Below are 57,671 nucleotides of genomic sequence, written 5' to 3' on the forward strand. Positions count from 1 at the left end.
GGCCGCGGCGACCGCCCCGCTGGGCGGCCTGGGCGCAGCGGCCGGCCGGGTCGAGGCCGGCCTGGGTAGCGCGGGCCTGGTCGGGCCGCTGTCGGTGCCGCCGAGCTGGACCGGGGCGGCGCCCGGCGCGCTGTCCCCGGCGCTGGGGGCCACCCCGATGGTGGCCCCGCCACCGGCCATGGCGGCCGGCATGCCCGGTGTGCCGCTGGCCGGCATGACCGGCCAGGGCTTCGGCCGCAACGTACCCCAATACGGCTTCAAGCCGACCTTCGTCGCGCGCCCGCCCGCGGCCGGATAGCCCGCGGGAAATACGCACTTCGAGCGCCCGGGCCGGTGGGGCCATCGGGGCCGCCGAGCTGACCAAGGGGAGGAGGCTGACGATGACGGCATCACCCGACTTCGCCATGCTTCCGCCCGAGATCAACTCGGCCCGAATGTATTCCGGGCCCGGCCCGGGCCCGCTGCTGGCCGCGGCGTCGGCCTGGTACGGACTGGCGGCGGAGTTGCGGGCCACGGCGCTCGGCTACGGCTCGGTGCTCTCGGAGCTGACCGGCCAGGCGTGGTATGGCCCGGCGTCGGCCTCGATGGCGGCCGCGGCCGCGCCGTACGTGGCATGGATGAGCACCACCGCGGCGCAGGCGGAGGAGACCGGCTCACAGGCCGAAGCCGCCGTGGCGGCCTACGAGGCCGCGTTCGCGGCCACGGTGCCTCCGCCGGTGATCGCGGAAAACCGGGCCCGGCTGATGATCCTGATCGCCACCAACTTCTTCGGGCAGAACACCCCCGCGATCGCGGCCACCGAGGCCGAGTACGCCGAAATGTGGGCCCAGGACGCCTCGGCCATGTACGGCTACGCCGGCGCCTCCGCCCTGGCCAGCCAGCTGACCCCGTTCGACCCCCCACAGCAGACCGCCAACGCCGCCGGGCTGCCGGCGCAGTCCGCCGCGGTGGGCCAGGCCGCGGCCACGTCGGCCGGCAGCGGGCAAAGCACTGTCGCACAACTGATGTCGGCCGTGCCGGGGACCCTGCAGACCCTGGCCTCGCCGTCGCCGCTGGCGGGCGCCGGGTCGCTGGCGGGGGACGCGTCGTCGTCGTGGCTGTGGGACAACTTTGGCCTCAACGCCAATATCTGGAACACCATCTTTGCCTCCGGCTTTTATATGCCGGCGAGGTTCCTGGGCACCGCGGCCAACTTCATGAGCCTGAGTCAACAAGCCGCTGGAGGCGCGCCGGGCGCGGCCGAGGGCGCGGCCGGGGCAGCGGCGGGCGCGGCGGAGGGTGTGGCGCCCGGCGCGCTGGGCAACGTTGGGGCACTGGGCAATTCGGTGGTGGCAACGATGGGCAGGGGTGGCCTGGTCGGTCCGCTGTCGGTGCCGCAAGGTTGGACCGCCGCCACGCCGTCGCAGAGCCCGCTGGCTTCGGCCATGGGGGGCGCGCCGCTCGAGGAACCCGCGCCGGCCACCGCCAGCACGCCTCCGGTGCCGCTGGCGGGGTACATGGGCGGGCAGGGCGAGGGCCGCGCGGTCCCCCAATACGGCTTCCGCCCGAGCTTCGTGGCGCGGCCACCGGCCGCGGGATAGTAGTCCCGCGACCGCGATCTCACAACAAGCGCATCGGCCGCGTGAGCATTCTGCAACCATGTAGCACTGCCATGTGGGGAGCGCAGCGTGCCGAATTGCCAGCTGTACCAGGGCAAATGACGGAATTAGATCTCACAGCCAACCGCCAGCAGCTAACCAGCGCCGCGGCAGCTATGCGGGCTTACCCTAGGTGAAATCCAAGGGAGCGTGGGTATGACGAATGGTTATCGAGCCGAGCGACGACGGGATCCGTCGCCGATCCGGAATTCATCGCCCAATCGGGTAGGCCGATGCTAACGGCAACGCTGCCGATGTAGCTGGGCCTAACGCTCCGTCGATAATGACGGTTGTTATTTCGGGGAACATATATGCGACATATGCGGTATATGCGCGGCGAAAGACAATGCGCTCCCGCGTTCTTTTATGCAATCGGAGGTCGTAAAAGCAGCGGGCTACCCACCATTTAATATGGTCTAACCACAGTTAATAGATCGCCGACGGCGCCGATCTGCAATTCAGCGATTCCGGATTACCGACGTGCCGCGGGGGGATTCGGCTTGCCCTTTAACGGCGGATATACCCGCCCGAGCTGGTGCTTTTACTCGCTCCGCGTCGGCCGTGAAACAAAGTCCTCACACACACGATTGGGAAATGTGACAGCGATCTTTTACATTCCGATTACTCGCCGGGAACGCATCGTGCATATGTTTCGATCACGATGACCGCTATATCAATGGGGCGCGGCAGCGCGGCTGGACGCCATCCGGACAAATCTTCAGACAGGGGAGGTTGGGGACTTGTTGTCTCCAAGGAATGCAAATCGAACTCATGCGGTCCGCGGTGAATCGATGGATTTCATTAGAGCCGGCGTGCGTTTGCGGGCAGGGCGCGTAATCGCGCCTACCATCGCGGCCGAATAGGGGAGGCATAGGTTGTTGGATTTCGGGGCGCTGCCACCGGAGATCAACTCGGGCCGGATGTATGTCGGCGCCGGGGCGGGGCCGTTGCTGGCCGCCGCCGCGGCCTGGGATGAGCTCGCCGCCGAGCTGCAGACCACCGCCGCGTCGTACGGCTCGACCATCGACGGCCTGACCGCCACGCCGTGGACGGGTCCGTCGTCGCTGGCGATGGCGGCCGCCGCGGCGCGGTATGTCGCGTGGATGAGCGCCACCGGCGCTCAGGCCGAGCAGGCGGCCGCACAGGCCAAGCTCGCCGCGGGCGCCTACGAGACCGCCTTTGCGGCCACGGTGCCGCCGCCGGTGATCGCGGCCAACCGCAGCCTGCTCGCGACGCTGATCGCGACCAACTTCTTGGGCCAGAACACCCCGGCGATCGCCGCGACCGAGGCCCAGTACATGGAGATGTGGGCGCAGGACGCCGCCGCGATGTATGCCTATGCCGGCGCGTCGGCGACGGCATCCCAGCTGAGTCCGTTCACCGAGCCGCCGCGGACCACCAATGAATCGGGTGGGGCAACGCAATCGGCCGCGGTTGCTCAGTCCAGCACCGTGTCCGGCTCGAATACGGCGGCGCAGCTGTCCCAGCTGGTCACCTCTACGCCGAGTGCGCTGCAGAGCCTGGCGACGGGTACGACGACGACCAACGCCGCGGGCAACGCGGCGTCGACGGCGGTTGGCCTCCCGCCGGTTCCAGCGGCCCTGACTCAATGGAACACCATTTGGTCGACCCTCACCGGGCCGTACTCCCTTCCGGGCTGGAGCTCCATCCCCGGTGGTCCTTTCCTGTCGTTTGGCCAGGTGTATGCGTGGGGTCAGAACGGGCAGGGTGCGGCGGCTTATCTGGCAGGACCGAAGGCCATCACTGGGGCGTTAGCCCCGCTGACCGGTGGCGGCCAGGTGGCCGCCGGTTTGCGCTCCGCGGTCGGTGCGGCCCAGGTGTCGGGGTCCATGGGCAAGTCGGCCCTGGTCGGAAGCATGTCGGTGCCGCGGGGCTGGACCGAAGCCGCCCCGGCGATCCGGACGCTCGCCTCGGTGATGCCGGCCAACCTGGCGGCCGCGCCAGAGGCCGCATTGGCCGGAGAGGGTGGCGCCTTCAGCCAGATGGCCCTGTCGAGCCTGGCGGGACGTGCGATGGCAGCCAGCGCGACGTACTCCGGCAGCGGGGCAGCGGCCAAGGCGCTGGGCGGCGCCGTCGCCGCTGCCGACCCCGCCGCGGCCACCATCATCGTGATCCCGGCAGTCGAGGACTGATCGCGGTGACGACCAAAAGCAGCCCAGCACGTACCACCCGGATGCGCGCCAGCAGAAGAGGGGTTTAGCCATGTTTTACGGAGCGTTTCCGCCGGAGTTCAACTCGGGCCGGATGTATGCCGGCCCGGGAGCTGAGTCGCTGCTGGCTGCCGCGGTGGCCTGGGACGAGCTGGCCACCGAACTGCAGTCGGCCGCGTCCTCCTACTCGTCGGTGGTTTCGAGTTTGACCGGAGGGCCGTGGATAGGTCCGTCGTCGCTTTCCATGGCGGCCGCGGTGACGCCGTATATCGCTTGGATGCAGGGCACCGCCGCTCAGGCCCATGAGGCCGCGATGCAGGCCACCGCGGCGGCAGCCGCCTATGAGGCGGCGTTCGCCGCACACGTGCCGCCGCCGGTGATCGCCGAAAACCGTATCCTGCTGGCCCAGCTGGTGGCGACCAACGTATTCGGGCAGAACACCGCGGCGATCGCGGCGAACGAGGCCCAATACAGCGAGTTTTGGGCTCAGGACGGCGCGGCCATGGACACCTACTTCGCGTCGTCTGCTACCGCTTCGAACAACTTGACGCCGTTCACCGAGCCACCACAAACCACCAACACCGCGGGCACGCCGATGCAAGCGGCCGCGGTGGCCGCGGCGGCTGCGACCCCAGCTGGTAATGCGGCATCGACGGCGAGCACGGCAGCCAGCACCGCCGGCGCATCGGGCGGGATTCTGGGCGGGCTTGCCGGGCTGGCCACCGGATACAACACCTTCTGGAGCAATCTGCTGAACACCGTCCCCAACGGGAATTCCTGGTTCACCAGCCTGTATAACGCCGTGAAAGTTCCGATTAGCCTTACCGGGCAGTTCAACGACATCGGGCTGCTGATCAACTTCCCCCTGTCGCAGTGGCTCAAGTTCGCCCCGCCCGTGGCGTATGGCGCGCTCCCGAAGGACGCGCTGGGCGCCGGGCTCGGAGCGTTGGGCTTCGGCCGGGGCACGCTGTACGGCGCGGTCTCGGCGGGCATGGGAAACGCCGGCACGTTGGTCGGAAAGCTGTCGGTTCCGCCGAGCTGGGCCACCGCCACCCCGGCGATCCGGTCGGTCGCCGCCGCCCTATCGGCCGCCGGGCCCGACGCCGTGCCCGCGGCCGCGCTGGGCGAGGGCCTGCTCAGCTCGATGTCGGTGGCGGGAATGCTCGGCAGCGCCCTGGGCGCCGGGGGCCCCACCGTGGTCCGCGCTGGCGTCCGCGGCCGTCTCACCCCGATCAAGGACCTCAAAGACAAACACTCGCCGGAGCAACTCAAGCGCCTGGTCGCACAGATATCGGAGAAACCCGAAAGCGTGCAGCACCACACCGTCGGTCAAGAAGGCCTTGACGCCCTGCTCGAGCAACTTTCGAAGAAGCCCGGCATCCACGCGGTGCACCTATCCAAAGGCGACAAGCCCAAAGTTGTTCCCTCCGAAGCGCAATTGGGTTAGCGCACAACTTGATTGGAAGTTGGTGAATCATGAGAACACTGCTGGCGTTACTCGGGGTTTCCGCGATGATCGGCCTCGCCGCCCCGGCCTATGCCGGTCCTCCTCCAGTTCCGGACGGCGACGACGCGGGCTTCCTCGCCGCGCTGCACCAGGCCGGCTTCAGTTTTTCCAACCCGGATGCGGCCGTGGGCGCCGGCCGGGCGGTGTGCTCGTGCCTGAACAACGGCGAAAACGGCTTGGAGTTGGTCCACGACGTGAAGGTGCGTAACCCGGGAATGGACATGGAGATGGCATCCAATTTCGCCATGATCTCGGCGAAGTACTACTGCCCCCAGCAACTGTCCAAGGCCTGACCCTCGAACCCGGACCGGCCAGGCACGTCCGGGCCGGTTTGACCCGGGTCCACCCGCCGTTCACCTGGATGTGCCTGGATGTGGCTAGATGTGGTTGGCGGCCGCCGACCGGCGCCCGCCAACCGATCCGCCGTTGAAGGGGGCGCGGTGTCATGCAGACGTTGAGCGTCGCCGATTTCGCGCTCCGGCTGGGGATCGGGGTCGGGTGCGGCGCGCTCATCGGCCTGGAGCGGCAATGGCGGGCGCGCCTGGCCGGCCTGCGCACCAACGCGCTGGTCGCCGGCGGCGCGACGCTGTTCGTGCTCTACTCGGTCGCCACCGAGGACAGCAGCCCCACCAGGGTCGCGTCGTATGTGGTGTCGGGCATCGGGTTTCTCGGCGGCGGGGTGATCCTGCGCGAGGGATTCAACGTCCGCGGCCTCAACACCGCGGCGACGCTGTGGTGCTCCGCGGCGGTGGGCGTCCTGGCCGCCTCCGGGCATCTGGCCTTCACGCTGATCGGCACCGGCACCGTCGTCGCCATCCATCTGTTCGGGCGCCCACTCGGCCGGCTCATCGACCACGACAACGCCGTCGAGGAGGACGAAAGCCTGCAGCCCTATCTGGTGCAGGTGGTCTGCCGGCGCAAGTCCGAGAAGTACGCGCGCGCCCAGATCGTGCAACACACCAGCAGCAACGACATCACGCTGCGGGGCATCCACACCGGGCACGCCACCGACGATGAGATCACCCTGAGCGCGCACCTGCTCATGGACGGCCACACGCCGGCCAGGCTCGAGCGGCTGGTGGCCGAGCTGTCCCTGCAACCCGGGGTGCGCGCGGTGCAGTGGTACGCCGGCGACGCGGCCCAGCAATCGGCGGAGTAGTTACGGGCGGTCCTGCAGTTGCGGTGCGGCCGCGGCCAGCAGGTCGGCGCGGTTGCGGGTCAGCGGCGGGTAGATCCGCCGGGTGTTGATGGTCCGCTTGGTGGCCTTGGCTCGCGCGCCATCGGAGACCACCACCCGATCCCACCCCTCGGTGTAGACCGCGCCGGCCGGTCCGAGGTCGAGAACCGTTACGTACCAAGGAATCCGAAGGGCCAGCATCGGCGCGCCCAACAGGTCGCCGATCACGTTGTAGCCGGCATAGCGTCCCATCGGCCGGCCGTGCTGACACGACATCACGGATGTGTGCTCGTCGTCCATCCGGGCCGCCGCCACATCACCCGCGGCGAACACCGACGGCACCCCGATCACCCGCAGAAAGTCGTCGACGGGCACCCGGCCCAGCCGGTCCCGCGCCACCGGCAGCTGCTCGGTCAGCGGGCTGGCGCGCATGCCGGCGCACCACACCACCGTGGCCGCCGCGAGCCGCTCACCCGTCGACAGCGACACGCCATCCCCGTCGACGGCGGTGACCCGCACCCCGGTTCGGGTCTCGATGCCGTTGTCCGACAGGGCCCGTTCGATCACCGGCAGCGCCGAGGGGCCCATGTCGGAGCCGACCGCGTGGTGGTCGACGAGGATCACCCGGGGCGCGACCGAACCCCCGGGAAACAGCGCGCGCAGCCGCGTCGGCAGCTCGGAGGCCGTCTCGATCCCGGTCAGCCCGGCGCCCACCACGACGACGGTGGCCGCCTCCGCGGTCGGTGCGCGGGCGAGGCCGCGCAGGTGCTGCTGCAGGGCGAGGGCGCCGTCGTGGGTGTCGACGTCGAAGCCGAACTCGCGCAGGCCCGGTACGGCGGGCTTGACCACCTGACTGCCCGACGCCAACACCAGGCGGTCGTAGCCGTACGTCACGCCGCCGGACGTGGCGACGGTGCGGGCGGCGGCGTCGATCGCGGTCACCTCGGTCGCGATGTGCGCGACCCCGGCCGGGTCGAGCAGGCCGGCGAGCGGGATCCGGCAGGCGCTCAGATCGGCCTCGTAATTGCGGACCCGGATGTCGTGAAATGGCTTGGCGCTCAACACGGTGATGTCGACGGTGCCGGCGGGTACGGCGAGCTCGTCGAGTCGCCGGGCCGCGCCGAGCGCCGCCCACAGCCCGGCGAACCCGGAGCCTATGACGACGACGGCGGTCAAGCGCTCCACCACCTCGTCAATCCCGGCCGGCCGGCGTGCACGGATCGGCCGATGGACATCGCGCCGATGGACGTAATCTATCCGTGTGCATGCCGTGACCGGGTTCTGGCTCGCGCTGCCCTCGCAGCTGCGGGATCCGGTGCTGTTCGCGATCCCGTTCTTTCTGCTGCTGCTGACCCTGGAGTGGACGGCGGCCCGCAAGCTGGAGCGCATCGAGGCCGCCGGCGCCGAGCAGCAGCGTCCGGCGTCGGGCGCCTACCTCACCCGCGACTCGATGGCGAGCATCTCGATGGGGCTGGTGTCGATAGCCACCAGCGCCGCCTGGAAGGCGCTGGCGCTGCTCGGCTACGCGGCGCTCTATGCCTATGTCGCGCCCTGGCATCTTTCGCCGGGCAAGTGGTACACGTGGGTCATCGCGATGGTGGGCGTGGACCTGCTCTACTATGCCTATCACCGGATGGCGCACCGGGTCCGGCTGATCTGGGCCACCCATCAAGCCCACCACTCGAGTCAATACTTCAACTTCGCCACCGCGCTGCGCCAGAAGTGGAACAACAGCGGCGAGATCTTGATGTGGATTCCCTTGCCGCTGTTGGGACTTCCACCCTGGATGGTGTTCTTCAGCTGGTCGCTGAACCTGATCTACCAGTTCTGGGTGCACACCGAGCGGATCGGCAAACTGCCGCGGCCGTTCGAGTTCGTCTTCAACACCCCCTCGCACCACCGGGTGCACCACGGCATGGACCAGATCTATCTGGACAAGAACTACGGCGGCATCTTCATCGTCTGGGACCGGCTGTTCGGCAGCTTCCAGCCCGAGGTGTTCCGCCCGCATTACGGCCTGACCAAGCAGGTGGACACGTTCAACATCTGGAACCTGCAGGTCCGCGAATACGTCGCGATCGCCCGCGACTGGCGCTCGGCGAGCCGGCTGCGCGATCGCCTGGGCTACGTCTTCGGGCCGCCGGGCTGGGAACCGGCCGCGGCCGGCCAAACCGGCGGCGCGGTGCCGCTGGCCACGTCACGGTAACGTCACGGCCAGGTCGCGCGAAAGACTCAACGTCGGCGAGATTGACGTCGTAATCTCAAGCTCTGGCCGGTGCGTCTACCGGCCTCGACGGAACGGAGTCCATGGTGCACCGCCTGGCACTGCGCGCGTTTGCCGCGTCCGTTACGGTCGCGGCGCTGGTACCCGGGTTGCCGGGTGCGACGGCCGGGGCCGACCCGGTTGTGGTCTTCCCCGGCATGGAGATCCACCAGGATTCCCACCTGTGCACGCTGGGCTACGTCGACCCGGCCACGAAGATCGCGTTCACCGCGGGGCATTGCCGGGGCGGGGGCGTCGTCACCGACAAGGACCGCCACGTCATCGGGCACCTGGCCACCTTCCGCGACAACACGCCCAGCGGCGCGACGGTGGCCACCGACCAGGTGGTCAACGACTACGAGGCGATCGTGCTGGACAACGTCCCGGCGAACGACATCCTGCCGGGCGGGCGTCCGCTGGTTTCGACCCCCGGTCTGACCGTGCAGCCGGGGCAGGCGGTCTGCCATTTCGGCGTCGCGACCGGCGAGACCTGCGGGACGGTGGAGAGCGTCAACAACGGCTGGTTCACCATGTCCCACGGCGTCCAGAGCCACCCGGGTGATTCGGGCGGTCCCGTATACCTGGCCCCGGACGGGGGACCCGGGCAGATCGTCGGGATCTTCAACAGCGTCTGGGGCGATCTGCCGGCGGCGGTGTCGTGGCGGTCCACCGCCGATCAGGTCCGCCAGGACCTCGGGATGGGCACCAGCCTCAGTTAGGGCGCGTCATTCCGATGCCGCGGCGAGCGCGAACACCGGGATGGACCCGACGCCGGCCCGCAGCTGCTCGTCGCTGGACTCCGGTGTCAGCCCGGCGACGTACCCCTTGACCTGCCAGTACCACCTGGCCAGGTAGCGCCGCAGCACCTCGGGCTTGGCCGCGTCGTCCAGCTCGCTGGCCCGCAGCCGTTGCCTGCGCCAGCGCGGTCCCATCTCGACGACACCCGCGGCGCGGACGTTGCGCGCCCACTGGGTGTTGCCGCGCGGTGAGACGAGGTAGTCGACGCCGTCGACGGTCAGCAGGTTGACCACCACCGCGCGCGGTTTGCCGCTCTTGCGGCCGCGCACGCGCAGCGCCCGGGTCCCGGCGATGCTGATGCCCAGCTCCGCGAGCCAACGGATCGCCGCGTTCGCCGCCCGCGCGGCCCGGTTTGGTTGTTCGTATCGCGTGGCCATAGTGGGTCCTCTCGAGGGGTGTTTCGGGTTGCGCGTTGTGAGAGCGGTGCTCTCGGTGCTAGCCACGCTCCCACATCGCCCGCCGAAAAGCAAGAGCGGTGATCTCGTTTGTGTCACACTGGTCGCGTGGGCAAACGCCAGGAGTCGCGGGAGCAGATCGAGGCGCGGATCGTCGAGCTGGGCCGGCGCCACCTGGTGGACCGCGGCGCGGCCGGGTTGTCGCTGCGCGCGATCGCCCGCGACCTGGGCATGGTGTCCTCGGCCGTGTACCGCTACGTGTCCAGCCGCGACGAGCTGCTGACACTGCTGCTCGTCGACGCCTATTCCGATTTGGCCGACGCGGTGGACCGGGCCCGCGACAGCGCCGACGAGCTGTGGAGCCACGACGTCATGGCGATCGCGCGGGCGGCCCGGCGCTGGGCCGTGGCGCATCCCGCCCAGTGGGCTCTGCTCTACGGCAGCCCGGTGCCCGGATATCACGCGCCCCCGGAGCGGACCGTCGGGGTGGGCACCCGCGTGGTGGGGGCCATCTTCGACGCCATCGCCGCGGGCATCGCCACCGGAGACATCAGGTTGACCGATACCGTTGCGCCGCAACCGATGTCGTCGGACTTCGAACGGATTCGCCACGAATTCGGCTTTCCCGGCGACGATTCCGTCATCGCCAAGTGCTTCTTGTTCTGGGCGGCGGTGCTGGGCGCGATCAGCCTCGAGGTGTTCGGCCAGTACGGCGCCGACACCCTGACCGATCCCGAGGCCATCTTCGACACCCAGCTTCGGCTGCTGGTGGACCTGCTCGGCCAGCACTGACGCGTTGACGCCCGCGAATTAGAACGTGTTCATCCGAGTTTTTCCGGCGCCGAGCGCGTGCTCGCGGCAAAGTGGGCTATCCTGCCAGTCGATGACCCTTCCCGTTCACGAGCCGACGCAGATCGCATGGGTTACCCCGGATCTGGACGCCACCGAAACGGCCCTCACCGGCCTTTTAGGCGTCCGCAAATGGGTGCGGATACCCGACGTGCACTTTGCCCCGGACGCCTGCAGCTACCGTGGCGAGCCCGCCGATTTCGTCGCCGGCATCTCGCTGAGCTACCTCGGTGACATGCAGTTGGAGCTGATCGCGCCGGTGCGCGGGCGGAATATCTATAGTGACTTTCTGCGCGACTCGGGACCGGGCCTGCACCACATCTGCATCGAGGCCGACAGCCCCGAGCGATTCGACGCGGCCCTGACCGAGGCCGCCGGCCACGGCGCCGCGGTGGTGCAGCAGGGCGTGATGCCGGGCGGCATCCAGTTCGCCTACGTGTCGGCCCCGCAGGCGGGCGTCCCGTTCCTGGAGATCGCGTACATCTCGCCCGAGATGCGGGCGTTTACGACTACATCAAACAGGAGCAGCGGTGAGCACCCAGATACCGGCGACCGTGAACGCGAACACCGTCACGTCCTGGTCGGACGACGTCGACGTGGTGGTGATCGGTTTCGGCATCGGCGGCGGCTGCGCCGCGGTGAGCGCGGCGGCCGCGGGGGCACGGGTGCTGGTGCTCGAACGGGCCGCCGTGGCGGGCGGCACGACTTCGCTTGCGGGAGGCCACTTTTACCTCGGCGGGGGCACCGCCGTCCAGCAGGCGACCGGCCATCCCGACTCGCCGGAAGAGATGTACAAATATCTGGTCGCGGTGTCGCGAGAGCCGGACCACGAAAAGATCCGCGCGTATTGCGACGGCAGCGTCGAGCACTTCAACTGGCTGGAGGACTTGGGATTTCAGTTCGAGCGCAGCTACTTCCCGGGCAAGGCGGTGATCCAGCCCAACACCGAGGGGCTGATGTTCACCGGCAACGAGAAGGTGTGGCCGTTTCTCGAGCAGGCGGTGCCGGCGCCCCGCGGCCACAAGGTGCCCGTGCCCGGCGACACCGGCGGCGCCGCCATGGTGATCGACCTGCTCCTCAAGCGGGCCGCGAGACTGGGCGTGCGGGTCCGGTACGAGACCGGCGCCACGGAGCTCATCGTCGAGGGTTCGGGCGCCGACACCCGCGTGACCGGCGTGATGTGGAAGCGGTTCTCCGAAACCGGTGCGATCAGGGCGAAGTCTGTCATCATCGCCGCCGGCGGATTCGTGATGAACCCGGACATGGTGGCCGAGTACACGCCGAAGCTGGCCGAGAAGCCGTTCGTGCTCGGCAACACCTACGACGACGGCCTGGGCATCCGATTGGGCGTGTCGGCCGGCGGCGCGACCCAGCACATGGATCAGATCTTCATCACGGCGCCGCCGTACCCGCCGTCGATCCTGCTGACCGGGATCATCGTGAACAAGCTGGGGCAGCGGTTCGTCGCCGAGGACTCCTACCATTCGCGGACTTCGGGTTTCATCATGGACCAGCCCGACAGCGCGGCGTTCCTGATCGTCGACGAGGCGCATCTGGAGCACCCCAAGATGCCGCTGGTCCCGCTGATCGACGGCTGGGAGACCGTCCCCGAAATGGAAGCCGCGCTGGGGATCCCGGAGGGCAACCTGGTCGCCACGCTGGACCGCTACAACACCTATGCCGCGCGCGGCGAGGACCCCGACTTCCACAAGCAGCCGGAATTCCTTGCGCCGCAAGACAAAGGACCCTGGGGCGCGTTCGACATGTCGCTGGGCAAGGCCATGTACGCCGGGTTCACGGTCGGCGGGCTGGCCGTGTCGGTGGACGGGCAGGTGCTGCGCGAGGACGGCACGGTGGTGCCGGGCTTGTACGCGGTCGGGGCGTGCGCGTCCAACATCGCCCAGGACGGCAAGGGCTACGCGAGCGGCACGCAGCTGGGTGAGGGCTCGTTCTTCGGTCGCCGCGCCGGGGCGCACGCGGCGCAAAACGGCTGAACACCGTCAGACCCGGGCGGGCTCCTTTTCCACCGGCTCCAGCCGCCACTGGCCGTCGCCGAGCAGCTGCAGCTCCTGTTCGTGGTGCTGCTCCACGGTGCGCCGATGGCTGACGCTGACCACGACGCAATCGGGCAGCTCGCTTCGCAGCAACTGGTAGAGCGCGAACTCCAGCCCCTCGTCGAGCGCGGAGGTGGCCTCGTCCAGGAACACCGCCTTCGGCCTGGTGAGCAGGATGCGCGCGAAGGCGACGCGCTGCTGCTCGCCGGGGGAGAGCACCTTGGCCCAGTCCTGCTCCTCGTCGAGCCGGGCATAGAAGGGGGCCAGCGCAACCTTGGTCAGCACGTCGCGCAGTTGCTCGTCGGAGACGTCGTCCGGCTCGTTCGGGTAGCACACCACCGTGCGCAACGTGCCCAGCGGCACATACGGCAACTGCGACAGGAACATCGTCGCGTTCTCGCCCTCCGGACGGCACAGCGTCCCGGATGCGTACGGCCACAGCTCGGCCAGGCTGCGCAGCAGCGTCGTCTTGCCGGCGCCGGAACGCCCGGTGATCACCAGCGCGTCACCGCTGTCCAGTTGCACGTCGAGGGAATCGATCAATTGGTCACCGGCCGGTGTCCGCACCTCGATGCCGGCGAGTTCGACGGCCGTCTCTCGACTCGGCTTGACCAGCACCGTCGGCAGCGCCCGGCCCTGCGCGTTGGCGTCGACCAGACCGTGCAACCGGATGATCGCGGCCCGGAACGCCGCGAACGCGTCGTAGTTGTTGCGGAAGAACGACAGCGAGTCGTGAATTTCGCCGAACGCGGTCGCCGTCTGGCCGACGTCGCCGAAGGCGATCTGGCCCGCGAACAGTCGCGGCGCCTGAATCACCCACGGCAACGGGACAATTGCCTGTGACATCGACCAGTTCCAGCCGTTGAAGATGATGGTCCGCCGGACGAACCTGCGGTAGTTGGCGATGATCGGCATGAAGCGCCGCCACAGCTGCCCACGCTCCACCCGCTCGCCGCGATAGAAGCCCACCGCCTCGGCGGCGTCGCGCAGCCGCACCAGCGCGTAACGGAACGCGGCGTTGAGCTTCTCGTTGTTGAAGCTGAGCCAAATCAGCGGGCGCCCCAGCCAGAAGGCGACCACAGTCGCGATCGACACGTAGACCACGACGACCCAGAACATCGCCCGCGGCAGCGAAAAGCCCAAGATGTTCAGGTCGCCGGAGAGGTTCCACAGGATCGCCGCGAACGAAATCACCGACGCCACCGCGCGGACGGCCCCGAACAGCAAGGTGTTCTGCGTCTCGTTGGACGGGATGTTGGGGGTCGGACCGACCCCGGCGGTGAAGATGTCGACGTCCTGCTGAATACGCTGGTCCGGGTTGTCGATGGTGTCGTCGATGAACAGGTCCCGGTAGTAGGCCCTGCCATCGAGCCAGTCGTCGGTGAGGTTCCGGGTCAGCCAGACACGCCAGGCGATGATGAACCGCTGCGTCAGGTAGATGTCGATCAAGATACGGGCGATGAATATGGTTGCCAGGATGCTGAAATGCAGCAGCGACATCCAAAAGCCGTGAATGCCAGAGTTTTTCGCCTTGTCGTCGCCCGCCGCAATGCCCTCGAAGGCCGTCTGCAGCGATGAGTACAGGTCGTTGCTCTGGTAGCTCAACAGGACGGACAGGCGCACGGTGAGAAGTACCAACAGCAGCAGCACGCCCAGCAGCAGCCAGACCCGGACCGCGTGCGGACCGACGAAGTAGCCGCGGGTGATCCGCCAATACTGGCGGCCCCAGACCGTGAGATAGCGGATCAGGACCAGCACGACGAGCAGGCACACGGCACTGATCGCCCAGGCTTCGCCCAGCCATCGCAAGGAGTCAGGGAGCGCGGCGGACCAATTGATGGATTCCTTGAACGGCTTGGGGCCCAACTTCGACGCCTCCTTCTAGGCGGACACTTCCCCGCGAAATTACCCGAGACAGTATGGATAGGCTGCCTGGATGAGCATCGAGGCTCCGTCCAGCCAGACCGTGCACGCCGGCCGTCTCATCGCGCGCCGGCTCAAGGCCAGCGGAATCGACACCGTCTTCACGCTGTCCGGCGGCCACCTGTTCTCCATCTACGACGGCTGCCGCGACGAGGGCATCCGGCTGATCGACACCCGCCACGAGCAGACGGCCACCTTCGCCGCCGAGGGCTGGTCGAAGGTGACCAGGGTGCCGGGCGTGGCCGCGCTCACCGCCGGGCCCGGCGTCACCAACGGAATGAGCGCGATGGCGGCCGCGCAGCAGAACCAGTCGCCGCTGGTGGTGCTCGGCGGCCGGGCGCCCGCGCAACGCTGGGGCATGGGCTCGCTGCAGGAGATCGACCACGTGCCGTTCGTCGCGCCGCTGGCCCGCTTCGCGGCCACCGCCCAGTCGGCCGAGGACGCCGGCCGGCTCGTCGACGACGCCCTGCGCGCGGCGGTGCGCGCCCCGTCCGGCGTGGGATTCGTCGACTTCCCAATGGACCACGTGTTTTCCGTGTCCGAGGACCCGGGCCGCCCCGGCGCGCTCGGCGACGTCCCGCCGGGCGGCGCACCCGACGGCACGGCCCTGGACCGCGCGGCGGGCCTGCTCGCCGGGGCGCAGCGGCCGGTGATCATGGCGGGCACCAACGTCTGGTGGGGACACGCCGAGGCGGCGCTGCTGCGCCTTGCCGAGGAGCGGCAGATCCCGGTGCTGATGAACGGCATGGCCCGCGGCGCGGTGCCCGCCGACCACCCGCTGGCGTTCTCGCGGGTGCGCGCGAAGGCGCTGGGCGAGGCCGATGTGGCGCTGGTGGTCGGGGTGCCGATGGACTTCCGGCTGGGGTTCGGCAAGGTCTTCGGGCCGCAGACCCAGCTGGTCGTCGCCGATCGGGTGGAGCCGGCCCGCGAACACCCGCGCCCCGTCGCGGCCGGGCTCTACGGCGACCTGACGTCGATCCTGTCAGCGCTGGCCGGGCCGGGGGAGCATCGCGGTTGGATCGGCGAGCTGCGAGCGGCCGAGACCGCCACCCGCGGCTCCGAGGCCGCCGAGCTCGGCGACGAGCGGGTCCCGCTGCACCCGATGCGGGTCTACGCCGAGCTGGCGCCGCTGCTGGACCGCGATGCCATCGTGGTGATCGACGCCGGCGACTTCGGGTCGTATGCCGGCCGCGTCATCGACAGCTATCTGCCGGGCTGCTGGCTGGACAGCGGCCCCTTCGGCTGCCTGGGCTCCGGCCCCGGCTACGCGCTGGCCGCCAAGCTGGCCCACCCGGGCCGACAGGTCGTGCTGCTGCAGGGCGACGGCGCGTTCGGCTTCAGCGGCATGGAGTGGGACACGCTGGTCCGGCACAACGTGCCGGTGGTGTCGGTGATCGGCAACAACGGGATCTGGGCGCTCGAAAAGCACCCGATGGAGGCGATTTACGGCTACTCGGTGGTCGCGGAGTTGCGTCCGGGCACACGCTACGACGAGGTGGTGCGCGCCCTGGGTGGCCACGGCGAGCTGGTGTCCGCGCCCACCGAGCTGCGGCCCGCGCTGGAGCGCGCCTTCGCCAGCGGCCTGCCCGCCGCCGTCAACGTGCTCACCGACCCGAGCATCGCCTACCCACGCCGTTCCAACCTCGCCTAGGACACCCGCCCTTTGCCGTGAGCGTGCGCAGTTGTACGCCGCCACGCGGCTTGTCGTGTGCAAACGCGCACGCTCGCCGTGGTGGGAAGGTCGCGTACCGTTGACCTGTGCCAAAGACCACCCGCGCCGAACCCGGGCGCCTGAGCAGCCGATTCTGGCGACTGCTGGGCGCCAGCACCGAAAAGAACCGCAACCGTTCGCTCACCCAGGTGGGCGCCTCGTCGGACTACGACGAGGAAGCCGCCGGCCTCACCGACGAGCAACTGCGCAAGGCGGCGGGGCTGCTCAACCTCGACGATCTCGCCGAGTCCGACGACATCGCACAGTTCCTGGCGATCGCCCGGGAGGCCGCCGAACGGTCAACGGGGTTGCGGCCCTTTGATGTTCAGCTGCTGGGCGCGCTGCGCATGCTCGACGGCGACGTGATCGAGATGGCCACCGGCGAGGGAAAGACGCTGGCCGGCGCGATCGCGGCCGCGGGCTACGCGCTGGCGGGCCGGCACGTGCACGTGGTCACCATCAACGACTACCTGGCCCGCCGCGACGCCGAGTGGATGGGCCCGCTGCTTCAGGCCATGGGCCTGACGGTCGGCTGGATCACCGCGGAGTCGACGAGCGAGGAGCGCAGGGCGGCCTACGGCTGCGATGTCACCTACGCGTCGGTCAACGAGATCGGCTTCGACGTGCTGCGCGACCAGCTGGTGACCGACGTCGCCGACCTGGTGTCGCCCAATCCCGATGTGGCCCTTATCGACGAGGCCGACTCCGTGCTGGTCGACGAGGCGCTGGTGCCGCTGGTGCTGGCCGGCACCACGCACCGCGAGACGCCGCGGCTGGAGATCATCAAGCTGGTCGGCGAGCTGCAAGCCGGCACCGACTACGACACCGACGCCGACAGCCGCAACGTGCACCTGACCGACGTCGGCGCGCGCAAGGTGGAAAAGGCGCTCGGCGGCATCGACCTGTACTCCGAGGAACACGTCGGGACCACGCTGACCGAGGTCAACGTGGCGCTGCACGCCCACGTGCTGCTGCACCGCGACGTGCACTACATCGTCCGGGACGACGCCGTGCACCTGATCAACGCCTCGCGCGGCCGCATCGCGCAGCTGCAGCGCTGGCCCGACGGCCTGCAGGCCGCCGTCGAGGCCAAGGAGGGCATCGAGACCACCGAGACGGGCGAGGTGCTCGACACCATCACGGTGCAGGCGCTGATCAACCGCTACGCCACCGTGTGCGGCATGACCGGCACCGCGCTGGCCGCCGGGGAGCAGCTGCGCCAGTTCTACAAGCTCGGCGTCTCCCCGATTCCGCCGAACACCCCCAACATTCGCGAGGACGAGCCCGACCGGGTCTACATCACCGCCGCGGCCAAGAACGACGCGATCGTCGAGCACATCGCCGAGGTGCACGAGACCGGGCAGCCGATGCTCGTCGGCACCCGCGACGTCGCCGAATCCGAGGAGCTGCACGAGCGGCTGCTGCGCCGCGGCGTGCCCGCGGTGGTGCTCAACGCGAAGAACGACGCCGAGGAGGCGCAGGTGATCGCCGAGGCCGGCAAGTTCGGGTCCGTCACGGTGTCCACGCAGATGGCCGGCCGCGGCACCGACATCCGGCTCGGCGGATCCGACGAGGCCGACCACGACAGGGTCGCCGAACTGGGCGGGCTGCACGTGGTCGGCACCGGCCGGCATCACACCGAGCGGCTGGACAACCAGCTGCGCGGCCGGGCCGGACGCCAGGGCGACCCCGGGTCGTCGGTGTTCTTCTCCAGCTGGGAGGACGACGTCGTCGTCGCCAACCTCGAGCGCAACAAGTTGCCGATGCAGACCGACCCGGAAAAGGGGGACGGCCGCATCGTCAGCCCCAAGGCGGCGGGCCTGCTCGACCACGCCCAGCGCGTCGCCGAGGGCCGGATGCTCGACGTGCACGCGAACACCTGGCGCTACAACCAGCTGATCGCCCAGCAGCGCGCCATCATCGTCGACCGGCGAAACACGTTGCTGCGCACCGCAACCGCGCGCGAGGAACTCGCCGAGCTGGCACCGAAACGGTACAAGGAGCTGGCCGAGCACGTCTCGGAGGAACGGCTCGAGACGATCTGCCGGCTGATCATGCTCTATCACCTCGACCGCGGCTGGGCCGACCATCTGGCCTACCTCGCCGACATCCGGGAGAGCATCCACCTGCGCGCGCTGGGCCGGCAAAACCCGCTGGACGAGTTCCACCGGTTGGCCGTCGACGCGTTCGCCTCGCTGGCCGCCGACGCGATCGAGGCGGCGCAGCAGACGTTCGAGACCGCGAACGTGCTCGAGGAGGAGCCGGGGCTGGATCTGTCCAAGCTGGCGCGGCCGACGTCGACGTGGACCTACATGGTCAACGACAACCCGCTGTCGGACGACACGCTGTCCACGCTGAGCCTGCCCGGGGTGTTCCGCTAGCGGCGATCGCAAGCGCGGCGCCGCCGGTCCGCGCTGCGGGCCGCCCGGCACCCGCGTTAAGGTCACGGCTCATGGAGCAGGTGCCTCCACCCAACCGGGTGCTGACCGTGCCCAACGCGCTGAGCGCCATCCGCCTGGCGCTGATCCCGGTGTTCGTCTACGCCCTGATGTTCGCGCACGCCAACGGCTGGGCCGTGGCGATCCTGATGTTCAGCGGCGCCTCCGACTGGGCCGACGGCAAGATCGCCCGGATGCTGAACCAGTCGTCGCGGCTGGGCGTCCTGCTGGACCCGGCGGTCGATCGCCTCTACATGATCACCGTGCCCGTCGTCATGGCGTTGGACACGGTGCTGCCGTGGTGGTTCGTCGTCACGCTGCTGGTGCGCGACGGGCTGTTGGCCGCGACGCTGCCCCTGCTGCGCAGCCGCGGGCTGTCGGCGCTGCCGGTGACATACGTCGGCAAGGCGGCCACCTTCGCGCTGATGGCCGGCTTCCCGCTGGTCCTGCTCGGCACCTGGGATGCGTTGTGGAGCAGGGTGATCGGCGCCTGCGGCTGGGGATTTTTGATCTGGGGCCTCTACGCCTACCTGTGGGCGTTCGTGCTGTACGCGGTGCAGATGGTGCTGGTCGTTCGCCGGATGCCCAGGCTCGGGCAACGCCGCCGCCAGCCCGTGGCCCGCAAGGCGGGCGAGCATGGCTGAACCCGACCGCCTGCTCGGCGGCTACGACCCCAACGCCGGGCGCAGCGCGCACGCGACGCGGCCGACGCTGATCCCGGTGCCGTCGCTGCTGCGCGCCCTGCTGTCCGAACACCTGGACCCCGGTTACGCCGCGGCGGCCGAAAAACGCCGCGGCGCCGAATCGCCCAGAACCGCGCGGGCGCGCACCGCCGGCTGGCTGTGGCAGGCCCTGGCGGCGCTGCTGGTCGCCACGGTGTTCGCCGCCGCGGTCGCCCAGGCCCGCTCGGTGGAGCCCGGCGTGCGCTCGGCCCAGCAACTGCTGGTGCGAAGCGTCCGGTCGACCGAGGACACCGACGCCAGGTTGGCCCAGCGGCGCGGCGCGCTGTCGGCCCGGGTCGACGACGTGCAGCGGCACGCGCTGGCGGACAACGCGGAGGGGCGACGGTTGCTGGGCCGGCTCGACGCGCTCGGCCTGGCCGCGGCCAGCACGCCGGTCATCGGCCCGGGCCTGACCGTGACGGTGACCGAGCCGGGCGCCGGCCCGAACCTTTCCGACGTGTCCAAGCAGCGGGTGAATGGCAGCAGGCAGATCATCCTGGACCGGGACCTGCAGCTCGTCGTCAACTCGTTGTGGGCCAGCGGGGCCGAAGCGATTTCGGTGGGCGGCGTGCGGATCGGGCCGAACGTGACGATCCGGCAGGCTGGGGGAGCGATCCTGATCGACAACAACCCCACCGGCAGCCCGTACACGATCCTCGCGATAGGGCCGCCGCACTCGATGCGGGACGTCTTCGATGCCAGTCCGGGGCTGCAGCGCCTTAGGCTGCTGGAGGTCTCCTACGGCGTCGGCGTCACCGTCAACGTCTCCGACGGTCTTTCGCTGCCGGCCGGATCGGTCCGGGAAGTCAAGTTCGCCAAACAGATTGGGCCCTAGTGAGAAAAGTTCGGTTACGACAGGTCGCGCTGGGACGGGCGCGGACGGGAACCCGCGCATGATCGGCATCGCGGCGCTGGCGGTCGGCATCGTGCTCGGGCTGGTTTTCCATCCCGCCGTGCCCGAGGTCGTCCAGCCGTATCTGCCCATCGCGGTGGTCGCCGCGCTCGACGCGGTGTTCGGCGGGCTGCGCGCCTACCTCGAGCGGATCTTCGATCCGAAGGTGTTCGTGGTTTCGTTCGTGTTCAACGTCTTCGTGGCCGCCCTGATCGTCTACGTCGGCGATCAGCTGGGCGTCGGCACGCAGTTGTCCACCGCGATCATCGTCGTGCTGGGCATCCGCATCTTCGGCAACGCGGCCGCGCTGCGGCGACGGCTGTTCGGGGCATGACCCGGGGATGAGGTCAGCGTGAGCCAGGATCCGACAGACCGGGACCCGACGAAAGACGGCCCGCGGGGCCGCCACGAATTGCCGGCCGACCGTCCCCGCCCCGGGAACGGGCCGCTGCGGGGCGGTCGCTCCCGGCTGCTGTTCGGGGCGCTGGCCGTCGTGCTGTGCCTGGTGCTGGGGCTCGCCATCGTCACCCAGGTCCGCCAGACCAAGTCGGGTGACTCGCTGGACACGGCCCGCCCCGCGGACCTGCTGGTGCTGCTGGACTCGTTGCGGCAGCGCGAGGCCACGCTCAACACCGAGGTCAACGACCTGCAGAACACGCTCAACCAGCTGCAGGCGTCCGGCAACACCGACCAGGCCGCCATCCAGAGCGCCCAGGCCCGGCTGGCCGCGCTGTCCATCCTGGTCGGCGCCGTCGGCGCGACCGGGCCCGGCGTCACCGTCACGATCGACGACCCCGGCCCCGGAGTGTCACCCGAGGTGATGCTCGACGTGATCAACGAGCTGCGCGCCGCCGGCGCCGAGGCGATCGAGACCAACGACACCCGCCAGTCGGTGCGGGTCGGCGGCGACACCTGGGTCGTGGGCACCCCCGGCTCGCTGACCGTCGACAACAAGACGCTGTCGCCGCCGTATTCGATTCTGGCGATTGGCGATCCGCCCACCCTGGCCGCCGCGATGAACATCCCGGGCGGCGCGCAGGACAGCATCAAGCGGGTGGGTGCGCGGATGTCGGTGCAGCAGGCCGACCGGGTGGACGTGACCACCTTGCGACAACCAAAACCGCACCAATACGCTCAGCCCGTCAAGTGAACTTGCCTTGCTAGAGCCGAGCAGAACAGGAACATCGTGAGCGACATCCCGCCCGACCTGCACTACACCGCCGAGCACGAGTGGGTTCGCCGCAGCGGGGAGGACACCGCGCGGATCGGGATCACCGACTTCGCGCAGTCGGCGCTCGGCGATGTCGTCTTCGTTCAGCTTCCCGACGTGGGCACCGAGCTGACCGCGGGCGAATCGTTCGGCGAGGTGGAATCGACGAAGTCGGTGTCGGACCTGTACGCGCCGGTGTCGGGCACGGTGTCCGCCGTCAACGGCGATCTGGACGGCAGTCCGCAACTGGTCAACTCCGACCCGTACGGCGCCGGCTGGCTGGTGGACGTCCGGGTTTCGGATGCCGCCGGGCTGGATTCGGCCATCGCGGAGCTGCTTGACGCCGAGGCCTACCGCGGCACACTGACCGAATGACGATTGCTAATGTCCCTGCAGCCTGTCGATCCGCGCAGTGGTGGGGACATCGCCGACCGGTGCGCGGTACGGTCAACAGATCAGAATGTGAAGGCAGAGCACCCAGTGGGAAGCGGGCCGAGCGGCCCGGTCAGACAACGCCACAGCGGCCAGTGAGGAGCAGCGCGTGACGGACAAGGACTCAGGAAAACAGGACGACCAGAACGCTGACGAAGTCACGGTGGAGACGACCTCTGTCTTCCGGGCCGACTTCCTCAACGAGCTGGACGCTCCGGCGCAGGCGGGAGCCGAGAGCGCGGTATCCGGGGTCGAAGGGCTGCCCGCGGGCTCGGCCCTACTGGTCGTCAAACGGGGGCCGAACGCCGGCTCACGCTTCCTGCTCGACCAGGCCATCACGTCCGCCGGCCGGCACCCGGACAGCGACATCTTCCTCGACGACGTCACCGTGAGCCGTCGCCACGCCGAATTCCGGTTGGAAGGCAACGACTTCCACGTCGTCGATGTTGGTAGCCTCAACGGCACCTACGTCAACCGGGAGCCGGTGGACTCGGCGGTGCTGGCGAACGGCGACGAGGTGCAGATCGGCAAGTTCCGCCTGGTGTTCTTGACCGGGCCGAAGCAGGGTGACGACGAGGGAGGATCTTCAGGCTAGTGAGCGCGCCCGATAGCCCGGCGCTGGCCGGGATGTCGATCGGGGCGGTCCTCGAACTGCTGAGGCCGGATTTCCCCGATGTCACGATCTCCAAGATTCGTTTCCTGGAGGCCGAGGGACTGGTGACGCCGCAGCGCGCTGCCTCGGGCTACCGCAGGTTCACCGCATACGACTGCGCCCGGCTGCGCTTCATCCTCACCGCGCAGCGCGACCACTACCTGCCGCTGAAGGTGATCCGGGCGCAGCTGGACGCCCAGCCGGACGGCGAACTGCCGCCGGTCGGATCGCCTTACGGCGTACCGCGATTGGTGTCCGTCGCGGGTGGCGATCGCGCCGCCGTCGGGCCCGGATCCGATCCGGCCGCGGTGGCGCCCACCCGGGTTCGGTTGAGTCGCGAGGATCTCCTGGAACGCTCCGGCGTGGACGACGACCTGCTCACCGCGCTGCTCAAGGCGGGGGTCATCACCACCGGTCCCGGCGGGCTGTTCGACGAACACGCGGTGGTGATCCTGCAGTGCGCGCGGGCCCTGGCCGACTACGGCGTCGAGCCGCGACACCTGCGCGCCTTCCGCTCGGCGGCCGACCGGCAGTCGGACCTGATCGCCCAAATTGCCGGGCCGGTAGTCAAAGCCGGCAAGGCCGGGGCGCTGGATCGCGCCGACGACCTGGCGCGTGAGGTCGCGGCACTGGCCATCACTTTGCATACCTCGTTGATCAAGTCTGCCGTTCGCGACGTTCTGCATCGCTGAGGACTAGACTTTCGTTCGTTAGATTGGTGTTCGGCGGCATGGTGTTGCACCGCGTCGTCACGCCGAGTGTGAGTCGCGGCATGTGCGGAGGGCAGACACAGATGGGTGAAGTTCGTGTTGTCGGCATTCGCGTGGAGCAGCCGCAGAACCAGCCGGTGCTGTTACTGCGCGAGGCCGACGGTGACCGCTACTTGCCGATCTGGATCGGCCAGTCCGAGGCCGCCGCGATCGCGCTCGAGCAACAGGGCGTCGAGCCGCCGCGGCCGTTGACGCACGACCTGATCAGGGATCTCATTGCCGCGCTTGGGCATTCGCTGAAGGAGGTGCGGATCGTCGACCTGCAGGAGGGCACTTTCTACGCTGACCTGGTCTTCGACCGCAACATCACGGTGTCGGCGCGTCCGTCGGACTCGGTGGCGATCGCCCTGCGGGTCGGCGTCCCGATCTACGTCGAGGAGGCCGTCCTCGCCCAGGCCGGCCTGCTGATCCCCGACGAGAGCGACGAGGAATCCAACACCGCCGTCCGGGAGGACGAGGTGGAGAAATTCAAAGAATTTCTCGACAGCGTGTCCCCCGACGATTTCAAGGCCACCTGACCCGGGCAAGCTGGGAATTCGCAGGCCGGCGGGCCGGCCGCGGCGTGGTGTGCACGACGACCAGGGTGGACACCGACATCACGGATGCGTCTCATCTGGGCCCGCGATCTCGACACGCCTGGCGGATAGTCCCCCGACTTACCCCCGCGGCGGCCATACTTTGAGGACGACTAAGGCGCGGCAGCTATCGAAAAGCGTAAGCTCTCTAGCACTCGGGCCTGAGCAAACATGGCTGCGGACGCAGTCGATGCCGCAGCTACAACGAGAGCGCGATCGGCGAGAGGAACCCACCGTGAGCGAGCAGCCACGTCAAGAGCAGCTGGACCTAGCTGACCACGCGGACGCCACGACCGACCCCGGCGTCTCCGCGCCGAGCGCGCCCGTGCAGCCCGGGCTGTTCCCCGACGACTCCGTGCCCGACGAGCTGGTCGGCTACCGCGGGCCGAGCGCGTGCCAGATCGCCGGGATCACCTACCGCCAGCTGGACTACTGGGCGCGCACGTCGCTGGTGGTTCCGTCGATTCGCAGCGCGGCGGGCTCGGGCAGCCAGCGGCTCTACTCGTTCAAGGACATCCTGGTCCTCAAGATCGTCAAGCGCCTGCTCGACACCGGGATCTCGCTGCACAACATTCGCGTCGCCGTGGACCATCTGCGCCAGCGCGGCGTGCAGGACCTGGCGAACATCACCCTGTTCTCCGACGGCACCACGGTTTACGAGTGCACGTCGGCCGAAGAGGTCGTCGACCTGCTGCAGGGTGGCCAGGGCGTGTTCGGCATCGCGGTGTCCGGCGCGATGCGCGAGCTGACCGGAGTGATCGCCGATTTCCCCGGCGAGCGGGCCGACGGCGGCGAGTCGATCGACGCCCCGGAGGACGAGCTGGCGTCCCGGCGCAAGCATCGCGACCGCAAAATCGGCTAGCACCCGCGGCCCTCTTCGGCCCCTCTCGTCCGCGCGAGGGCGCTCATTTGTACACGATTTACGGCGTGTCGCAGTACATATGCGGACGCTCGCGGGCCATTTGGGGCGCCGGGTAAACTGGTCGCCGCATCGCCCTCGTGCGGGAGAGTTCCGTGATCGCCAGTCACGGACGCCGAAGGAGCAATACCTCTCCGTCAACCTCTCAGGCACCCGGACCGCGCAAGACAACGATGCCTCTGGAAAGTGGTGCGACCGCCAGCGGGCGCACCCGCCGATGGGGAAAGGCGCCGCCGAAAGGACCGGCGCCGAATCTCTCAGGCACCCGGCGACTGGGTGAAGACAGAGGGAGAGGGCCACCCGTCCCTCTGGCCCCATCAGGAGTTCGCCAGTGTTCGACCAGTCATTTGCAGCCCGGCACATCGGCCCGGACGGCCCGGCCGTCGCGGCCATGCTCGCCGTCATCGGTGTCGACTCGCTCGAAGAGCTGGCGGCCAAGGCGGTCCCGTCCGGCATCCTCGACAAGCGGCCCGACGGCGCCGCCGCGCCGGGCCTGGACGTGTTGCCGCCGGCCGCCAGCGAGGTCGAGGCGCTGACCGAGCTGCGCGCCCTGGCCGACGCCAACACCGTGGCCGTGTCGATGATCGGGCAGGGCTACTACGACACGCTCACCCCGCCGGTGCTGGTACGCAACATCCTGGAGAACCCGGCCTGGTACACCGCCTACACGCCGTATCAGCCCGAGATCAGCCAGGGCCGGCTTGAGGCGCTGCTGAACTTCCAGACCATGGTGGCCGACCTCACCGGCCTCGAGGTCGCCAACGCGTCGCTGCTCGACGAGGGCACCGCGGCCGCCGAGGCCATGACGCTGATGCACCGGGCGTCGCGCGGCTCCGCCAACCGGCTGGCGGTGGACACCGACGTGTTCGCCCAGACCGCCGCGGTGCTGGCCACCCGCGCCGAGCCGCTCGGCATCGAGATCGTGACCGCCGACCTGCGTGACGGCCTGCCCGACGGCGAGTTCTTCGGTGTCGTCGCCCAGCTGCCCGGCGCCAGCGGCCGGATCACGGACTGGTCGGCCCTGGTGTCCCAGGCCCATGACCGGGGCGCGCTGGTCGCCGTCGGCGCCGACCTGTTGGCCCTGACACTGATCACGCCACCCGGCGAGATCGGTGCCGACGTCGCGTTCGGCACCACCCAAAGGTTCGGTGTGCCAATGGGATTCGGCGGTCCGCACGCCGGGTACCTGGCGGTGCACGCCAACCATGCACGCCAGCTGCCGGGCCGGCTGGTCGGGGTGTCGGTGGATGCCGACGGATCGCCGGCCTACCGGCTGGCTCTGCAAACCCGCGAGCAGCACATCCGCCGCGACAAGGCGACCAGCAACATCTGCACCGCGCAGGTGCTGCTGGCCGTGATGGCGGCCATGTACGCCAGCTACCACGGCGCCGACGGCCTGACCGCGATCGCCCGCCGGGTGCACGCCCACGCCGAGGCGATCGCCGCGGCGTTGGGCTCGGCGGCCGACACAGCGGTGGTGCACGACAAGCTGTTCGACACCGTGCTGGCGAGGGTTCCGGGCCGTGCGGCGCAGATCCAGGCCGCCGCCAAGGAGCGCGGTATCAACGTGTGGCGGGTCGACGACGACCACGTCTCGGTGTCCTGTGACGAGGCCACCACCGACGAACATGTGGCGGCGGTGCTCGACGCGTTCGGAGTTTCAGCGGCCGCCGAGCCGGCGTGCGCCGGCATCGTGAGCCGCACGTCGGAGTTTCTGACACATCCCGCGTTCACGCAGTACCGCACCGAGACGGCGATGATGCGCTACCTGCGGACGCTAGCGGACAAGGATATCGCCTTGGACCGCAGCATGATTCCGCTCGGATCCTGCACGATGAAACTCAACGCCGCCGCCGAGATGGAGCCGATCACCTGGCCCGGGTTCGCGCGCCTGCACCCGTTCGCCCCCGCCTCCGACAGCGCCGGGCTGCGCCGCCTGATCGCCGCCCTGGAGGGCTGGCTGGTGGCCATCACCGGCTACGACGCGGTCTCGCTGCAGCCCAACGCCGGCTCGCAGGGCGAGTACGCCGGCCTGTTGGCGATCCACGACTACCACGCCGGCCGCGGCGAACCGCACCGCGACGTCTGCCTGATCCCGGCCAGCGCGCACGGCACCAACGCGGCGTCGGCCGCGCTGGCCGGGCTGCGGGTGGCGGTCGTGGCCTGCCGGGACAACGGCGACGTCGACCTCGACGACCTGCGCGCCAAGGTGGCCGAGCACTCCGACCGGCTGGCGGCGCTGATGATCACCTACCCGTCGACGCACGGCGTGTACGAACACGACATCGCCGAGATCTGCGCGGCCACCCACGACGCCGGCGGCCAGGTCTACATCGACGGCGCCAACCTCAACGCGCTCGTCGGGCTGGCCCGGCCCGGGAAGTTCGGCGGCGACGTCAGCCACCTGAACCTGCACAAGACGTTCTGCATACCGCACGGCGGGGGCGGGCCCGGCGTCGGTCCCGTCGCGGCGCGCGCGCACCTGGCCCCGTACCTCCCGGGTCACCCGTACGCCCCGGAGCTGCCCAACGGCCGGCCGGTGTCGTCGGCGCCCTACGGGTCCGCCTCGATCCTGCCGATCACCTGGGCCTACATCCGGATGATGGGCGCCGACGGGTTGCGGGCGGCGTCGCTGACCGCGATCGCGTCGGCCAACTACATCGCCCGCCGCCTCGACGAGTACTTCCCGGTGCTCTACACCGGCGAGAACGGCATGGTCGCCCACGAGTGCATCCTGGACCTGCGCGGTATCACCAAGTCGACCGGGGTGACCGTCGACGACGTCGCAAAACGGTTGGCGGACTACGGTTTTCACGCGCCCACCATGAGCTTCCCGGTTGCCGGCACGCTGATGGTCGAGCCCACCGAGAGCGAGAGCCTGACCGAGGTCGACGCCTTCTGCGAGGCGATGATCGCCATCCGCGGCGAGATCGACCGGGTCGGCGCGGGGGAGTGGCCTGTTGATGACAACCCGCTGCGGGGGGCACCGCACACCGCCGAGTGCCTGGCGGTCTCCGACTGGGATCACCCGTACACCCGCGAACAGGCGGCCTACCCGCTGGGCAAGGCGTTCCGGCCCAAGGTGTGGCCGCCGGTGCGCCGCATCGACAGCGCCTACGGCGACCGCAACCTGGTCTGCTCCTGCCCGCCGGTGGAGGCCTTCGCCTAGGGCGCTACCGGCACGTCAGCCGAAGCGCTCGACGATCGCCGCGGCGATCTCGTCGGGAGCGTCCTCCTGGATGAAGTGCTTGGCGTCGGGCAGCTGCACCAGGACGTGGTCGGGGAAGGTGGCCCGCATCCGCGGGATCGTCGGCCCGGGCCGAAAGGCGGCGTCCTTCATCCCCCACACCAGCAGCGCCGGCTTGGCGCCGAGCCTGGCCGGCACCTCCGCGGCGAGCCGTTCCAGCAGCGGATGGGCGGCCAGGATCTGCTTGGGCATCTCGGCCACGCCCTTGCGCGTCTCGGCGCTGGGCTGCACGCCGCGGTAGTGCGCCATCACCGCGGCGCCGGGCCGGCGCGCCGTTCCCGCCGGGATGAGCCGTTCGACGAAGAAGTTGCGCCGCAGGATCGCGTACTGCATCGGCGGGCTGGACATCACCCGGCTGAAGGCCTTCGTCGCGAAGGTGTCCGCCGGCCAGAACCAGGTGTTGCCCAGCACCACGCCGCGCACCCGGTCGGCGCGTTCGACGCCGACGGCCATGCTGATCGGCCCGCCCCAGTCCTGGCCCATGCTCAGGTAGCCGTCCAGGCCGAGGTGGTCGACGAACTCGCCGACCACCGTCGCGTGCTCGTCGATCTTGTAGCCGAACCCCGCCGGGCGCTCGGAGAGCCCGAAACCGAGGTAATCCGGTGCGACGCAACGGAATCGGTCGCGCAGCGCGACGATGATGTCGCGGTACAGGAAGCTCCAGGTCGGGTTGCCGTGACAGAACAGGATGGGTGGCCCGCTTCCCTCGTCGACGTAGTGGACGCGGCCACGCGAGCTGTCGAACCAGCGCGACTCGAACGGGTACAGCCGCGGGTCCGGGGTGAAGTCGATGCGCATTACCCCAGTCTGTCAGGCGGCCGTCAACCCAGGTACTGACCGATCGCCGTGGCGAGTGCGGGGGACGCCGAGGTCGGCAGGTTCTGATAGCTGCCGCCGCTGAGCTGGGCGACGGCCTCCCACGTCGGCCGGTCGGGGTCGGCCCCGAAGTCGATGACGTTGACGGCGATCGGCTTGGCCGGGTCGGCGCCGGTGCGGATGAAATTCTGCAGCCCGGGGCCGTCCAGGGTCTGGTCCGTGTGTGGTCCCGCCGTGATCACCAATATCGAATTGGGCTGTCCCGCAGCGTATTTTGCCTGCATCTCCTGGTAGAGCATGCGCAGCGTGGTGAACGACACCGCGCCGCCGGCCGACGAGTACTGCTTGTCCAGCGCCGCGGTCAGCGCCTCCGAGCGGGGCTTGCCGTTGACGGGGTCGGACAGCGGCCCGGCGGTGACCTCCGATCGGCCCTCGTGGCCGTCGAAGGTCCACAGCCCCACGACCGAGGTGGGCGGCAGCGCCTTGATCCGGTCGCCCAGCGCCGCGACCACGTTGGCCAGCCGGGACTTTCCGCCTTCGTCGCCGGGCATCGACTGGTCGAGCATGATCGTCGCCGCCCCGCCGCCCGACGGCGCGGCCATGGCGTCGGCCAGCGTGGCCCGCATCCCGTCGTCACCCACCGACAGGGTGGAGGGCAGCGCCGGGAAGCTGGTCACCGCGCTGCTGGGCGGTTTGACGCCCTCGGCCCGGAAACCGGCCTTGGCCAGCTTCGCCAGTTGCTCGGGCCGGCGCATGAAGTGGGCGAAGCCGCTGGCCGCCGAGGTCTGCTCGCGCGAGAGCCACGAGCCGTTGAGCAACACCGTGGGGTAGTCGGCGACGGCCGCCGGGCCGGGGGGCAGCCACGAGGCCAGCATGCTCTTGGCGTCCGGCAGCGACTGGCCGCGCGCGAACAGCTGCTGCTCGGTGGTGACCACCGCGTGCACCGGCGCGGTCGCCGCGTCGCCGGGCTTGAGCAGCGTGTTCATCGCCTCGGTCAGCGAATTGTCCGCCAGCTTCGGTTGTGCGCCCGTCAGCGTGCGCACCGCGGCGACGCCCTGGGTGGGCGGCGCGCCGACGGGCGCCGTCGCCGCCGCCACCGCCTCGCCGGCCAGGTAGGCGGCGTCGCCGTTGCCGTTCGTCGGCAGCGCCAGCCGCAGCGATCCCCACGCCGGCAGGTTCAAGCCGGCCAGCGCGTTCGGGTTGGTCTGCAGGCCGGGCAGCGTCGCCCAGCTCTGGTTGGCAAGGGCCTGCTGGAGCTCGGGCCGCACCGCGAGCACCACCGGCGAGGTCACCAGCGGACGGCTGTCGCTGATCGTTTTCTGGCCCGCCGCCGCGGACAACCGCGCGGCGGACACCGAGCTGGCGGGGATCCACAGTGCCGGCCGGTCGCCCAGTTCGGCCGGCCACTTGCCGATGAAGCCGGCTACAACGGCGTCGGAGCCGGCCGGTTTGACGTTGACCTGCATGCAGTGGTCGCCGACCGGGCCCGCCGACGCGTTGAAGCTCTCCGCGAACTGCTGCACCTGGTCGGCCAGCGACGGGTCGACGACGACGGCGACCGCCTCCTTGCCGCCCACGCAGCGCGCGGCGGCCGTGTGCGAGCGGTTGGACAACACGTCGCCGAAGAAACTCCACAGGATCACCGTGCCCACCACCACGACGACGGCGACGAGGGCGACGATCACCCCGATGCTGACGCCGCGCCGGCCGCCGTCGCTGCGGTGACCGCCCCGCCAGTCGCCGAGCCCGCGGTGCCCGCCGGGTGGGGTCGGCGGCCCCGAGCCCGCCGCGGCGGCGGGCCGGGACGGGAATTCCGGGTATTCGTCGCCGGCCTCGCCGGCATAATCCTCGTCGGCACCGGCGTCGTCGTAGTCGGCGTCGTCGTAGTCCTCGTCGGCATAGCCCTCGTCCGCGTAATGACCGGCGTCCGCATAGCGGCGGTAGTCGGAATGCGGAACGTCCGCGGGGGATTCGTCAGCCGGCTCGTCGACGGTGTCTTCGTCTTCGGGGTCGGGCCTGCTGTGCCTACCCATGCCGCTGCGCGCCGCCTTTCAGTCGACTCGTCGTCATGTCTGTGCGTTATGAGGCACCGGCGCGGGCCTTGAACTCACGTCGCCGCCGATGCAGGATCGGCTCGGTGTACCCGTTGGGCTGCTGGGTTCCGGACAGGATCAGCTCCTGCGCGGCCTGGAAGGCGATGCTGTCGTCGAAGTTCGGCGCCATCGGGCGATAGGCCGCGTCCCCGGCGTTCTGCTGATCCACCATCGGGGCCATGCGCTCGAGGCCGGCCCGCACGTCCTCCTCGGTGATCACGCCGTGGCGCAGCCAGTTGGCCAGCAGCTGGCTGGAGATGCGCAGCGTGGCGCGGTCCTCCATGAGCGCCACGTTGTGGATGTCGGGAACCTTCGACGAACCCACGCCCTGGTCGATCCAGCGCACCACGTAGCCGAGGATGGACTGGCAGTTGTTGTCGACCTCCTCGCGGATCTCCTCGGGCGCCCAGGCCAGCTCCTTGGCCAGCGGGATGGTGAGCAGCTGTTCGATCGGCACCCGCTTTCGGCCGGTCAGCTCCTTCTGCACCGCGATGACGTCGACCTTGTGGTAGTGCAGCGCGTGCAGGGTGGCCGCGGTGGGCGACGGCACCCACGCCGTGCTGGCGCCCTGCTTCGGCTGCCCGATCTTCTGCTCCACCATGTCGGCCATCAGCTCGGTCATGGTCCACATGCCCTTGCCGATCTGGGCGTGGCCGGCGAAGCCGGCGGCCAGGCCGACGTCGACGTTGTTGTCCTCGTAGCCCAGGATCCACGGCTGGCTCTTCATGGTGCCCTTGCGCACCATCGGGCCGGCCTCCATCGAGGTGTGGATCTCGTCGCCGGTGCGGTCCAGGAAGCCCGTGTTGATAAAAACGATCCGGTCGGTGACGGCCTTGATGCACGCCTTCAGGTTCAGCGTGGTGCGCCGCTCCTCGTCCATGACGCCGACCTTCAGGGTGGTCTGCGGCAACCCGAGCACGTCCTCGACGCGGCTGAACAGCTCGGCGGTGAACGCGACCTCGTCGGGACCGTGCATCTTCGGCTTGACGATGTAGATCGACCCGGTGCGGCTGTTGGTCAGCGGCCCGTTGGCGTCGCCGGCCCTGAGGCCGTGAATCGCGGTCAGGCCGGTGAACAGCGCGTCCATGATGCCCTCGAAGACCTCGTCGCCGTCGGCCCCGTCGTTGTCGAAGACGATCGCGTCGTTGGTCATCAGGTGACCGACGTTGCGGACGAACAGCAGCGCGCGCCCGGGCAGCACCAGCTCGCCGCCGTCGGGGGTGGTGTAGTGGCGGTCCTGGTTCAGCACCCGGGTGAACGTCTTGCCGTCCTTGTCGACCGGCGCGGACAGGTCGCCCTTGTTCAGGCCCAGCCAGTTGCGGTAGGCGCGGACCTTGTCGTCGGCGTCGACGGCGGCGACGGCGTCCTCGAAGTCGATGATGGTGGTCACGGCCGACTCCAGGACCACGTCCTTGATGCCGGCCGCGTCGGTCCTGCCGATCGGCGACTCGCGGTCGATCTGGATCTCGATGTGCAGCCCGTGGTTGACCAGCAGCACCGACCAGCTGGGGGAGCCCAGCTCGCCGCTGTATCCGACGAATTGCTCCGGGTCGGCCAGCCCGGTGGAATCCGGGCCGCTGGCGATCTGCAGCCGGCCGTCCACGATGCTCACGCCCGTGGCTCCCGCCCACGAGCCGGACGCCAGCGGCACCGCCTCGTCGAGGAACCGGCGCGCGTAGGCGATCACCTTGTCGCCGCGCACCTTGTTGTAGCTGGTGCCCTGCTCGGCGCCGTCGGTTTCGGGGATGACGTCGGTGCCGTAGAGGGCGTCGTAGAGGGAGCCCCAGCGGGCGTTGGCCGCGTTGAGGGCGAACCGCGCGTTGGTCACCGGCACGACCAGCTGCGGGCCGGCGGTCGTGGTGATCTCGGCGTCGACGCCCGCGGTGGTGATGGTGAAGTCGGGGGGCTCGGGCTGCAGGTATCCGATTTCGGTGAGGAATTCGCGGTAGGCCTTGACGTCGATCGGTTCGATGACGCGGTGGCGGTGCCACTTGTCGATCTGGGCCTGCAGCTCGTCGCGGCGCCGCAGCAACTCCTGGTTCTGCGGGGTGAGGTCGGTGACGACCTTGTCCACGCCGGCCCAGAAGCTCTCGGGGTCTATGTCGGTGCCAGGCAGGGCTTCGTTGTTCACGAAGTCGTAGAGCACTCGGGCGACGCGCAAGTTCCCCACCGACACGCGATCAGTCATGTTTCTCCTCCGTAATGGCCTCTTTGGTGCCAGTGGCTACTTCGTCAGCCTACCGGCCGGCAGCCCGAAAGAGCGTATCCGCCAAACCTGCAATCGCAGGTCAGGCGTGCGCACAGCTCCACCCATGGTGCCGGGGCGGACGGTGAGTACCGCTGTGTGGCAACGCATGACTGCCGGCCAAGACTTTGAGCCGTCCAGCACATTCCTGCATTGGCCTGTACCGGCGGCCGTTCAATCATAAGGGCCCCGGGCCGCGCTCCTCGCCGGGCGGGCCGGGCGAGGTGGTTTCACGACGCGTCGCGCATGCTGCCGACCAGGTCCTCGACCAGATCCTCCATCGTCACCATCGCGACCACGCCGCCGTCGGCGCCGTCGGTCACCAGTGCCAGGTGGCTGTTGCTGCGGCGCATCCGCGACAGCGCGTCGGCCAGCGGCAGCGACGCGCGCACCCGCGGCAGCGGGCGCACCAGCGCCAGGTCGATCACCGACTCGGGGTCGTCGCTGCGCGTCAGCACGTCCTTGATGTGCAGGTAGCCCACGAAGTTCCCGTCGGGGGCCGTGACCGGAAAGCGGGAGTAGCCGGTCTGCGCCAGGGCGCGCTCGACGTCGCCGACCCGCGGCCCCGAGCCCGCCGCGGCCATCGGCACCGCCCGCACCTCGGCGAGCGGCACCGCCACATCCCCGACGACCCGGCTGCCGATCTGCAGCGCGCGGGTCAGCCTGGTGTGCTCCTCGGGGTCCAGCAGGCCCTCGGACACCGATTCGGCGATCAGCTGGCTCAGCTGCACGGGGGAGACCGCGATGTCCAGCTCGTCCCTGGGTTCCACGCCCAGCGCGCGCAGTATCGCGTGGGCGCACTTGTTGTAGAACACGATGAACGGCCGGGCGGCGCGCACGTAGGCCAGGTACGGCGGGACCAGCAGCATCGCGGTGCGTTCCGGACCGGCCAGCGCGATGTTCTTCGGCACCATCTCGCCCAGCAGCACGTGCAGCGTCACCACCAGCGCCAGCGCGATCGCGAACGACAGCGTGTGCAGCAGCGTCGGGTGCATCGCGGTCAGCCCGAACCCCCGCCGCAGCAGGTTGGCGACGGCCGACTCGCCGATCCGCCCGAGCAGCAGCGAGGACACCGTGACGCCGAGTTGGGCGCCGGCCAGCATCGACGACAGCTGCTCGCCGGCGCGGATCACGGTGACCGCCCTGGCCCGGCCCTGCTCGGCCAGCGCCTCGAGCCGGTCGCGCCGCGCCGAGATCAGCGAGAATTCCGCGCCGACGAAAAACGCGTTCGCCCCGATCAGCAGGACCGCCAGCACCGCCCCGAGGGTGTCGTTCATCGGTGGCCCACCCCCGCGGCGGTGTGCGCATGGCCGCCCAGTTCGGTCAGCTCGAGCACGTCGATCCGGCGACCATCCATCCCGATCACGGTCGCCCGCCAGCGCGTCGAGGCGTCCAACAGCCCGTCGGAGTCCAGCGCCGTCAGCTCGACGGTCTCACCGGCGACCGGGATGTGGCCGAGCTCGCGCAGCACCAGGCCGCCGATCGTCTCGTACGGCCCTTCGGGTGCCCGGTACCCGGTGGCGGCGGCCACCTCGTCGATGCGCAGCAGGCCGGACACCCGCCAGCCCCGGCCGGCGGCCACCACGTCCGGCGTGGCGTCGTCGTGTTCGTCGCGGACGTCGCCCACGATCTCTTCGATCAGGTCCTCGACGGTCACGATGCCCGCGGTGCCGCCGTATTCGTCGACGACCATCGCGGTGTGCAGGCTGTTGGCGCGGATCTCGGCCATCACCGCGTCGCCGTCCAGCGTCGACGGCACCATCGGGACCGGTTGGGCGACCGTCGCCAGCAGCGTGCGCGGCCGCTCGGCCTGGGGGATCTTGAACACCTGCTTGACGTGCACGATCCCGACGGTCTCGTCGAGGTCACCGTCGACGATGGGGAATCGGGAGAACCCGGACTCGGCGGCCGCGGCGATCAGGTCGGCCACGGTGTCGTCGGTCTGCAGCGCGACGATCTTGGACCGCGGCGTCATCAGCTCCTCGGCGGTGAGGTTGCCGAACTGCAGCGACCGCCGCACCAGCGCGGCGGTGGCGGGGTCCAGGGAGCCGGTGCGCGCCGAGGTGCGCACCAGCGACAGCAGTTCCTGCGGCGAGCGGGCCGAGCGCAGCTCCTCGGCCGGCTCGATGCCCAGCTCGCGGACGATCCAGTTCGCGGCGCCGTTCGTCAACCGGATCGCCGGGGTGAGCAGCAGCGAGAACAGCAGCTGGACGGCCACCACGGCGCGCGCCGTCGACAGGGGCCGCGCCACCGCCAGATATTTCGGCACCAGCTCCCCGAACACCATCGACACCGACGTCACGATCACCATCACCATGAACGCGGTGATGCCGTCGGCCAGCCGGTCGGACACCCCGATCGCGTCCAGCCACGGATGCGGCAGGTCGGCCACCATCGGCTCGGTCAGGTATCCGGCCACCAGCGTGGTGATCGAGATGCCGATCTGGGCGCCCGACAGCTGGAACGACAACCTGTTCTGGGCGCGTTGGATCCAGCGGTCCCGGCGCCCGCCCCGGCGCGCGTTGGCCTCGACCGTGGTGCGGTCCAGTGCGGTCAGCGAGAACTCGGCCGCGACGAACACCCCGTTGCCGAAGATGAGCACCGCGATGGCCAGCACGCTGACGACGGTGACGGCGACGTTCATGGCGGGCTCGGCTATCGGGACGGCGGTGCGGACGCCGGTCCGGTCGGGTCTGCCCGGGTCACCCCGGCGACGGCGAGTCGCCGCTGCGCGCGCAAGGCCCCCGGCCTCGGCGAGGCCTCGTCGGGTGCCTGCGGCACGTCATCCCTTTCGCTCTGTCGCGGCCCGGAAGTTCCGGGAATTCACATGGTAGCGAAGGCATCCGCGCGGCCGGGGTCACCAGCCCAGCGGCAGCGGATGCCCCTCGGCGAAGCCCGCGACCGACTGCACGCCGACGACGGCCCGGTCGTACAACTCCGCCAGGTTCGAGGCGCCGACGTAGGTGCAGGTGCTGCGCACGCCCGAGGTGATGTGGTCGATCAGGTCCTCGACCCCGCCGCGGTCGGGGTCCAGCCCCATCCGCGACGTCGAGATGCCCTCCTCGAACAGGGCCTTGCGGGCGCGGTCGAACTCGGTGTCGCCGGTGCTGCGGGCCACCACCGCCCGCTTGGACGCCATGCCGTAGCTCTCCTTGTACGGCTGGTCGTCGCGGTCGCGCATCAGGTCCCCGGGCGACTCGTAGGTTCCGGCGAACCAGGAGCCGATCATCACGTTCGACGCGCCGGCGACCAGCGCCAGCGCCACGTCCCGCGGATGCCGGATCCCGCCGTCGGCCCACACGTGACCACCGAGTTGCCTTGCCGCCGAAGCACATTCGAGCACCGCGGAGAACTGCGGACGGCCCACCCCGGTCATCATCCGGGTGGTGCACATGGCGCCGGGCCCGACTCCGACCTTCACGATGTTCGCCCCGGCGCCGAGCAGGTCGCGGGTGCCCTCCGCCGAGACCACGTTGCCCGCGGCCAGCGGCACGCCCAGGTCCAGCGACGCGACCAGCTTGATCGCCTCCAGCGTCTTGACCTGATGCCCGTGCGCGGTGTCGATGACCAGCACGTCGACGCCGGCCTCGACCAGGGAGCGGGCCTTGGCCCCCACGTCCCCGGTGATGCCGACGGCGCCGCCGATGCGCAGCCGCCCGTCGGCGTCGGTGGCCGGGGTGTACAGGCCGGCGCGCAGCGCCCCGGTGCGGGTCAGCACGCCGGCCAGCGTGTCGTCGGGGTTGGTCACCAGTGCGACCTGGGTCGGGGCATGCTCGAGCAGGTCGAAGATCTTCCGCGGGTCGGTGCCGACGGGGGCGGTCACGAAGTCGCTCACGGTGACGTCGCGGACCCTGGTGAAGCGGTCCACGCCCAGGCAGGACGACTCGGTCACCAAACCGATGGGGCGGCCCTCGAAGACCACCACGGCGACGCCGTGCGCGCGCTTGTGGATCAGCGCGATCGCGTCGGACACCGAGTCGTCGGGTGCGAGCATCACCGGGGTGTCGAGGACGAGATCGCGGCTCTTGACGAATTCCACCGTCCGCTGCACCGCGGTGATCGGAAGGTCTTGCGGCAGAATGACAATGCCGCCGCGGCGCGCCACCGTTTCGGCCATCCGCCGCCCGGCCACGGCCGTCATGTTGGCGACGACGACCGGGATGGTGGTGCCGGAGCCGTCGCCGGTGGCCAGGTCGACGTCGAACCGCGACGCGACGTCGGAGCTGTTCGGCACGATGAACACGTCGTTGTAGGTCAGGTCGTACCCAGGCCGGTGCCCGTCCAGAAATTTCATTCGCTATCGCCCCACCGTGTACCTGCGGGCCAGTTTAGTTGGCCGAACTAGGCGGGCACCTCCGTGCGGTCCCCGCTCCACAGGGTATGGAACTTCTTGCCGGGGTCCTCGTCGATGCGGCCGTAGGTGTGCGCGCCGAAGAAATCGCGCAGGCCCTGGGTCAGCGCCGCGGGCAGCCGCTCGGTGCGCAGCGCGTCGTAATAGGACAGCGCCGAGGAGAACCCGGGGATCGGGATGCCCAGCCGGGTGGCGGTCACCACCACGCGGCGCCAGCCGTCGATCGCCGCCTCGATCGCGCTGCGGAAGTACGGCGCCACGATCAGCGTGGGCAGGTCGGGGTCGGAGTCGTAGGCCTCCTTGATCCGGTTGAGGAACTTGGCCCGGATGATGCAGCCGCCGCGCCAGATGGTCGCCAGGTCGCCGGGCGTGATGCCCCAGTCGTATTCGGCGCTGCCGGCCTGGATCTGGTTGAAGCCCTGGGCATACGCGATGATCTTCGACGCGTACAGGGCCTGCCGGACGTCCTCGGTGAATTGGGTTGCGTCGGTTGGCTTTTCACCGAGCTCGCCCGACGCCAGCCCGGTGGTGGCCCTGCGCTGGGCCACCGAACCGGACAGGGCGCGGGCGAACACCGCCTCGGCGATGCCGGTGACCGGCACGCCGAGGTCCAGCGCCGACTTCACCGTCCAACGGCCGGTGCCCTTCTGCTCGGCCTCGTCGAGGATGACGTCCACCAGCGGCTTGCCGGTCTTGGCGTCGGTCTGGCGCAGCACCTGCGCGGTGATCTCGACCAGGAAGCTGTCCAGGTCGCCGTTGTTCCACTCGTCGAACACGTCGGCGATCTGCCCGGCGGTCTTGCCCAGGCCGTCGCGCAGCAGCTGGTAGGCCTCGCCGATCAGCTGCATGTCGGAGTACTCGATGCCGTTGTGCACCATCTTGACGAAGTGCCCGGCGCCGTCGGGGCCGATGTGGGTGCAGCACGGCACGCCGTCGACGTGTGCGGAGATCTCCTCGAGCAGCGGGCCCAGCGACGTGTAGGACTCGGCCGGCCCGCCCGGCATGATCGACGGCCCGTTGAGCGCCCCCTCCTCGCCGCCGGAGATGCCGGCGCCGACGAAGTGCAGCCCGCGTTCGCGCATCGCCTTCTCGCGGCGGATGGTGTCGGTGTAGAGCGCGTTGCCGCCGTCGATGATGATGTCGCCTTCCTCCATGGCGTCGGCGAGCTGATCGATGACGGCGTCGGTGGGGTCGCCGGCCTTGACCATGATCAGCACCCGCCGCGGCTTCTCGAGCGCGTCCAGGAATTCCTCGATGGTCTCCGATCGCACGAAGTTGCCCTCGCCGCCGTGCGCTTGAAGCAGCGCGTCGGTCTTGGCGACGGACCGGTTGTGCAGCGCGACCGTGTAGCCGTGGCGGGCGAAATTGCGGGCGATGTTCGAGCCCATGACGGCCAGGCCGGTGACCCCGATCTGCGCGGTGCCGGTCTTGGAACCTGGCCGGGTATCCGACGAACTCATGTGCTGCCTTTCAGTCGCGCCATTTGACGGCGATCCCGACACACTCTGGCACAGCGAACCGGCGGTCCTCCAAAGTGTTTCGCCCCCGCGCCGCCGCTAGACGTTGAACAAGCGCTGTAGCTCGGTGAGCCACGGCACGGCCAGCGCGACGGTGGGCACCACGAACACGGCCGCCGCCGCCAGGTAGGCGGCGGCCGACAGCATCAGGCTGTTGCCCCGCCCGGACAGCCGCCGCACCCGCAGCACCGTGCTGGGACCGCCGGCGGCCAGCGCGCCCGACGGAGCCCGCCCGGAGGCGCAGGCGACCAGCGCCCGGGCCAGGGGAGTGCGGCCGGTCGCGCGCACCGCGGCGTCGTCGGCGAGCAGTTCGACGAGCAGTTGCACCGCTCGCAGCGCGTTGGCGCTGCGGACCAGCCGCGGGAAGGCGGCGTGCACCGCGGTGAAGGCCTCCAGGACCAGGTCGTGGCGGGCGCGCAGGTGGGCCCGCTCGTGGGTGAGGATGGCGGCGACCTCGGTGTCGGCGAGCGTGGTCAGCGTTCCCTCGCTGACGACGACGCGGCTGCGCACGCCGGGCAGGCAGTAGGCGAGCGGTTGCGGAACGTCCAGCACCCGAAGGTCGCGCGCCCGGGCGCACGGCTGCGCGAGCGCCGCGTCGTGGCCGACGCCGACCAGGTCGACCACCATGCGGTGGTGGGCCCGGCGTCGCCGGTTTGCGATGGCGACCCGCACCACCGAGACCATCAGCCGCGCACCGACCAGCACGGTCAGCGCGAAGACCGCGATGTAGGCCGTCCACAGCGGCCAGCCGAGCCGGCCGGCGGCGCCGACGACGCTGGCGGTGGGCCGCCCGTCGGGGCCCGGCATGAGCACCCGCGTGGCGATCGCGATGCCCGCGCTGAACGCCGAGAGCACCGCGGCCAGGGCGATGGCCTGCCACAGCACCATCGCGGCGCGCGGAGCGCGCAGCGGCCACCCCGCGCGTGCCAACAATGCCGGCGCCGGGCCGACCAGCAGCACCGCGAGGAGGGTGAAGGCCGCCGCGGACACGCTGCTAGTCTCCCTTACTCCTCCGCGTTAGCGCCAGCCGATGGCGTTTTGCGTTGGGTTGCTTCCAATTCGGCGAGTGCCCGCCGAAGCGCGTCCGCCTCGTCGGCGCCGACGCGCTCGACGAAGTGCACCAGCGCGGCCTGCCGGCCGCCGGAATCCTCGACCTGGGACAGGGCATCGACCATCAGCCCGGCGACCAGCTCGTCGCGGCCGTGCACGGGCGCGTAGCGGTGCGCCCGGTCGTCGCGGATCTGGGAGACCAGGTTCTTCTTGGCCAGCCGTTGCAGCACGGTCATGATCGTGGTGTAGGCAAGGTCGCGTCGCGCCGACAGCGCTTCGTGGACCTGGCGGACGGTCTGGGGTTCCGGGGTGGACCACAGGTGATCCATGACGGCGCGTTCCAGATCCCCGAGCCGTGTCAGTTTTGCCATAGTTCGTTCATCTCCTGAGCGTTGCCACAAGCGTACTCCCGATTACTACCGACTGTCGTACCGAAGGCTGGCGAATAACTGTGAGCGGAACCCGCGCCGAGCCCTTGCGAAATTAGGGCAGCCTTGCCTATGCTAAACCGGTCGAGCGACACGACCGCGGCAGAGTCCTGAGGGCTGCAGTGACCCCCGGTCTACTCGATCGGCGAGCCCCGTGCCCTGTGCACGGGGCTCGCCCGTTTTCACCGATGGTGTAGACACATTGGCGTGCCATCGCCCGAAGAGCTTCTCCCGCCGGATTTCACCGCCCCGTTCGACACCGAGTTGGGGCTGCAATTCACCGAGCTCAGCCCCGACGGGGCCCGGGCGCAACTCGAGGTCACGCCCAAACTGCTGCAGCCGATGGGCCTGGTGCACGGCGGGGTCTACTGCTCGATGATCGAGAGCATGGCCAGCGTGTCCGCCTACACCTGGCGCGCCGCGCACGGCGGCGGCAACGTCGTCGGGGTCAACAACAACACGGATTTCCTGCGGTCCATCAGCTCGGGGACGGTCTACGGCAGGGCGGAACCGATCCACCGCGGCCGGAGCCAGCAGCTGTGGTTGGTCACCGTCACCGACGCCGACGACCGGGTCGTCGCCCGGGGTCAGGTGCGGCTGCAGAACCTCGAGGCGTAGCCCGTTAGCTGGCCCGCCGGGCCGCCGGGCGCTTCGCCTCGGCCGCCAGCACGGCCAGCTGTTCGAGGCGGGTGCGGGCGAACGCCTGCTGCTCGGTGATGGTGAGCTGGCCGCGGCGGGTGCTCAGGAAGGTCACGGTCCACGACAGCAGCGTGCTGACCTTTGTCTTGAAGCCGACCAGGTAGACCAGGTGCAGCACCAGCCACATCAGCCAGGCGATGAACCCGCTGAACTCCATGGGGCCGATCTTGGCGACCGCGGAAAACCGCGACACGGTGGCCATCGAGCCCTTGTCGAAGTATTGGAACGGCTCGCGCTCGGCGGGGTCGGCCCCGTCGAGCTCGGCCCTGATCAGGCCGGCGACGTACTTGGCGCCCTGGATGGCGCCCTGCGCCACCCCCGGCACGCCCTCGACGGCGGCCATGTCCCCGATGACGAACACGTTCGGGTGCCCGGGGATGGACAGGTCGGGCAGCACCTTGACCCGCCCGGCCCGGTCGATCTCGACCGCCGACTGCTCGGCGAGGTCCTGGCCGAGCCCGCTGGCCTGCACCCCGGCGGACCACACCTTGCACGCCGTTTCGATCCGCCGGGTGGTGCCGTCGGAGTCCTTGACCGTGATGCCGTTGCGGTCGACGTCGGTGACCATCGCCCCGAGTTGGATCTCCACGCCCATCTTCTGCAGCCGCGCCGCCGCCCGGTCACCGAGCTTTTCGCCGAACGGCGGCAGCACCGCCGGTGCGGCGTCGAGCAGGATCACCCGCGCCCGGGTGGAATCGATGTGCCGGAAGGACCCCTTCAGGGTGTGGTTGGCCAATTCGGCTATCTGCCCGGCCATTTCGACGCCGGTGGGGCCGGCGCCGATGACCGTGAAGGTCAGCAGCTTGGCCCGTCGTTCCGGGTCGCGGGAGCGTTCGGCCTGCTCGAAGGCGCTCAGGATGCGGCCGCGCACCTCGAGCGCGTCGTCGATCGATTTCATGCCGGGCGCGAACTCGGCGAAGTGGTCGTTGCCGAAGTACGACTGGCCGGCGCCGGCGGCGACAATCAGTGTGTCGTAAGGGGTTTCGTAGACGTGACCCAGCAGATCCGAGACGACGAACCGCCCCTCCAGGTCGATGTGCGTGACGTCACCGAGCAACACCTGGACGTTGCGCTGCCGGCGCAGCACCACCCGGGTGGGCGGGGCGATGTCGCCCTCGGACACGATGCCGGTGGCCACCTGGTACAGCAGCGGCTGGAACAGGTGGTGGGTGGTGCGGGCGATCAGTTTGATGTCGACGTCGGCGTGCTTGAGCTTCTTTGCCGCGTTGAGCCCGCCGAAACCCGATCCGATGATGACGACTTGATGACGACGCTCGGGTGCAGCAGTGGTTTCCGCCTGCGTGCTCATGTTCGGGTTGCTCCTGCCGGGGCTTCTTGACGCGCGAATTCAGTTAGCTACCACGCTAGTCAGCGGATACCCGAAACCCAATTCGTTTGCATGTGTAATGACCCACACCGGCTCGCCGCCCCTGGCCGCGCTCACAGACCGACCAGGGGCCGCAGCGCCTCCCCGGCGGCGGCGATGACGCCGGGTGTGTAGAAGGGCATGTTGATGATCACCCCGTCGATCCCGGCGTCCAGCACCTTGGTCTTGATCTGGTCGGCGACCGACTCGGCGCTGCCGGCCACCATGCGCTGGGTCATCTCCGCGGGGATCCGGTCGGCGCTGAAGTTCTCGTCGACGACGGCCGTGGTCAGCGTGCTGGTCTCCAGCGTGGCCGGGTCGCGGCCGATCTCCTCGCAGCGCTGCCGCACGACCTTCACCTTGGCCGGCAGCTCGTCGAACCCGGCGATGACGTTGAGGTGGTCGAAGTGGCGCGCGGCCAGCGGGATCGTCTTCTTCTCGCCGCTGCCGCCGATCATCAACGGAATGTGGTCGCGGAAGCGCGGATTGGCCATGGCCTGGTTGGCGCGATACCACTTGCCCTCGAAGGTCGGGCGTTCGCCCTTGATCATCGGCAGGATGATCTGCAGCGCCTCGTCGAGCCGGTTGAACCGGTCGGTGAACGTGCCGAACTCGAAGCCCAGCTGGTCGTGCTCGAGCTCGAACCAGCCGGTGCCGATCCCCAGGATCGCCCGGCCCTGGCTCACCACGTCCAGCGTCGTGATGATCTTGGCCAGCAGCGCCGGGTTGCGATAGGTGTTGCCGGTCACCAGGGTGCCCAGCTGCACCCGCTCGGTGCCGGTGGCCAGCGCGCCCAGCGCGGTGTAGGCCTCCAGCATCGGCTGGTCGGGATCGCCCAGCATGGGCAGTTGGTAGAAGTGGTCCATGACGAAGACCGAGTCGAAACCGGCCGCTTCGGCCTCGCGGGCCTGGGCCAGGACGGTGGGGAAGAGTTTGTCCACCCCGGTGCCGTAGGAGAAGTTGGGAATCTGCAGACCGAGTCGAATAGCCACGCCGTCTACCGTAATGCGGCGCCCCGCGTCGGGATACGGCCCGGATTCAGCGTCAGGCGAAACGTGCCAGGGCGCCGTGGCTGACGTGCAGGGTCTGGCCGGTGATGTGGCGGGCCGCCGAGGTGGTGAGGAACAGCGTCAGGCGGGCGACCTCCGTCGCGACCGACGGCGGCGTCCGGGAGAGGCCGTCGTAACCGGCCTGGGCGCTGCGGCCCCGTGCCACCACGTTGATCGTGATCCCGCGGGTGCCGAAGATCTCCGCCTGTCCCGCAACCCAATTCGAGAGGGCCGCCTTGATCGCGGCGTCGGCGCTGCCGGCGGGCGGGTTTCCGGCCACCACGCAAACGATGGAGCCACCGGAGCGCAGGTGGTCGCCGACGGCGTGCACCGTCAGCGCCGCCGAAAGCACCGTCGCGTCGAGCGCTTTGCGCCATGCCGTGGCCGTGTCGGAGAGCGCATAGGTGCGCGGGTCGCCGGCGTCCCAGTCCGGGGCCGGCACGTGGACGATCGTGTCGAGGTGGTGGGGGAACAGACCGCGAACCGATTCCAGGCTCGCCGGGTCGGTGGTGTCGCAGACGATCGCGTCCACGTCCAGCTCTTTGGCAGCGACCTCGAGGTCGCTGCGCCGCGAGCCCACGAGGGTCACCCTGTGACCGTCATCGCGGAAGCCCTCGGCCACTGTGCGCCCCAGCGCCGTATCCCCGCCGGTGACCAGCACCTCCACAGCCATGACCTCCTCGTGCTCAACGTTGAACGTCGATACCGGTCGATGTTACTGGACAGTAGCTATTCGGGGAAATCCCGTCGGGCGCGCCGCGCAGATCATTTGCATAACTATTCGGCCGTCACTCGTTTGCGACTATTTGGCCCCCGGCGGGCCGCATCGTCGGCGCGTTAGGGTTCACCCATGCGCCGTTTCCTGGGCCTTCTGTTGGCCGCGATGCTGCTGCCGGGGACGGTGTCCTGCGCCTCGAAGCCGCAGGCGTCCGGGTCGATCGTGGTTTTCGCGGCAGCCTCGCTGAAACCCGCGTTCACCCGGATCGGCCAGCGGTTCAAGACCGACAACCCGGGCAGCGGCGTCGAGTTCGATTTCGGCGGCTCCTCGGAGCTCGCGACCCAGCTGACCCAGGGCGCGACCGCCGACGTCTTCGCATCGGCGGACACCGCGCAGATGGACACCGTCGCCAGGGCCGGGCTGCTGGCCGGTGACCCGGCGAACTTCGCGTCCAACACGTTGGTGATCGTCACGACGCCGGGCAACCCGAAAAGGATCGGGTCGTTCGCCGACCTCGCCAGGCCCGGGCTCGCCGTGGTGACCTGCCAGCAGCCGGTGCCCTGCGGATCGGCGGCCCGGCGCGTCGAGTACGGCACCGGCGTGCGGCTCAACCCGGTCAGCGAGGAACCCAGCGTGACCGACGTCCTCAACAAGGTCACCAGCGGGCAGGCCGACGCGGGGCTGGTCTACGTCACCGATGCGCACGCCGCCGGAAACAAGGTGGCGACCGTCGACTTCCCCGAGGCGTCCGGCGCGGTCAACGTCTATCCCGTCGGGGTGCTGAAGAAGGCGCCGAAACGGGCCCTGGCGCAGAAGTTCGTCGCGCTGGTGACGTCCGACGCGGGGCAGAAGGTCCTCGCCCAGTCGGGCTTCGCGAAACCCTGATCGCCGGCCGTGCACCGACCGACGGACCTGCCCCGCTGGGTGTACATCCCCGCCGCCGCCGGGGTGGTCTTCGTGGCGCTGCCGCTGTTGTCGATCGCGATCGAGGTCGACTGGCCCAACTTTTGGTCGCTGATCACCAGCTCGTCGTCGAAGACGGCGCTGCTGCTCAGCCTGAAGACCGCCGCGGCCAGCACGGTGCTGTGCGTGCTGCTGGGGGTGCCGATGGCGCTGGTGCTGGCCCGCGGCACCGGGCGGCTGGTCCGGGCGCTGCGACCGCTGATCCTGGTTCCGCTGGTGCTGCCGCCGGTGGTCGGCGGCATCGCGTTGCTGTACGCGTTCGGCAGGCTCGGCCTGGTCGGCCGATACCTGGAGGCCGCCGGGGTGAGCATCGCGTTTTCCACCACCGCGGTGGTGCTGGCGCAGACGTTCGTGTCGCTGCCGTTTCTGGTGATCTCCCTCGAGGGCGCCGCGCGAACCGCCGGAGCCGACTACGAGGTGGTGGCGGCGACGCTGGGGGCGCGGCCCAGCACCGTCTGGTGGCGGGTCACCCTGCCGCTGCTGCTGCCGGGGGTGGTGTCGGGGGCCGTGCTGGCGTTCGCCCGCTCCCTGGGGGAGTTCGGCGCGACGCTGACGTTCGCGGGTTCGCGGCAAGGCGTGACCCGCACGCTGCCGCTGGAGATCTATCTGCAGCGGGTGACCGACGCGAACGCCGCGGTGGCGTTGTCGATTCTGCTGGTGGCGGTGGCGACGCTGGTGGTGCTGGGCCTGGGCGCGCGCAGGCTGGCCGGACCGGGGGCGGGGTAGCCGGCGATGAGCGAGTTGCAGCTTCGCGCGGTGGTGGCCGACCGCGGGCTAGACGTGGAGTTCTCGGTGTCGGCGGGCGAGGTGCTCGCGGTGCTGGGGCCCAACGGCGCGGGCAAATCGACCGCCCTGCACGTCATCGCGGGGCTGGTGCGTCCCGACGAGGGCGTGGTGCGGTTGGGGGATCGGGTGCTGACCGACACGGCCGCCGGCGTGCAGGTGGCGACCCACGATCGCCGGGTCGGGCTGCTGCTGCAGGATCCGCTCCTGTTTCCGCACCTGAGCGTCGCCGCCAACGTGGCGTTCGGGCCGCACAGCCGTCGCAGGATCGTCGGCAAGTCGCGTGGCGGGCGGCGCGCCGAAGAGCGATCGAGGGCGCTGCGCTGGCTGCGCGAGGTGGGCGCCGAGCAGCTCGCCGACCGGAAATCGCGGCGGCTGTCCGGCGGTCAGGCCCAGCGGGTGGCAATCGCGCGGGCGCTGGCGGCCGAGCCCGACGTGTTGTTGCTGGACGAGCCGCTGACCGGGCTGGACGTCGCCGCGGCCGCGGCCATCCGCGCGGTGCTGCGCGGCGTGGTCGCCCGCAGCGGCTGCGCGGTGATCCTGATAACGCATGACCTGCTGGACGTGCTCACCCTGGCCGACCGGGTGCTGGTGCTCGAATCCGGGAGGGTCGCCGAGATCGGTCCGGCGGCCGAGGTGCTCGCCGCGCCGCGCAGCCATTTCGGCGCCCGCATCGCGAGCATCAACCTGGTCAACGGGACGATCGGGGCCGACGGCTCGCTGCGCGCCCGGTCCGGCGAGCCGTGGCACGGGATGCCGGCACAGGAGCTCGGCGGCGGGCAGGACGCCGTCGCGGTGTTCCCGCCGACGGCCGTGGCCGTCTACCGAGAGCCGCCGCACGGCAGCCCGCGCAACTGCGTGCGGCTGACCGTCGCGGAGCTGGGTGTGCGCGGTTCCGCCGTGTTGGTGCGGGCCCGCGAGCAGCCCGACGGGGCGCCGGGCCTGGCCGCGGAAATCACCGTGGACGCCGCGTCGGAGCTGCGGCTGGCGCCGGGGGAGGAGGTGTGGTTCTCGGTCAAGGCCACCGAGGTGACGCTGTATCCGGCGGCCGCGCGGCCCGCTCGCTCCTGACCGTCGGGACGGACCGCCCGCCGTCGAAACTGGTTGCACATTGGCAACATCGGGAAAACCGCACCGCATCGTCAGCAGCGCACCCTTGCGTCACAGCCGTAACACGGTAGGTTCGTCGCCATGGATCAGGTGGACCCGAACTCGACACGCCGCAAAGCCCTGTGGGCGACGCTGGCGATCGCCACGGTGACCGGCGCCAGCGCCGTCACCATCGCGTTGCCGGCGACGTCGCACGCCGATCCGGAGACCCCCACCCCGGTCCCGGCAACCACGGCCGCCCCGCCGCCGGCCGCCCCCGCGCCGAACGCGCAGCCCGCGCCGAATGCGCCGCCGGCGCCGGGCGATGCGAACGCCGCGCCGCCGCCACCGGTCGACCCGAACGCGCCGCCACCGCCGGCCGTCGACCCCAACGCCGGCCGGATCGGCAACCCCGTCGGCGGATTCAGCTTCGTGCTTCCGCCCGGCTGGGTGGAGTCGGACGCGTCCCACCTCGACTACGGCTCGGAGTTGCTGAGCAAGACCACCGGCCAGCCGCCGATGCCCAATCAGCCGCCGCCGGTGGCCAACGACACCCGCATCGTGATGGGCCGGCTGGACCAAAAGCTTTACGCCAGCGCCGAAGCCAACAACTCCAAGGCCGCGGTCCGGCTCGGCTCGGACATGGGTGAGTTCTTCATGCCGTACCCGGGCACGCGGATCAACCAGGAATCCGCGACGCTGGCCGGCGCCAACGGGATCACCGGAAGCGCGTCGTACTACGAGGTCAAGTTCAGCGACCCGAGCAAGCCGAACGGCCAGATCTGGACGGGCGTCGTCGGCACGTCCAACGCGACCACGCCGCAGCGCTGGTTCGTGGTGTGGCTCGGGACCGCCAACGACCCGGTGGACAAGGGCGCGGCCAAGGCGCTGGCCGAGTCGATCCAGCCCTGGACCGCCCCGCCGCCGCCCGCCGCCGCGCCGGGGGCGCCCGGGGCACCCGCTCCGGAGGCGCCGGCTCCTGCGCCGCCCGCCCCGGCTCCCGCCGCACCCGCGCCACCGGCACCGGGCGCGCCGCCGCCGGCCGCACCGCCGGCCCAAGCACCCGCCGGCGAGGTCACTCCGACGCCCGCGCCGGCGCCACAGCAGACCCAACCGGCCTGACCCGCCGATCGGTTTGCCGTACCGTCGCCGGTTCGGCCCGCAATTCGTGACCCAAACGGGGTATACCGAAAGCACGGCCCGGCAAACGAACCGGGCTTTGCCAGCGAATGCAGGGAGGCCCGGATGGACGTCATGGCAGCAACCGAATATCTTGCCCGCTCGACAACGCTGACCAGCGTCGGCTGGATCGGCTACATCATCATCGGCGGCATCGCGGGCTGGATCGCCGGCAAGATCGTCAAGGGCGGCGGGTCCGGCATCCTGATGAACATCGTCATCGGCATCATCGGCGCATTGATCGGCGGATTTCTGCTGAGCTTCTTCGTCGACACTGCCGCCGGCGGCTTTTGGTTCACCCTGTTCACGGCGATACTCGGCTCGGTGATCCTGCTCTGGATCGTCGGCATGGTCCGAAGGACCTGACCCGGCGAAACCGTTGCGGCCGTGGCGGATAGCGGCAAGATGGACTGATGGCCCCCGTCGCGACAACGACCATGCGCGCCTGGCGAGTGCGTCGGCCCGGCCCCGTGGACACCGGTCCGCTCGAGCGGGTCACCGCCGACGTGCCGCGCCCCGAGCCGTCCGAGCTGCTGGTGGCGGTGCGCGCGTGCGGCGTGTGCCGCACCGATCTGCACGTCGCCGAGGGCGACCTTCCCGTGCACCGCGAGCACGTGACCCCGGGCCACGAGGTGGTGGGGGAGGTCATAGAGGTCGGCTCAGAGGCGGGCGACGAGTTCAAACCGGGCGACCGGGTGGGCATCGCCTGGCTGCGCCACACCTGCGGGGCCTGCAAGTACTGCCGCCGGGGCGCCGAGAACCTGTGTCCGAACTCCCGCTACACCGGCTGGGACGCCGACGGCGGATACGCCGAATTCGCCACCGTGCCAGCGGCTTTCGCGCACCACCTGCCGAGCGGCTACAGCGACACCGAGCTCGCCCCGCTGTTGTGCGCCGGCATCATCGGCTACCGGTCACTGCTGCGCGCCGAGCTACCGCCGGGCGGCCGGCTGGGGATCTACGGCTTCGGCGGCAGCGCCCACATCACCGCGCAGGTCGCGTTGGCCCAAGGCGCCGAGGTGCACGTGATGACCCGTGGGGTCGAGGCGCAGGAGCTGGCGGTCAAGCTCGGCGCCGCGTCGGCGCAGGGCGCCGCCGATCCGCCGCCGGTGCCGCTGGACGCCGCGATCCTGTTCGCTCCGGTCGGTGATCTGGTGCTGCCCGCGATGGCGGCGCTGGACCGCGGCGGCACCCTGTCGATCGCCGGGATCCACCTGTCCGACATCCCGACCCTGAACTACCAACGGCACCTGTTCCAGGAGCGCCAAATGCGGTCGGTCACGTCCAACACCCGCGCCGACGCGCGGGCGTTCCTCGACTTCGCCGCGCAGCATCACATCGAGGTGACCACGCCGGAATACCCGCTGGACCAAGCGGATCGGGCGTTGAGCGATCTGGCCGCCGGGCGCATCGCCGGCGCGGCGGTATTGCTCGTCTAAGGACTCAGGTCGACAGGTGCCAGACCAGCGCGGCGGCCAGGGCGCCCAGCCCGTTCAGCGACCAGTGCAGGGCGATCGGCGCGAGCAGGCTGCCGCTGCGCCGGCGTAACCAGCTGAAGACGAACCCGGCCGTGGCGGTGGCCAACACCGCCAGCGTCACCCCGGCCACCATCCCGGCGAAACCCCCGCCGAACACCCGGGTGAAGCCGACGTTGCTGCTCGTCAGCCCCAGCGACGTGGCGACGTGCCACAGGCCGAACAGCAGCGAACCCACCAGCGCGACCCCGCGAAATCCCCAGGCCCGGCTCAACGCACCGTGCAGCACCCCGCGGAACGCCAGCTCCTCGGGGATCACCGTCTGCAGCGGAATGATGATCATCGAGGCGATCAGCGCCCCGGAGATCGTCGCGTAGTGATGGTTCATGAACATCGGCCGGGTCATCGGCAGCAGCACCCCGACCCCGATGACCGACGCGACCACGCCCACCGCGGCCAGCGCATAACCGAGCCCGGACTTCCAATGCCTGCGGCCCAGGCCCAGGTCGGACCAGTCCAGGCCGCGCGCCCGCATCAACGCCACCAGCCCCACCGCCGCGGCGGGGACGGTGGCGACGCTGGCCCAGGGGGTGGTGAAGTGCGCGATCAGGTTGGTCAGCACCAGCACCACGACGACGACGGCGACGTCGAGCTGCACCCGGAACCGGTGCAGCGCCGAGGGGCTCGACACCACAGTGGCGTCGATCGTCGCGTCGGGCATCCGGCAAGCTTACCGGGCGACCCCGCCCGGCCGGCTCACTTCCAGTCGTTGTCCCAGGTCCAGCCGGAGATCTGCGGGTCGTCCTCGCCGCGCTCGCGGGTGTAGCGGCGGGCGGCCAGGCGGGCGTCCACCATGCTCTGCCGCAGCACCGCGGCCCGGCTGGCCAGCCCGTCGACCCGGTCGACGACGTCCATCACCAGGTGGAAGCGGTCGAGGTCGTTGAGCATCACCATGTCGAACGGCGTCGTCGTCGTGCCCCGCTCCTTGAACCCGCGCACGTGAATCTGGTGGTGGTTGGTGCGGCGATAGGTGAGCCGGTGGATCAGCCACGGATAGCCGTGGTAGGCGAAGATGACCGGCTTATCCCGGGTGAACAGCGCGTCAAACTCCTTGTCCGGCAAGCCATGTGGGTGCTCGGATTCCGGCTGCAGCCGCATCAGGTCGACGACGTTGACCACCCGCACCGCCAGCTCGGGCAGCGCCCGGCGCAGGATGTCGGCGGCGGCCAGCGTCTCCTGCGTCGGGATGTCCCCGGCGCAGGCCAGCACCACGTCGGGTTCGGCGACCGCAGATCCAGCGGTGCTCGCCCACTGCCAGATGCCCAGGCCGCGGGTGCAGTGCGCGATCGCGGCGTCCATGTCCAGGTAGGTCAGCGCCGGCTGCTTGCCGGCGACGATGACGTTGACGTAGTTGCGGCTGCGCAGGCAGTGGTCGGCCACCGACAGTAGCGTGTTGGTGTCGGGCGGCAGGTACACACGGGTCAGCTCGGCCCGCTTGTTCGCGACCAGGTCGATGAACCCGGGATCCTGATGGGACGCGCCGTTGTGGTCCTGGCGCCACACGTGCGAGCTCAGCAGGTAGTTCAGCGACGCGATCGGCATTCGCCACGGCAGCTCGCGGCTGGTGGCCAGCCACTTCGCGTGCTGGTTCAGCATCGAGTCGACGATGTGCACGAACGCCTCGTAGCAGTTGAACAGCCCGTGCCGGCCGGTCAGCAGGTAACCCTCCAGCCAGCCCTGGCACAGGTGCTCGGACAGCACCTCCATCACGCGGCCGTCCGGCGCCAGGTTTTCGTCGTCGGGCTCGGTCCGCGACAGCCACACCTTGTCGGTGGACTCGTACACGGCGTCCAGCCGGTTGGAGGCCGTCTCGTCGGGACCCATCAGGCGGAAGCGGTCCGGGTTGCGGGCGATGACGTCGCGCAGGAACGCGCCCAGCACGCGGGTGGCCTCGTGCATGGTGGCGGCCGGCGCCGTGACCGGCACCGCGTAGTCGCGGAAGTCCGGCAGGTCCAGTTCGCGCAGCAACAGCCCGCCGTTGGCGTGCGGGTTGGCGCTCATCCGCCGGTCTCCCCGCGGGGCGATCGCCTTCAGCTCGGGGCGCAGCGCGCCGCTCTCGCCGAACAGTTCCTCGGGACGGTAGCTGCGCAGCCACTCCTCGAGTTGCGCGCGGTGCGTGGGGTTTTCGTGGGTGGCGGCCAGCGGAACCTGGTGCGCGCGCCAGGTGCCCTCCACCCGCTTGCCGTCCACGCTCTTGGGTCCGGTCCAGCCCTTGGGGGTGCGCAGCACGATCATCGGCCACACCGGCCGCGCGGTGGTGGCGCCGGCGCGGGCGGCCTGCTGAATGGCCGCGATGTCGTCGAACGCGTCGTCGAGGGCCGCGGCGAGCTGCTGGTGCACGTCGGCCGGCTCGTCACCGGCGACCGTGATCGGCCGATAGCCGTAGCCGCTCAGCAGCGACTCGAGCTCGGCGTGCGGGATGCGGGCCAGCACGGTCGGGTTGGCGATCTTGTACCCGTTGAGGTGCAGGATCGGCAGCACGGCGCCGTCGACGGCGGGGTTGAGGAACTTGTTCGAGTGCCAGCTGGTGGCCAGCGGTCCGGTCTCGGCCTCGCCGTCGCCGACCACGCAGGCCACCACCAGGTCGGGGTTGTCGAACGCCGCGCCGAACGCGTGCACCAGCGCGTAGCCGAGCTCACCGCCCTCGTGGATGGACCCCGGGGTCTGGGCGGCGACATGGCTGGGGATGCCGCCGGGAAAAGAGAACTGGCGGAACAGCTTTCGCAGCCCGTCGGTGTTCTCCCCGATGCCGCTGTACACCTCGCTGTAGGTGCCCTCGAGGTAGGCGTTGGCCACCAGCCCGGGCCCGCCGTGACCGGGACCGGTGACGTAGATGACGTTGGCGTCGCGGTTGCGGATGATGCGGTTCAGGTGTGCGTAGACGAGGTTGAGCCCCGGGGTGGTGCCCCAGTGACCCAGCAGCCGGGGTTTCACGTGTTCGGCCGACAGCGGTTCGGTGAGCAGCGGGTTGTCCAGCAGGTAGATCTGCCCGACCGACAGGTAGTTGGCGGCGCGCCAGTACTTGTCGATGAGGGCCAGCTCGTCGTCGGAGAGGGCTGGAGGAACGGACGTCGCGGTTGTCGGGGTTCGTAGGCTCACCGGACCGATTGTCCCCGCCTCCGGTGAACCGCACTCTACCCGGCGCTCATTCTTCGCCGCGGGCCCGGGCCTCGTAGGCCCGGCGCTGCTCGACGTCGACGTCGTCGGTGAAGACGTGCTCGCCGCCGAGCAGGCGGTTGAGGCCCTCGCCGAGGACCCGCGGCATGAACCGCTGCGAGACGACCATCGCGCCGGCCGCCTTGGTGACCCGCACCCGCGGCCGCGGGCGCACCACCAGCCCGACGATCGCGTCGGCGATCTCCGACGGCTCGGCGTTCCGGAATCCCCTGGCCCCCTTGGTGCCCGAGGTGAGTTCGGTGTTGACGAACGACGGCAACACCATCGAGAACTTCACGCCGGCGTCGCGGTACTCGAGCCGCGCCGAGTCGGTGAACGCGACCACCGCGTGCTTGCTGGCGCAGTAGGTGGCCAGCCCGACGGCGTAGATCTCCCCGGCCAGCGAGGCGACGTTGATGACGTGCCCGGAGCCGCGGGGCACCATGCGCTGCACCGCCAGCTTGCTGCCCAGCATCACGCCGTAGACGTTGATGTCCAGGATGCGCCGGGTGACCGAGTCGGGCTCGTCGATGATGCGGCCCACCGGCATGATGCCGGCGTTGTTGACCAGCACGTCGATCGGGCCGAGCTGGCGCTCGACGTCGTCGAGGAAGTCCGCGAACGAGTGCGGGTCGGTGACGTCGAGCTTGCCGTAGACGTCGAGCCCCAGCGCGGCGCCCGACTCCTTGACCCGCACCTCGTCGATGTCGCCGATCGCGACCTTGGCGCCCAGGTTGTGCAGCGCGGTCGCGGTGGCCAGGCCGATTCCCCTTGCGCCGCCGGTGATCACGATGACCTTGTCGCGGACCTTCAGGGCGATGGATTCGGTGTCTGCCATCCGGTAAGCACAGCACTCGACGTCGGGGCGGCGCAACAAACGCAGTCAGCGCAGCGTGAGCCAGGCCAGGCTGGCGGCCCCGACCAGGGCGCAGTAGACGGCGAACGGCGTCAGGGTGCGGGTTTGGAAATACCGCGTGAGGTAGCGCACCGAAAGGTAGGCGCAGACGAACGACGCGACGCTGCCGGCCAGGACCGGGCCGCCGATGCCGGCTCCCAGCGGCCCGAACAGCTCCGGGATCTTGTACACCCCGGCCGCCAGGATGATCGGCGTCGCCAGCAGGAAGGAGAACCGGGCGGCGTCCTCGTGCGACAGGCCGCGCCACAGGCCGGCCACGATGGCGATGCCCGAGCGGCTGATGCCGGGCAGCAGGGCCAGGATCTGGGCGGAGCCGATCACCACGCCCCGGCGCATCGGCAGCTGGGCCAGCCGATTGTCGACGGCCTCGCCGGTGTGCTCGCGCCGCTCGTCCGGTGTCGCGTCGGCCGAAGCGGGCGCCACCCGGCGGCGCAGCACCTCGCCCGCGTACAGGGCGATGCCGTTGAGGAGCAGGAACGCCGCCGCCGGAACGGGTTTGCCCAGCGTGGTGCGGAACAGCTGCTCGAGGGCCAGCCCGGCCAGGCCCACCGGGATGGTGGCCAGCACGATCAGCCAGGCCAGCCGCTCGTCGGGCGTGCGGACCCGCCGGTGCCGCACCGAGGAGAAGAACCCGGCCACGATGCGCACCCAGTCGCGCCAGAAGAACACCAGCAGCGCCGCGGCGGTGGCGACGTGCAGGCCGACGATGAATGCCAGGTAGGGCGATTGCGGCGCGGACACGTTGAGGTCCTGGGCCCATTGCCCGCCGACCAGCGCGGGGACCAGCACCGAGTGCCCGAGGCTGGAGACCGGGAACAGCTCGGTGACGCCCTGGGCGGCGCCGACGATCACGGCCTCGACATAGCTCAGGTGCGCGGTCATCGGTTGGCTGTCTCCGTCCGGATCGTGGGTCGGCCTGTGACGATAGCCAACGCTTCGGTGCCCGCGGCGGGCCGGCACCGGCACCGCGATAGGTTCGTCCGGTGACCGTCGACCCCAGGACACCGGTGCTGATCGGCTGCGGCCAGGTCAACCACCGCGACGAGATCGACCCGGGCAAGCGGTCCGTCGAGCCGGTCGACCTGATGGCCGCCGCGGCCCGGCAGGCCGCGAGCCCGCGGGTGATCGAGGCCGTCGACTCCATCCGGGTGGTCAACGTGCTGTCGGCGCAGTATCGGGACCCCGGGCTGCTGCTGGGCCAGCGGATCGGCGCCGCCAACTTCCGCACCCTGTACAGCCCTGTCGGCGGCAACGTGCCGCAGTCGCTGGTCAATCAGGCCTGCCTGGACATCCAGGCGGGCCGGGCCGGCGTGGTGCTGCTCGCCGGCGCCGAAACCTGGCGGACCCGACGGGGGTTGCGGGCCAGGGGCGGCAGGCTGGAGTGGACGGTTCAGGACGAGTCCGTCCCGGCGGCCGAGGTCAGCGGCGACGACGTCCCGATGGCCGGTGACGCGGAGCTCAGGATCCAGATGGACCGCCCGGCCTACGTCTACCCGCTGTTCGAGCAGGCGCTCCGCGTCGCCACCGGCGAGTCGGTCGGGGACCATCTCGCGCGCGTCGCACGGTTGTGGGCGCGGTTCAACGCCGTGGCGGTCGGCAACCCGAACGCGTGGATCCGCAAGCCGGTGACCGCCGAGGAAATCCGGCGGCCCGGCCCGCAGAACCGGATGATCAGCTGGCCGTACACCAAGCTGATGAACTCCAACAACATGGTCGACCAGGGCGCCGCGCTGGTCCTGACGTCGGTCGAGCGGGCGCGGCGGCTGCGGGTCCCGGCCGAGCGCTGGGTCTACCCGCAGGCGGGCACCGACGCCCACGACACCCCCGCCATCGCCGAGCGCGACGAGCTGCACCGCTCGACGGCCATCCGGATCGCCGGGGCCCGGGCGCTGCGGCTCGCCGGGCTGGGCATCGACGACGTCGACTACGTCGACCTGTACTCGTGCTTTCCGTCGGCGGTGCAGGTCGCCGCCGCCGAACTCGGGTTGAGCCTCGACGACCCCGCCCGCCCGCTGACCGTCACCGGCGGGCTGACGTTCGCGGGCGGCCCGTGGAGCAACTACGTCACGCATTCGATCGCCACCGTGGCCGGGCTGCTGGTCGCCAACCCCGGGCGGCGCGCCCTGATCACCGCCAACGGCGGCTACCTGACCAAGCACAGCTTCGGGGTCTACGGCACCGAGCCTCCCGCCGAATTCCGTTGGGAGGACGTGCAATCGGCGGTGGACGAGGAGCCCACCCGGACCGGCCTGGTGGAGTGGGAGGGCGTCGGCACCGTCGAGGCGTGGACGACGCCGTTCGACCGGGACGGGCAGCCGGAGAAGGCGTTCGTTGCCGTGCGCACGCCGGACGGGTCGCGAACGCTGGCGGTGATCACCGACCGCGCCGCGGCGCAGGAGACGGTGCGTGAAGACATCGGTGGCGCCAAGGTCGTCGTCGCCGCGGACGGCAGCGCCGCTTTGCAGTGACCCCCCGCCCGGCCATACCGCCAGGCCAGGGCGCCGTTTGCGGGGTAACGGTCGCGGAACCGAATGCGACTTGCCTATTGTCGAGGGTGACGTTGGGAGAGGTGAGCGCAGGTGCAGATCCTGGTTACCGACGCCACCGGCACCGTCGGCCGGCTGGTCGCACGGCAGCTCATTGCCGCCGGCCACACGGTCAGCGGCATTGCTGGGCGCCCGCACGGCGGCCTCGATCCCGACGTCGAATTTGTTTGCGCGCCGCTGAGCCACCCGGTCCTGCAGGAGCTGGCCGACGAGGCCGACGCGGTCATCCACCTCGCCCCGGTCGACCCGACCGCCCCCGGCGGCGCGGACATCGACGGGGTCGCCCGGGTGACCCACGCGGCCGCCCGCGCCGGCGCGCGGCTGCTGTTCGTGTCCCAGGCCGCGGGCCGGCCCGACCTGTACCGGCCGGCCGAGGAGCTGGTGTCCACCGGTTGGGCGCCGAGCGTCGTCGTCCGGGCCGCGCCGCCGGTCGGCCGTCAGCTGGACTGGATGGTGTGCCGCACCGTGGCCACGCTGCTGCGCAGCAAGGTCTCCGCGCAGACGATGCGGGTGCTGCACCTCGACGACCTGGTGCGGTTCCTGGTGTCGGCGCTGGACACCGACCGCACCGGCGTGGTGGATCTCGCCACCCCGGACACCACCAACGTGATCACGGCCTGGCGGGTGCTGCGCTCCGCCGACCCGCGTTCCAGGACGCATCGGATCCCCAGCTGGTCGCAGCTGATCCCGGAGTTGGATATCACTGCGGCGCAAGAGGATTGGGGCTTCGAGTTCGGCTGGCAGGCGATCGAGGCGGTGGCCGACACCGCGCGTGGACTCGTCGGCCGCCGGCTGGGGCCCGCGGGTGCCGTCAGCCACGGCGGGGAGCT

At 70.1% G+C, this 57,671-nt stretch carries 50 protein-coding genes, 1 pseudogene and 1 riboswitch (1 of these 52 running past the window's edge); of the genes and pseudogenes, 32 read left to right on the top strand and 19 right to left on the bottom strand.

What is annotated here, in order from left to right; all coding sequences use genetic code 11:
- The 6 genes from OQ968_RS08625 to OQ968_RS08650 all read left to right on the top strand — a co-directional run.
- A partial coding sequence (locus OQ968_RS08625; protein ID WP_324676703.1) for a PE/PPE C-terminal domain-containing protein occupies nt 1-298 on the top strand: 298 nt, incomplete at its 5' end.
- Between the two features lie 82 nt (nt 299-380).
- A complete protein-coding gene (locus OQ968_RS08630) occupies nt 381-1,580 on the top strand; it encodes a PPE family protein (protein ID WP_324676705.1) in 1,200 nt (399 codons plus the stop codon).
- A 932-nt stretch (nt 1,581-2,512) separates the two neighbouring features.
- Nucleotides 2,513-3,790 (top strand): PPE family protein, encoded by a 1,278-nt coding sequence (locus tag OQ968_RS08635; RefSeq protein WP_324676707.1) that lies wholly within the window; start codon nt 2,513-2,515, stop codon nt 3,788-3,790.
- Between the two features lie 70 nt (nt 3,791-3,860).
- Nucleotides 3,861-5,255: a PPE family protein gene (locus OQ968_RS08640; protein ID WP_324676709.1), complete on the top strand. Its 1,395-nt coding sequence runs from the start codon at nt 3,861-3,863 to the stop codon at nt 5,253-5,255.
- 26 nt (nt 5,256-5,281) lie between these two features.
- Complete coding sequence (locus OQ968_RS08645; protein WP_324677376.1) at nt 5,282-5,608, top strand: DUF732 domain-containing protein; 327 nt, start codon at nt 5,282-5,284, stop codon at nt 5,606-5,608.
- A 152-nt stretch (nt 5,609-5,760) separates the two neighbouring features.
- Nucleotides 5,761-6,474, top strand: a complete 714-nt coding sequence (locus OQ968_RS08650; protein WP_324676711.1) for an MgtC/SapB family protein — start codon at nt 5,761-5,763, stop codon at nt 6,472-6,474.
- Here the strand turns inward: OQ968_RS08650 and OQ968_RS08655 are convergent, their stop codons facing one another.
- Nucleotides 6,475-7,668, bottom strand: coding sequence for an NAD(P)/FAD-dependent oxidoreductase (locus OQ968_RS08655; RefSeq protein ID WP_324677378.1), 1,194 nt, complete (start codon nt 7,666-7,668; stop codon nt 6,475-6,477).
- 85 nt (nt 7,669-7,753) lie between these two features.
- On the opposite strand from OQ968_RS08655, the gene OQ968_RS08660 reads away from it, so the two are divergent.
- Both OQ968_RS08660 and OQ968_RS08665 read left to right on the top strand, forming a co-directional pair.
- Nucleotides 7,754-8,698, top strand: a complete 945-nt coding sequence (locus OQ968_RS08660; protein WP_324676713.1) for a sterol desaturase family protein — start codon at nt 7,754-7,756, stop codon at nt 8,696-8,698.
- A 101-nt stretch (nt 8,699-8,799) separates the two neighbouring features.
- Nucleotides 8,800-9,474 carry a hypothetical protein gene (locus OQ968_RS08665; RefSeq protein ID WP_324676715.1) on the top strand — a complete coding sequence of 225 codons (675 nt, stop codon included), beginning with the start codon at nt 8,800-8,802 and terminating at the stop codon, nt 9,472-9,474.
- A gap of 6 nt (nt 9,475-9,480) precedes the next feature.
- Here the strand turns inward: OQ968_RS08665 and OQ968_RS08670 are convergent, their stop codons facing one another.
- Nucleotides 9,481-9,930, bottom strand: a complete 450-nt coding sequence (locus OQ968_RS08670; protein ID WP_324676717.1) for a nitroreductase/quinone reductase family protein — start codon at nt 9,928-9,930, stop codon at nt 9,481-9,483.
- 126 nt (nt 9,931-10,056) lie between these two features.
- Here OQ968_RS08670 and OQ968_RS08675 point away from each other — a divergent pair, with 126 nt between their 5' ends.
- From OQ968_RS08675 to OQ968_RS08685, 3 genes and pseudogenes are all read left to right on the top strand, one after another.
- Nucleotides 10,057-10,740: a TetR/AcrR family transcriptional regulator gene (locus OQ968_RS08675; protein WP_324676719.1), complete on the top strand. Its 684-nt coding sequence runs from the start codon at nt 10,057-10,059 to the stop codon at nt 10,738-10,740.
- A gap of 91 nt (nt 10,741-10,831) precedes the next feature.
- Nucleotides 10,832-11,331 (top strand): annotated as a pseudogene (locus OQ968_RS08680) (VOC family protein).
- Nucleotides 11,328-12,791, top strand: a complete 1,464-nt coding sequence (locus OQ968_RS08685; protein ID WP_324676721.1) for an FAD-binding protein — start codon at nt 11,328-11,330, stop codon at nt 12,789-12,791. Before OQ968_RS08680 ends, OQ968_RS08685 begins: the two are co-directional and overlap by 4 nt.
- A 6-nt stretch (nt 12,792-12,797) precedes the next feature.
- Here OQ968_RS08685 and OQ968_RS08690 read toward each other — a convergent pair whose 3' ends face one another.
- Nucleotides 12,798-14,717: an ABC transporter ATP-binding protein/permease gene (locus OQ968_RS08690; protein ID WP_324676723.1), complete on the bottom strand. Its 1,920-nt coding sequence runs from the start codon at nt 14,715-14,717 to the stop codon at nt 12,798-12,800.
- Between the two features lie 70 nt (nt 14,718-14,787).
- Between OQ968_RS08690 and OQ968_RS08695 the strand changes: the two genes are divergently transcribed.
- From OQ968_RS08695 to gcvP, 12 genes are all read left to right on the top strand, one after another.
- On the top strand, nt 14,788-16,425 hold the full coding sequence (locus OQ968_RS08695) for an acetolactate synthase (protein WP_324676724.1): 1,638 nt from the start codon (nt 14,788-14,790) through the stop codon (nt 16,423-16,425).
- Nucleotides 16,426-16,532: 107 nt separating this feature from the next.
- Entirely contained in the window at nt 16,533-18,866 is a 2,334-nt protein-coding gene (gene secA2 / locus OQ968_RS08700) for an accessory Sec system translocase SecA2 (RefSeq protein WP_324676726.1), read from the top strand.
- Nucleotides 18,867-18,937: 71 nt separating this feature from the next.
- Nucleotides 18,938-19,567 carry a CDP-alcohol phosphatidyltransferase family protein gene (locus tag OQ968_RS08705; RefSeq protein ID WP_324676728.1) on the top strand — a complete coding sequence of 210 codons (630 nt, stop codon included), beginning with the start codon at nt 18,938-18,940 and terminating at the stop codon, nt 19,565-19,567.
- Complete coding sequence (locus OQ968_RS08710; RefSeq protein WP_324676730.1) at nt 19,560-20,480, top strand: DUF881 domain-containing protein; 921 nt, start codon at nt 19,560-19,562, stop codon at nt 20,478-20,480. Before OQ968_RS08705 ends, OQ968_RS08710 begins: the two co-directional genes overlap by 8 nt.
- Before the next feature lie 58 nt (nt 20,481-20,538).
- Nucleotides 20,539-20,871 carry a small basic family protein gene (locus OQ968_RS08715; protein ID WP_067118246.1) on the top strand — a complete coding sequence of 111 codons (333 nt, stop codon included), beginning with the start codon at nt 20,539-20,541 and terminating at the stop codon, nt 20,869-20,871.
- A gap of 18 nt (nt 20,872-20,889) precedes the next feature.
- Nucleotides 20,890-21,687 carry a DUF881 domain-containing protein gene (locus tag OQ968_RS08720; protein WP_324676734.1) on the top strand — a complete coding sequence of 266 codons (798 nt, stop codon included), beginning with the start codon at nt 20,890-20,892 and terminating at the stop codon, nt 21,685-21,687.
- A gap of 36 nt (nt 21,688-21,723) precedes the next feature.
- Nucleotides 21,724-22,122: a glycine cleavage system protein GcvH gene (gcvH, locus tag OQ968_RS08725; protein WP_324676736.1), complete on the top strand. Its 399-nt coding sequence runs from the start codon at nt 21,724-21,726 to the stop codon at nt 22,120-22,122.
- A gap of 166 nt (nt 22,123-22,288) precedes the next feature.
- Nucleotides 22,289-22,774, top strand: a complete 486-nt coding sequence (gene garA / locus OQ968_RS08730) for a glycogen accumulation regulator GarA (protein WP_324676738.1) — start codon at nt 22,289-22,291, stop codon at nt 22,772-22,774.
- Nucleotides 22,774-23,523, top strand: a complete 750-nt coding sequence (locus OQ968_RS08735) for a MerR family transcriptional regulator (protein ID WP_324676740.1) — start codon at nt 22,774-22,776, stop codon at nt 23,521-23,523. The genes garA and OQ968_RS08735 overlap by 1 nt, the downstream gene beginning before the upstream one ends.
- Before the next feature lie 101 nt (nt 23,524-23,624).
- The gene (locus OQ968_RS08740; RefSeq protein WP_324676742.1) at nt 23,625-24,119 is read left to right on the top strand and encodes a bifunctional nuclease family protein; all 495 of its coding nucleotides are present in this window, start codon (nt 23,625-23,627) and stop codon (nt 24,117-24,119) included.
- A 292-nt stretch (nt 24,120-24,411) separates the two neighbouring features.
- The gene (locus OQ968_RS08745; protein ID WP_324676744.1) at nt 24,412-25,038 is read left to right on the top strand and encodes a MerR family transcriptional regulator; all 627 of its coding nucleotides are present in this window, start codon (nt 24,412-24,414) and stop codon (nt 25,036-25,038) included.
- Between the two features lie 130 nt (nt 25,039-25,168).
- Nucleotides 25,169-25,266, top strand: a riboswitch (glycine riboswitch).
- A gap of 220 nt (nt 25,267-25,486) precedes the next feature.
- On the top strand, nt 25,487-28,264 hold the full coding sequence (gcvP, locus tag OQ968_RS08750; RefSeq protein WP_420715874.1) for an aminomethyl-transferring glycine dehydrogenase: 2,778 nt from the start codon (nt 25,487-25,489) through the stop codon (nt 28,262-28,264).
- A 15-nt stretch (nt 28,265-28,279) separates the two neighbouring features.
- Here gcvP and OQ968_RS08755 read toward each other — a convergent pair whose 3' ends face one another.
- The 9 genes from OQ968_RS08755 to OQ968_RS08795 form a co-directional block, all read right to left on the bottom strand.
- Nucleotides 28,280-29,140: a haloalkane dehalogenase gene (locus tag OQ968_RS08755; RefSeq protein WP_324676748.1), complete on the bottom strand. Its 861-nt coding sequence runs from the start codon at nt 29,138-29,140 to the stop codon at nt 28,280-28,282.
- Between the two features lie 23 nt (nt 29,141-29,163).
- Nucleotides 29,164-31,191, bottom strand: a complete 2,028-nt coding sequence (locus OQ968_RS08760) for a substrate-binding domain-containing protein (RefSeq protein WP_324676750.1) — start codon at nt 31,189-31,191, stop codon at nt 29,164-29,166.
- A 46-nt stretch (nt 31,192-31,237) separates the two neighbouring features.
- Nucleotides 31,238-33,439 carry a malate synthase G gene (locus OQ968_RS08765; protein WP_324676752.1) on the bottom strand — a complete coding sequence of 734 codons (2,202 nt, stop codon included), beginning with the start codon at nt 33,437-33,439 and terminating at the stop codon, nt 31,238-31,240.
- 287 nt (nt 33,440-33,726) lie between these two features.
- Entirely contained in the window at nt 33,727-34,773 is a 1,047-nt protein-coding gene (locus OQ968_RS08770) for a hemolysin family protein (protein WP_324676754.1), read from the bottom strand.
- Nucleotides 34,770-36,140 (bottom strand): hemolysin family protein, encoded by a 1,371-nt coding sequence (locus OQ968_RS08775; RefSeq protein ID WP_324676756.1) that lies wholly within the window; start codon nt 36,138-36,140, stop codon nt 34,770-34,772. The genes OQ968_RS08770 and OQ968_RS08775 overlap by 4 nt, the downstream gene beginning before the upstream one ends.
- Nucleotides 36,141-36,353: 213 nt before the next feature.
- The gene (locus tag OQ968_RS08780) at nt 36,354-37,790 is read right to left on the bottom strand and encodes a GuaB1 family IMP dehydrogenase-related protein (RefSeq protein WP_324676758.1); all 1,437 of its coding nucleotides are present in this window, start codon (nt 37,788-37,790) and stop codon (nt 36,354-36,356) included.
- A gap of 47 nt (nt 37,791-37,837) precedes the next feature.
- Complete coding sequence (gene gndA, locus OQ968_RS08785; RefSeq protein ID WP_324676760.1) at nt 37,838-39,307, bottom strand: NADP-dependent phosphogluconate dehydrogenase; 1,470 nt, start codon at nt 39,305-39,307, stop codon at nt 37,838-37,840.
- Between the two features lie 96 nt (nt 39,308-39,403).
- Complete coding sequence (locus tag OQ968_RS08790) at nt 39,404-40,354, bottom strand: M56 family metallopeptidase (protein ID WP_324676762.1); 951 nt, start codon at nt 40,352-40,354, stop codon at nt 39,404-39,406.
- Between the two features lie 14 nt (nt 40,355-40,368).
- Nucleotides 40,369-40,785, bottom strand: coding sequence for a BlaI/MecI/CopY family transcriptional regulator (locus OQ968_RS08795; protein ID WP_324676764.1), 417 nt, complete (start codon nt 40,783-40,785; stop codon nt 40,369-40,371).
- Between the two features lie 264 nt (nt 40,786-41,049).
- Here OQ968_RS08795 and OQ968_RS08800 point away from each other — a divergent pair, with 264 nt between their 5' ends.
- The gene (locus OQ968_RS08800; protein WP_324676766.1) at nt 41,050-41,460 is read left to right on the top strand and encodes a PaaI family thioesterase; all 411 of its coding nucleotides are present in this window, start codon (nt 41,050-41,052) and stop codon (nt 41,458-41,460) included.
- Between the two features lie 4 nt (nt 41,461-41,464).
- On the opposite strand, the gene OQ968_RS08805 is transcribed toward OQ968_RS08800, so the two are convergent.
- The 3 genes from OQ968_RS08805 to OQ968_RS08815 all read right to left on the bottom strand — a co-directional run bounded on the left by OQ968_RS08805 (nt 41,465) and on the right by OQ968_RS08815 (nt 44,629).
- A complete protein-coding gene (locus tag OQ968_RS08805; RefSeq protein ID WP_324676768.1) occupies nt 41,465-42,850 on the bottom strand; it encodes an NAD(P)/FAD-dependent oxidoreductase in 1,386 nt (461 codons plus the stop codon).
- A gap of 131 nt (nt 42,851-42,981) precedes the next feature.
- Entirely contained in the window at nt 42,982-43,899 is a 918-nt protein-coding gene (locus OQ968_RS08810; protein WP_324676770.1) for an LLM class F420-dependent oxidoreductase, read from the bottom strand.
- A 52-nt stretch (nt 43,900-43,951) separates the two neighbouring features.
- The gene (locus OQ968_RS08815; protein ID WP_324676772.1) at nt 43,952-44,629 is read right to left on the bottom strand and encodes an SDR family oxidoreductase; all 678 of its coding nucleotides are present in this window, start codon (nt 44,627-44,629) and stop codon (nt 43,952-43,954) included.
- 177 nt (nt 44,630-44,806) lie between these two features.
- On the opposite strand from OQ968_RS08815, the gene modA reads away from it, so the two are divergent.
- The 6 genes from modA to OQ968_RS08845 all read left to right on the top strand — a co-directional run bounded on the left by modA (nt 44,807) and on the right by OQ968_RS08845 (nt 50,127).
- Nucleotides 44,807-45,559 carry a molybdate ABC transporter substrate-binding protein gene (gene modA / locus OQ968_RS08820; protein ID WP_324676774.1) on the top strand — a complete coding sequence of 251 codons (753 nt, stop codon included), beginning with the start codon at nt 44,807-44,809 and terminating at the stop codon, nt 45,557-45,559.
- A gap of 9 nt (nt 45,560-45,568) precedes the next feature.
- Nucleotides 45,569-46,363 (top strand): ABC transporter permease, encoded by a 795-nt coding sequence (locus tag OQ968_RS08825; RefSeq protein ID WP_324676776.1) that lies wholly within the window; start codon nt 45,569-45,571, stop codon nt 46,361-46,363.
- A gap of 6 nt (nt 46,364-46,369) precedes the next feature.
- The gene (locus OQ968_RS08830) at nt 46,370-47,491 is read left to right on the top strand and encodes a sulfate/molybdate ABC transporter ATP-binding protein (RefSeq protein ID WP_324676778.1); all 1,122 of its coding nucleotides are present in this window, start codon (nt 46,370-46,372) and stop codon (nt 47,489-47,491) included.
- 120 nt (nt 47,492-47,611) lie between these two features.
- Nucleotides 47,612-48,631, top strand: a complete 1,020-nt coding sequence (locus tag OQ968_RS08835; protein ID WP_324676780.1) for an alanine and proline-rich secreted protein Apa — start codon at nt 47,612-47,614, stop codon at nt 48,629-48,631.
- 123 nt (nt 48,632-48,754) lie between these two features.
- Nucleotides 48,755-49,054 (top strand): GlsB/YeaQ/YmgE family stress response membrane protein, encoded by a 300-nt coding sequence (locus tag OQ968_RS08840; protein WP_324676782.1) that lies wholly within the window; start codon nt 48,755-48,757, stop codon nt 49,052-49,054.
- Between the two features lie 47 nt (nt 49,055-49,101).
- Nucleotides 49,102-50,127: a zinc-binding alcohol dehydrogenase family protein gene (locus OQ968_RS08845; RefSeq protein ID WP_420715862.1), complete on the top strand. Its 1,026-nt coding sequence runs from the start codon at nt 49,102-49,104 to the stop codon at nt 50,125-50,127.
- Nucleotides 50,128-50,131: 4 nt separating this feature from the next.
- Here OQ968_RS08845 and OQ968_RS08850 read toward each other — a convergent pair whose 3' ends face one another.
- The 4 genes from OQ968_RS08850 to OQ968_RS08865 are packed head-to-tail and all read right to left on the bottom strand — an operon-like array spanning nt 50,132 to nt 55,177.
- Nucleotides 50,132-50,884 carry a CPBP family intramembrane glutamic endopeptidase gene (locus OQ968_RS08850; RefSeq protein WP_324676784.1) on the bottom strand — a complete coding sequence of 251 codons (753 nt, stop codon included), beginning with the start codon at nt 50,882-50,884 and terminating at the stop codon, nt 50,132-50,134.
- Nucleotides 50,885-50,919: 35 nt separating this feature from the next.
- The gene (locus tag OQ968_RS08855) at nt 50,920-53,322 is read right to left on the bottom strand and encodes a phosphoketolase family protein (RefSeq protein ID WP_324676786.1); all 2,403 of its coding nucleotides are present in this window, start codon (nt 53,320-53,322) and stop codon (nt 50,920-50,922) included.
- A 46-nt stretch (nt 53,323-53,368) separates the two neighbouring features.
- A complete protein-coding gene (locus tag OQ968_RS08860; protein ID WP_324676788.1) occupies nt 53,369-54,217 on the bottom strand; it encodes an SDR family oxidoreductase in 849 nt (282 codons plus the stop codon).
- A 45-nt stretch (nt 54,218-54,262) separates the two neighbouring features.
- Nucleotides 54,263-55,177, bottom strand: a complete 915-nt coding sequence (locus OQ968_RS08865; RefSeq protein ID WP_324676790.1) for an undecaprenyl-diphosphate phosphatase — start codon at nt 55,175-55,177, stop codon at nt 54,263-54,265.
- A gap of 101 nt (nt 55,178-55,278) precedes the next feature.
- On the opposite strand from OQ968_RS08865, the gene OQ968_RS08870 reads away from it, so the two are divergent.
- Together OQ968_RS08870 and OQ968_RS08875 are read left to right on the top strand one after the other, a co-directional pair.
- On the top strand, nt 55,279-56,763 hold the full coding sequence (locus tag OQ968_RS08870) for an acetyl-CoA acetyltransferase (protein ID WP_324676792.1): 1,485 nt from the start codon (nt 55,279-55,281) through the stop codon (nt 56,761-56,763).
- 111 nt (nt 56,764-56,874) lie between these two features.
- Nucleotides 56,875-57,671, top strand: the 5' end (the start) of a protein-coding gene (locus OQ968_RS08875) for an NAD-dependent epimerase/dehydratase family protein (RefSeq protein WP_324676794.1). 1,309 nt of this gene lie beyond the right edge of the window; only the first 797 of its 2,106 coding nucleotides appear in the window; its start codon is at nt 56,875-56,877; its stop codon lies beyond the right edge, outside the window.

The sequence above is a fragment of the Mycobacterium sp. 663a-19 genome, assembly GCF_035616495.1.
Classification (GTDB): domain Bacteria; phylum Actinomycetota; class Actinomycetes; order Mycobacteriales; family Mycobacteriaceae; genus Mycobacterium.

Bases quoted from the DNA above. Each gene is read 5' to 3' on its own strand.
- gndA (WP_324676760.1), bottom strand. From the start codon at position 39,307: ATGAGTTCGTCGGATACCCGGCCAGGTTCCAAGACCGGCACCGCGCAG.
- OQ968_RS08670 (WP_324676717.1), bottom strand. From the start codon at position 9,930: ATGGCCACGCGATACGAACAACCAAACCGGGCCGCGCGGGCGGCGAAC.
- OQ968_RS08740 (WP_324676742.1), top strand. From the start codon at position 23,625: ATGGGTGAAGTTCGTGTTGTCGGCATTCGCGTGGAGCAGCCGCAGAAC.
- OQ968_RS08765 (WP_324676752.1), bottom strand. From the start codon at position 33,439: ATGACTGATCGCGTGTCGGTGGGGAACTTGCGCGTCGCCCGAGTGCTC.
- OQ968_RS08640 (WP_324676709.1), top strand. From the start codon at position 3,861: ATGTTTTACGGAGCGTTTCCGCCGGAGTTCAACTCGGGCCGGATGTAT.
- OQ968_RS08780 (WP_324676758.1), bottom strand. From the start codon at position 37,790: ATGAAATTTCTGGACGGGCACCGGCCTGGGTACGACCTGACCTACAAC.
- modA (WP_324676774.1), top strand. From the start codon at position 44,807: ATGCGCCGTTTCCTGGGCCTTCTGTTGGCCGCGATGCTGCTGCCGGGG.
- OQ968_RS08860 (WP_324676788.1), bottom strand. From the start codon at position 54,217: ATGGCAGACACCGAATCCATCGCCCTGAAGGTCCGCGACAAGGTCATC.
- OQ968_RS08845 (WP_420715862.1), top strand. From the start codon at position 49,102: ATGGCCCCCGTCGCGACAACGACCATGCGCGCCTGGCGAGTGCGTCGG.
- OQ968_RS08630 (WP_324676705.1), top strand. From the start codon at position 381: ATGACGGCATCACCCGACTTCGCCATGCTTCCGCCCGAGATCAACTCG.
- OQ968_RS08650 (WP_324676711.1), top strand. From the start codon at position 5,761: ATGCAGACGTTGAGCGTCGCCGATTTCGCGCTCCGGCTGGGGATCGGG.
- OQ968_RS08710 (WP_324676730.1), top strand. From the start codon at position 19,560: ATGGCTGAACCCGACCGCCTGCTCGGCGGCTACGACCCCAACGCCGGG.
- OQ968_RS08665 (WP_324676715.1), top strand. From the start codon at position 8,800: ATGGTGCACCGCCTGGCACTGCGCGCGTTTGCCGCGTCCGTTACGGTC.
- OQ968_RS08835 (WP_324676780.1), top strand. From the start codon at position 47,612: ATGGATCAGGTGGACCCGAACTCGACACGCCGCAAAGCCCTGTGGGCG.
- OQ968_RS08770 (WP_324676754.1), bottom strand. From the start codon at position 34,773: ATGAACGACACCCTCGGGGCGGTGCTGGCGGTCCTGCTGATCGGGGCG.
- OQ968_RS08755 (WP_324676748.1), bottom strand. From the start codon at position 29,140: ATGCGCATCGACTTCACCCCGGACCCGCGGCTGTACCCGTTCGAGTCG.
- OQ968_RS08715 (WP_067118246.1), top strand. From the start codon at position 20,539: ATGATCGGCATCGCGGCGCTGGCGGTCGGCATCGTGCTCGGGCTGGTT.
- OQ968_RS08760 (WP_324676750.1), bottom strand. From the start codon at position 31,191: ATGGGTAGGCACAGCAGGCCCGACCCCGAAGACGAAGACACCGTCGAC.
- OQ968_RS08695 (WP_324676724.1), top strand. From the start codon at position 14,788: ATGAGCATCGAGGCTCCGTCCAGCCAGACCGTGCACGCCGGCCGTCTC.
- OQ968_RS08805 (WP_324676768.1), bottom strand. From the start codon at position 42,850: ATGAGCACGCAGGCGGAAACCACTGCTGCACCCGAGCGTCGTCATCAA.
- OQ968_RS08815 (WP_324676772.1), bottom strand. From the start codon at position 44,629: ATGGCTGTGGAGGTGCTGGTCACCGGCGGGGATACGGCGCTGGGGCGC.
- OQ968_RS08840 (WP_324676782.1), top strand. From the start codon at position 48,755: ATGGACGTCATGGCAGCAACCGAATATCTTGCCCGCTCGACAACGCTG.
- OQ968_RS08830 (WP_324676778.1), top strand. From the start codon at position 46,370: ATGAGCGAGTTGCAGCTTCGCGCGGTGGTGGCCGACCGCGGGCTAGAC.
- OQ968_RS08795 (WP_324676764.1), bottom strand. From the start codon at position 40,785: ATGGCAAAACTGACACGGCTCGGGGATCTGGAACGCGCCGTCATGGAT.
- OQ968_RS08775 (WP_324676756.1), bottom strand. From the start codon at position 36,140: ATGAACGTCGCCGTCACCGTCGTCAGCGTGCTGGCCATCGCGGTGCTC.
- OQ968_RS08865 (WP_324676790.1), bottom strand. From the start codon at position 55,177: ATGACCGCGCACCTGAGCTATGTCGAGGCCGTGATCGTCGGCGCCGCC.
- OQ968_RS08705 (WP_324676728.1), top strand. From the start codon at position 18,938: ATGGAGCAGGTGCCTCCACCCAACCGGGTGCTGACCGTGCCCAACGCG.
- gcvP (WP_420715874.1), top strand. From the start codon at position 25,487: ATGCTCGCCGTCATCGGTGTCGACTCGCTCGAAGAGCTGGCGGCCAAG.
- OQ968_RS08850 (WP_324676784.1), bottom strand. From the start codon at position 50,884: ATGCCCGACGCGACGATCGACGCCACTGTGGTGTCGAGCCCCTCGGCG.